Source organism: Agrobacterium larrymoorei (assembly GCF_037722385.1).
In the GTDB taxonomy this organism is placed as follows: Bacteria; Pseudomonadota; Alphaproteobacteria; order Rhizobiales; family Rhizobiaceae; genus Agrobacterium; species Agrobacterium larrymoorei_C.
On sequence record NZ_JBBKAQ010000006.1, the window covers coordinates 345,271 to 402,941 of the forward strand.

The 57,671-nt window shown below is 58.7% G+C and carries 49 protein-coding genes (2 of these 49 only partly in view); 24 read left to right on the plus strand and 25 right to left on the minus strand.

What is annotated here, in order from left to right; all coding sequences use genetic code 11:
• The 3 genes in view from WKI41_RS11285 to WKI41_RS11295 are tightly spaced (at most 1 nt apart) and all read left to right on the plus strand, a layout consistent with a single transcriptional unit that may run on beyond the window.
• Window positions 1-420, plus strand: the final stretch of a protein-coding gene (locus WKI41_RS11285) for an ABC transporter ATP-binding protein (RefSeq protein ID WP_340193577.1). Its footprint begins 606 nt before the window's first position; the window shows 420 of its 1,026 coding nt (coding positions 607-1,026); its start codon lies off the left edge, out of view; the stop codon is at window positions 418-420.
• A 1-nt stretch (window position 421) separates the two neighbouring features.
• On the plus strand, window positions 422-1,348 hold the full coding sequence (locus tag WKI41_RS11290) for a nucleoside hydrolase (RefSeq protein ID WP_340193578.1): 927 nt from the start codon (window positions 422-424) through the stop codon (window positions 1,346-1,348).
• Entirely contained in the window at window positions 1,345-3,138 is a 1,794-nt protein-coding gene (locus tag WKI41_RS11295; RefSeq protein WP_340193579.1) for an adenine deaminase, read from the plus strand. Before WKI41_RS11290 ends, WKI41_RS11295 begins: the two co-directional genes overlap by 4 nt.
• Window positions 3,139-3,144: 6 nt before the next feature.
• Here the strand turns inward: WKI41_RS11295 and WKI41_RS11300 are convergent, their stop codons facing one another.
• Window positions 3,145-4,317 (minus strand): amidohydrolase, encoded by a 1,173-nt coding sequence (locus WKI41_RS11300; RefSeq protein ID WP_340193581.1) that lies wholly within the window; start codon window positions 4,315-4,317, stop codon window positions 3,145-3,147.
• A gap of 150 nt (window positions 4,318-4,467) precedes the next feature.
• Here WKI41_RS11300 and WKI41_RS11305 point away from each other — a divergent pair, with 150 nt between their 5' ends.
• Window positions 4,468-5,136: a phosphoribosyltransferase gene (locus WKI41_RS11305; RefSeq protein WP_340193582.1), complete on the plus strand. Its 669-nt coding sequence runs from the start codon at window positions 4,468-4,470 to the stop codon at window positions 5,134-5,136.
• A gap of 74 nt (window positions 5,137-5,210) precedes the next feature.
• Window positions 5,211-5,993, plus strand: coding sequence for a Ku protein (locus WKI41_RS11310; RefSeq protein ID WP_340193583.1), 783 nt, complete (start codon window positions 5,211-5,213; stop codon window positions 5,991-5,993).
• Between the two features lie 45 nt (window positions 5,994-6,038).
• Here the strand turns inward: WKI41_RS11310 and ligD are convergent, their stop codons facing one another.
• The 10 genes from ligD to WKI41_RS11360 form a co-directional block, all read right to left on the minus strand.
• The gene (gene ligD / locus WKI41_RS11315; RefSeq protein WP_340193584.1) at window positions 6,039-8,534 is read right to left on the minus strand and encodes a DNA ligase D; all 2,496 of its coding nucleotides are present in this window, start codon (window positions 8,532-8,534) and stop codon (window positions 6,039-6,041) included.
• A gap of 3 nt (window positions 8,535-8,537) precedes the next feature.
• On the minus strand, window positions 8,538-9,371 hold the full coding sequence (locus tag WKI41_RS11320; RefSeq protein ID WP_340193585.1) for a Ku protein: 834 nt from the start codon (window positions 9,369-9,371) through the stop codon (window positions 8,538-8,540).
• Between the two features lie 20 nt (window positions 9,372-9,391).
• Window positions 9,392-9,646 carry a hypothetical protein gene (locus WKI41_RS11325; protein WP_340193586.1) on the minus strand — a complete coding sequence of 85 codons (255 nt, stop codon included), beginning with the start codon at window positions 9,644-9,646 and terminating at the stop codon, window positions 9,392-9,394.
• Window positions 9,647-9,717: 71 nt separating this feature from the next.
• Window positions 9,718-12,123, minus strand: coding sequence for an FdhF/YdeP family oxidoreductase (locus WKI41_RS11330; protein WP_340193587.1), 2,406 nt, complete (start codon window positions 12,121-12,123; stop codon window positions 9,718-9,720).
• 135 nt (window positions 12,124-12,258) lie between these two features.
• Window positions 12,259-12,489 (minus strand): hypothetical protein, encoded by a 231-nt coding sequence (locus tag WKI41_RS11335; RefSeq protein WP_340193588.1) that lies wholly within the window; start codon window positions 12,487-12,489, stop codon window positions 12,259-12,261.
• Between the two features lie 151 nt (window positions 12,490-12,640).
• Window positions 12,641-14,368, minus strand: coding sequence for an acetyl/propionyl/methylcrotonyl-CoA carboxylase subunit alpha (locus tag WKI41_RS11340; RefSeq protein ID WP_340193589.1), 1,728 nt, complete (start codon window positions 14,366-14,368; stop codon window positions 12,641-12,643).
• 17 nt (window positions 14,369-14,385) lie between these two features.
• On the minus strand, window positions 14,386-15,978 hold the full coding sequence (locus WKI41_RS11345; protein WP_340193590.1) for a 5-oxoprolinase/urea amidolyase family protein: 1,593 nt from the start codon (window positions 15,976-15,978) through the stop codon (window positions 14,386-14,388).
• Between the two features lie 7 nt (window positions 15,979-15,985).
• Window positions 15,986-16,792, minus strand: a complete 807-nt coding sequence (locus WKI41_RS11350) for a putative hydro-lyase (protein WP_340193591.1) — start codon at window positions 16,790-16,792, stop codon at window positions 15,986-15,988.
• 16 nt (window positions 16,793-16,808) lie between these two features.
• Window positions 16,809-17,570 (minus strand): 5-oxoprolinase subunit PxpA, encoded by a 762-nt coding sequence (locus tag WKI41_RS11355; RefSeq protein WP_340193592.1) that lies wholly within the window; start codon window positions 17,568-17,570, stop codon window positions 16,809-16,811.
• A gap of 72 nt (window positions 17,571-17,642) precedes the next feature.
• The gene (locus WKI41_RS11360) at window positions 17,643-18,881 is read right to left on the minus strand and encodes an NRAMP family divalent metal transporter (RefSeq protein WP_340193682.1); all 1,239 of its coding nucleotides are present in this window, start codon (window positions 18,879-18,881) and stop codon (window positions 17,643-17,645) included.
• A 277-nt stretch (window positions 18,882-19,158) separates the two neighbouring features.
• Between WKI41_RS11360 and WKI41_RS11365 the strand changes: the two genes are divergently transcribed.
• Window positions 19,159-19,824: a GntR family transcriptional regulator gene (locus tag WKI41_RS11365; protein ID WP_340193593.1), complete on the plus strand. Its 666-nt coding sequence runs from the start codon at window positions 19,159-19,161 to the stop codon at window positions 19,822-19,824.
• Window positions 19,825-19,931: 107 nt separating this feature from the next.
• On the opposite strand, the gene WKI41_RS11370 is transcribed toward WKI41_RS11365, so the two are convergent.
• Window positions 19,932-20,657 carry an outer membrane protein gene (locus WKI41_RS11370; RefSeq protein WP_340193594.1) on the minus strand — a complete coding sequence of 242 codons (726 nt, stop codon included), beginning with the start codon at window positions 20,655-20,657 and terminating at the stop codon, window positions 19,932-19,934.
• 261 nt (window positions 20,658-20,918) lie between these two features.
• Here WKI41_RS11370 and WKI41_RS11375 point away from each other — a divergent pair, with 261 nt between their 5' ends.
• From WKI41_RS11375 to pbpC, 3 genes are read left to right on the plus strand one after another with little or no spacing between them, the layout of a single operon-like run.
• Window positions 20,919-21,482 (plus strand): GNAT family N-acetyltransferase, encoded by a 564-nt coding sequence (locus tag WKI41_RS11375; protein ID WP_340193595.1) that lies wholly within the window; start codon window positions 20,919-20,921, stop codon window positions 21,480-21,482.
• Window positions 21,483-21,528: 46 nt separating this feature from the next.
• On the plus strand, window positions 21,529-26,970 hold the full coding sequence (locus WKI41_RS11380; protein ID WP_340193596.1) for an MG2 domain-containing protein: 5,442 nt from the start codon (window positions 21,529-21,531) through the stop codon (window positions 26,968-26,970).
• The gene (gene pbpC, locus WKI41_RS11385) at window positions 26,967-29,048 is read left to right on the plus strand and encodes a penicillin-binding protein 1C (protein ID WP_340193597.1); all 2,082 of its coding nucleotides are present in this window, start codon (window positions 26,967-26,969) and stop codon (window positions 29,046-29,048) included. The genes WKI41_RS11380 and pbpC overlap by 4 nt, the downstream gene beginning before the upstream one ends.
• A 39-nt stretch (window positions 29,049-29,087) precedes the next feature.
• Here the strand turns inward: pbpC and WKI41_RS11390 are convergent, their stop codons facing one another.
• Window positions 29,088-29,594 carry a cupin domain-containing protein gene (locus WKI41_RS11390; RefSeq protein ID WP_340193598.1) on the minus strand — a complete coding sequence of 169 codons (507 nt, stop codon included), beginning with the start codon at window positions 29,592-29,594 and terminating at the stop codon, window positions 29,088-29,090.
• 436 nt (window positions 29,595-30,030) lie between these two features.
• Entirely contained in the window at window positions 30,031-31,563 is a 1,533-nt protein-coding gene (locus WKI41_RS11395; protein WP_340193599.1) for a YifB family Mg chelatase-like AAA ATPase, read from the minus strand.
• 534 nt (window positions 31,564-32,097) lie between these two features.
• On the opposite strand from WKI41_RS11395, the gene WKI41_RS11400 reads away from it, so the two are divergent.
• Both WKI41_RS11400 and WKI41_RS11405 read left to right on the plus strand, forming a co-directional pair.
• Window positions 32,098-33,132, plus strand: a complete 1,035-nt coding sequence (locus tag WKI41_RS11400) for an aspartate-semialdehyde dehydrogenase (RefSeq protein WP_340193600.1) — start codon at window positions 32,098-32,100, stop codon at window positions 33,130-33,132.
• A gap of 266 nt (window positions 33,133-33,398) precedes the next feature.
• Window positions 33,399-34,214 (plus strand): lytic murein transglycosylase, encoded by an 816-nt coding sequence (locus WKI41_RS11405; RefSeq protein WP_340193602.1) that lies wholly within the window; start codon window positions 33,399-33,401, stop codon window positions 34,212-34,214.
• Between the two features lie 159 nt (window positions 34,215-34,373).
• On the opposite strand, the gene WKI41_RS11410 is transcribed toward WKI41_RS11405, so the two are convergent.
• The 3 genes from WKI41_RS11410 to WKI41_RS11420 all read right to left on the minus strand — a co-directional run bounded on the left by WKI41_RS11410 (window position 34,374) and on the right by WKI41_RS11420 (window position 37,387).
• The gene (locus WKI41_RS11410) at window positions 34,374-35,015 is read right to left on the minus strand and encodes a carbonic anhydrase (RefSeq protein ID WP_340193603.1); all 642 of its coding nucleotides are present in this window, start codon (window positions 35,013-35,015) and stop codon (window positions 34,374-34,376) included.
• A gap of 66 nt (window positions 35,016-35,081) precedes the next feature.
• The gene (gene pdxY / locus WKI41_RS11415; protein ID WP_340193604.1) at window positions 35,082-35,957 is read right to left on the minus strand and encodes a pyridoxal kinase PdxY; all 876 of its coding nucleotides are present in this window, start codon (window positions 35,955-35,957) and stop codon (window positions 35,082-35,084) included.
• 239 nt (window positions 35,958-36,196) lie between these two features.
• On the minus strand, window positions 36,197-37,387 hold the full coding sequence (locus WKI41_RS11420; RefSeq protein WP_340193606.1) for a hypothetical protein: 1,191 nt from the start codon (window positions 37,385-37,387) through the stop codon (window positions 36,197-36,199).
• 223 nt (window positions 37,388-37,610) lie between these two features.
• Here WKI41_RS11420 and parC point away from each other — a divergent pair, with 223 nt between their 5' ends.
• Window positions 37,611-39,866 carry a DNA topoisomerase IV subunit A gene (parC, locus tag WKI41_RS11425; protein WP_340193607.1) on the plus strand — a complete coding sequence of 752 codons (2,256 nt, stop codon included), beginning with the start codon at window positions 37,611-37,613 and terminating at the stop codon, window positions 39,864-39,866.
• A 42-nt stretch (window positions 39,867-39,908) separates the two neighbouring features.
• Here the strand turns inward: parC and WKI41_RS11430 are convergent, their stop codons facing one another.
• The 5 genes from WKI41_RS11430 to hemB all read right to left on the minus strand — a co-directional run bounded on the left by WKI41_RS11430 (window position 39,909) and on the right by hemB (window position 43,016).
• A complete protein-coding gene (locus WKI41_RS11430; protein ID WP_340193608.1) occupies window positions 39,909-40,307 on the minus strand; it encodes a type II toxin-antitoxin system death-on-curing family toxin in 399 nt (132 codons plus the stop codon).
• On the minus strand, window positions 40,304-40,525 hold the full coding sequence (locus WKI41_RS11435) for an AbrB/MazE/SpoVT family DNA-binding domain-containing protein (RefSeq protein ID WP_340193609.1): 222 nt from the start codon (window positions 40,523-40,525) through the stop codon (window positions 40,304-40,306). Before WKI41_RS11435 ends, WKI41_RS11430 begins: the two co-directional genes overlap by 4 nt.
• A gap of 60 nt (window positions 40,526-40,585) precedes the next feature.
• On the minus strand, window positions 40,586-41,344 hold the full coding sequence (locus WKI41_RS11440; RefSeq protein ID WP_340193610.1) for an arginyltransferase: 759 nt from the start codon (window positions 41,342-41,344) through the stop codon (window positions 40,586-40,588).
• Window positions 41,345-41,478: 134 nt separating this feature from the next.
• Window positions 41,479-41,937 carry an RDD family protein gene (locus tag WKI41_RS11445; RefSeq protein WP_340193611.1) on the minus strand — a complete coding sequence of 153 codons (459 nt, stop codon included), beginning with the start codon at window positions 41,935-41,937 and terminating at the stop codon, window positions 41,479-41,481.
• A gap of 65 nt (window positions 41,938-42,002) precedes the next feature.
• Window positions 42,003-43,016 carry a porphobilinogen synthase gene (gene hemB / locus WKI41_RS11450; RefSeq protein WP_340193612.1) on the minus strand — a complete coding sequence of 338 codons (1,014 nt, stop codon included), beginning with the start codon at window positions 43,014-43,016 and terminating at the stop codon, window positions 42,003-42,005.
• 335 nt (window positions 43,017-43,351) lie between these two features.
• Here hemB and WKI41_RS11455 point away from each other — a divergent pair, with 335 nt between their 5' ends.
• The 12 genes from WKI41_RS11455 (at window position 43,352) to WKI41_RS11510 (ending at window position 55,426) form a co-directional block, all read left to right on the plus strand.
• Window positions 43,352-43,789, plus strand: coding sequence for a DUF6163 family protein (locus tag WKI41_RS11455; protein WP_340193613.1), 438 nt, complete (start codon window positions 43,352-43,354; stop codon window positions 43,787-43,789).
• 232 nt (window positions 43,790-44,021) lie between these two features.
• Entirely contained in the window at window positions 44,022-44,531 is a 510-nt protein-coding gene (gene ldtR / locus WKI41_RS11460) for a transcriptional regulator LdtR (protein ID WP_186330162.1), read from the plus strand.
• Between the two features lie 307 nt (window positions 44,532-44,838).
• The gene (locus tag WKI41_RS11465; protein ID WP_340193614.1) at window positions 44,839-46,170 is read left to right on the plus strand and encodes a L,D-transpeptidase family protein; all 1,332 of its coding nucleotides are present in this window, start codon (window positions 44,839-44,841) and stop codon (window positions 46,168-46,170) included.
• Window positions 46,171-46,357: 187 nt separating this feature from the next.
• Window positions 46,358-47,647, plus strand: coding sequence for a serine hydroxymethyltransferase (gene glyA, locus WKI41_RS11470; RefSeq protein ID WP_340193615.1), 1,290 nt, complete (start codon window positions 46,358-46,360; stop codon window positions 47,645-47,647).
• A 12-nt stretch (window positions 47,648-47,659) separates the two neighbouring features.
• Window positions 47,660-48,139 carry a transcriptional regulator NrdR gene (gene nrdR, locus WKI41_RS11475; RefSeq protein ID WP_062423522.1) on the plus strand — a complete coding sequence of 160 codons (480 nt, stop codon included), beginning with the start codon at window positions 47,660-47,662 and terminating at the stop codon, window positions 48,137-48,139.
• Window positions 48,140-48,143: 4 nt separating this feature from the next.
• On the plus strand, window positions 48,144-49,235 hold the full coding sequence (gene ribD / locus WKI41_RS11480; protein WP_340193617.1) for a bifunctional diaminohydroxyphosphoribosylaminopyrimidine deaminase/5-amino-6-(5-phosphoribosylamino)uracil reductase RibD: 1,092 nt from the start codon (window positions 48,144-48,146) through the stop codon (window positions 49,233-49,235).
• On the plus strand, window positions 49,235-49,846 hold the full coding sequence (locus WKI41_RS11485; RefSeq protein WP_340193618.1) for a riboflavin synthase: 612 nt from the start codon (window positions 49,235-49,237) through the stop codon (window positions 49,844-49,846). Before ribD ends, WKI41_RS11485 begins: the two co-directional genes overlap by 1 nt.
• A 58-nt stretch (window positions 49,847-49,904) precedes the next feature.
• Window positions 49,905-50,540: a LysE family translocator gene (locus WKI41_RS11490; RefSeq protein ID WP_340193620.1), complete on the plus strand. Its 636-nt coding sequence runs from the start codon at window positions 49,905-49,907 to the stop codon at window positions 50,538-50,540.
• A gap of 136 nt (window positions 50,541-50,676) precedes the next feature.
• Window positions 50,677-51,123 carry a 6,7-dimethyl-8-ribityllumazine synthase gene (gene ribH, locus WKI41_RS11495; protein ID WP_296013881.1) on the plus strand — a complete coding sequence of 149 codons (447 nt, stop codon included), beginning with the start codon at window positions 50,677-50,679 and terminating at the stop codon, window positions 51,121-51,123.
• A 4-nt stretch (window positions 51,124-51,127) separates the two neighbouring features.
• Window positions 51,128-51,625 carry a transcription antitermination factor NusB gene (nusB, locus tag WKI41_RS11500; RefSeq protein ID WP_027676188.1) on the plus strand — a complete coding sequence of 166 codons (498 nt, stop codon included), beginning with the start codon at window positions 51,128-51,130 and terminating at the stop codon, window positions 51,623-51,625.
• Window positions 51,626-51,861: 236 nt separating this feature from the next.
• Window positions 51,862-53,082, plus strand: coding sequence for an MFS transporter (locus tag WKI41_RS11505; protein WP_340193621.1), 1,221 nt, complete (start codon window positions 51,862-51,864; stop codon window positions 53,080-53,082).
• Window positions 53,083-53,287: 205 nt separating this feature from the next.
• The gene (locus WKI41_RS11510; RefSeq protein ID WP_340193622.1) at window positions 53,288-55,426 is read left to right on the plus strand and encodes a sodium-translocating pyrophosphatase; all 2,139 of its coding nucleotides are present in this window, start codon (window positions 53,288-53,290) and stop codon (window positions 55,424-55,426) included.
• Window positions 55,427-55,449: 23 nt separating this feature from the next.
• On the opposite strand, the gene WKI41_RS11515 is transcribed toward WKI41_RS11510, so the two are convergent.
• The 3 genes in view from WKI41_RS11515 to WKI41_RS11525 are tightly spaced (at most 42 nt apart) and all read right to left on the minus strand, a layout consistent with a single transcriptional unit that may run on beyond the window.
• Entirely contained in the window at window positions 55,450-56,409 is a 960-nt protein-coding gene (locus tag WKI41_RS11515) for a sugar kinase (protein ID WP_340193623.1), read from the minus strand.
• A 6-nt stretch (window positions 56,410-56,415) separates the two neighbouring features.
• Window positions 56,416-57,474, minus strand: coding sequence for a sn-glycerol-3-phosphate ABC transporter ATP-binding protein UgpC (locus WKI41_RS11520; protein WP_340193624.1), 1,059 nt, complete (start codon window positions 57,472-57,474; stop codon window positions 56,416-56,418).
• A 42-nt stretch (window positions 57,475-57,516) separates the two neighbouring features.
• Window positions 57,517-57,671 carry the end of a carbohydrate ABC transporter permease gene (locus tag WKI41_RS11525; protein ID WP_340193626.1) on the minus strand. The gene runs 667 nt beyond the window's last position, so only the last 155 of its 822 coding nucleotides appear in the window; its start codon lies beyond the right edge, outside the window; it ends in the stop codon at window positions 57,517-57,519.

A 57,671-nucleotide genomic window follows, 5' to 3' on the forward strand; every position in this document is an offset into this window, starting at 1 on the left:
CTGGCTGATCGCATAGTTGTGATGAAGAACGGCGCGATTGAGCAGATCGGAACGCCGGAAGAGATCTATAATGCGCCCGTCTCTGCCTTCGTCGCCGACTTTATCGGCTTCGAGAATATTTTCCGTCTGGAAGGCACAGAGCTAAAGACAGACGCTGGACGCATTACGCTTTCTGGCCAGGTTCCGAGTACGGCGGGACTGGCATGGAGGCCGCGCATGGTAACCCTCGGTTCAGGTCCTTTCGAGGGAACCGTGCGCGGCACGTCTTTCGCAGGCAATACGCGCGAATATCTGCTCGACAGCGCGCTCGGCCCCATCAAGGCCGAGGTGGATGCCAGCCTTCCTTCCTATGAGATGGGCGCCACGCTGCCTTTCGATCTACCCGTTGAGAAGGCGGCATCTCTCAAGGTGTTCAACTAAGATGGGGCTGTGGATCGATACCGATATGGGTTTCGACGATATCGCCGCCATTCTGGTTGTGGCTTCGTCGGGACTACCGATCGATGGCGTGTCGCTGGTCTTCGGCAATGCGCCGCTTGATCAGGTGCGTAAGAATGCCGCCGGTGCGGCTTTAGCCTTCTCCTGGCGATTTCCCCTTTACGCAGGACGGTCAAAGCCCGTACTCGGAGAGATTGAAACAGCGCAACGCATTCTCGGTGAAACGGGTATTCCAACGGTCGGCGTGACATTCCCGCCTTCAGACGACGTTCCGTCGTCAAATGCCTTCGAGGCCCTTTGCCGGTGGTTGGCGGATGGGGCGGGGGAAAAGAAAATCCTCGCTCTTGGTCCTCTGACCAATATCGCCGCGATCTGTCTTGCCAGACCCGAGCTTGCAAGCTGCATCACCGAGCTTACCTGGATGGGTGGTGGCGTGACACTTGGCAATCACACGGCATCTGCCGAATTCAACGCTTTTGCCGATCCTGAAGCAGCGGCCATCGTGCTTGCCCACGGCCTTCCACTGCGCGTGGTCGATCTCGATCTTTGCCGTAAAGTCACAGCCTCTCTGGCGGATGTGATGCCGATCCGCGAAGCGGGCGGCAAGAACGCGGGGCTGCTGGCTGACATGCTTGAAGGCTTCATCAATATCGCCGTCAGCCGGGGGCGCGACGCCATGGCGCTTTACGATCCTTGCGCGGCGGTTGCCGTCATTGGTCCCGAAAGCCTCACATGGAATGAGGCCCGCATCGATATCGAATTGCACGGCGGCCTGACGCGCGGGCGAACGGTCGTTGAGGCCCGGCCTGCCCATGCCGAACGCTTCAACGCGCATTATGCAGAAAACGTCGATGCGGAAAGTGCGCGCAGGATCATTCTGGGCGCGCTCTTGGAAGAGGCGAGCCGATGAGCGAAAAGCCGATCATTGCCGATCGTGACGGCATGAACGATGCCGCACTCCGCACCCGTGCGGTCGCGGCAGCAAGGGGCGACGCGCCTTTCGATGTTCTGATTTCAGGGGGAACTTTGGTGGATGTGGTGACGGGCGAATTGCGACCCGCCGATATCGGCCTCGTCGGCCCGCTGATCGCGAGCGTTCACCCTACCGGTTCAAGACAGGATGCTGCGCAGATACTGGACGCCACGGGTGGGTATATCTCGCCCGGCTTGATCGATACGCATATGCATATCGAAAGCTCAATGGTCACGCCTGCGTCCTATGCGGCTGCAGTCGTGGCCAAAGGCGTCACGACGATTGTGTGGGATCCGCATGAGTTCGCCAACGTCCATGGCCTGGACGGAATGTCATGGGCATCGCGAGCAAGCCGTAATCTGCCGCTGCGGACGATCTTGCTTGCGCCCTCGTGCGTGCCGTCGGCTCCAGGACTTGAACAGGCTGGTGCGGATTTCGATGCGACGGCGCTTGCCGAAATTCTGTTTTGGGCGGAAGTCGGCGGCGTAGCCGAAGTCATGAATATGCGTGGCGTCATCAAGCGCGACCCGCGCATGAGTGCCATTCTCCAGGAAGGGCTGCATGCGGATAAGCTGATCTGCGGACATGCGCGTGGTCTTGCGGGTGCGGATCTGAGTGCCTTCATGGCAGCCGGTGTCACCTCGGACCACGAACTTACCTCGGCAGACGATCTGATGACGAAGCTGCGCGCGGGGCTGACCATCGAACTGCGCGGCTCCCACGATCATCTGCTGCCGGAATTCGTCGAGGCGCTCAACACGCTTGGTCATCTTCCGCCGACGTTGACGCTCTGCACCGACGATGTGTTTCCCGACGATCTGTTAAAGAGCGGAGGGCTGGATGATGTGGTACGCAGACTTGTGCGCTACGGCCTTCGTCCGCAATGGGCATTGCAGGCGGCGACCCTCAACGCAGCAGCGCGACTTCAGCGCAACGATCTCGGCCTGATTGCCGCCGGTCGAAGAGCGGATATCGTGGTTTTTGACGATCTGACGCAGTTCTCCGCTCGCCATGTTCTGATCAGTGGAACGCCGGTCGCCGAGCAAGGCCGAATGATCGTGGATATCCCTGAAATCGACGCCGCGCCGTTGAAGAACTCCATGAAGCTGCCGCTTCGCTCCCTTAAGGATTTCCAGGTGAAGAGCAGTGGCGAACGCGTGCGGCTTGCCACGATCGACCGGCCGCGCTTCACCCAGTGGGGAGAGATTGAGGCCGATGTGGTGGATGGTTTCGTCGTGCCCCCCGACGGAACGACGATGATCTCTGTGACGCATCGGCACGGCAAGGCAGATGCCATCACACGATCCGGATTTCTGACCAACTGGGGATCGTGGAATGGCGCCTTCGCCACAACCGTCTCTCATGATAGTCACAACCTGACCGTTTTTGGCGGCAACGAGGCGGATATGGCGCTCGCCGCCAATGCGGTGATCAAGGCTGGTGGCGGCATGGCCGTGGCGTCTGGCGGAAAGGTAACAGCTCTCCTGCCGCTTCCGCTGTCGGGTCTCGTATCCGACGCGCCTCTTGCAGAGGTTTCTGCTGGCTTCGAAGCGGTGCGAGAGGCGGTCGGCAAGGTCGTCGAATGGCAGCCGCCCTACCTCGTCTTCAAGGCCTGCTTCGGCGCCACACTTGCCTGCAACATTGGGCCTCACCAGACGGACATGGGAATCGCCGATGTGCTGACGGGAAGGGTACTGGAAACGCCGGTGCTCGAGGTGGTTGCCTAAGCGGAGCTATTCCGCTGCCAGTTCCTGCTCCACCAGCGTCTTCCAGAAGGCAACACCCGAGGCGATCGCATCATCGTTGAAGTCATAGGAGGTGTTGTGGTGCAGCGCGCCGTCCACCGCAGGGCCGTTGCCCAGCCAGACATAACAGCCGGGCGCCTCGCCGGCAAAGAAGGCGAAATCGTCGCCCGCGGTGGAAGGCGGAAAGGCCGTCCGTACTTTCGCACCAAAGGCGCCGCGTGCCGCCTTCAGCGCCCGCTCTGTGGCATCGGCATCGTTGACGACCGGGGGGATGCGGCGGATGAACTCGTAGCTTGCTTCGATGCCGAACATCGACGCTGTACCCCGCGCCAGACGGCCGATTTCTTCTTCCAATTGATCGCGCACCTGGGGGGCATAGGCCCGCGCTGTCCCGCCAATATGCACGAGATCGGGTATGACGTTCAGGGCATTCGGGTCCCCCGCCTGGAGAGAACAGGCACTGACGACGGCGGGTTGCAGCGGATCGACGACGCGTCCGACGATGCTCTGCAGAGAGGACAGAAAGCTCGCCGCAGCAGTGATCGGATCACGCCCGAGATGTGGCTTCGCCCCGTGAGTACCGACGCCCTTGAAAACAACGCGCCAGCTATCGGAAGAGGCAAGCTGCGGTCCTTCCACTACAGCCATTTCGTCGGTATCGAGACCTGGCATATTGTGAAGACCGAACACTGCGTCGCAGGGGAACAGCTCGAAGAGCCCGTCTTCCACCATCTTGCGCGCACCGCCTCGACCTTCTTCCGCAGGCTGAAAAATGAAATGCACCGTGCCGGAAAAATTCTTCTCCTTGGCAAGTGCCCGGGCAGCACCAAGCAGCATGACGGTGTGGCCATCATGACCGCAGGCATGCATTTTTCCCTGCACGGTAGACTTGTACGGCCGCTCGGCCAGCTCCGGCATGGCCAGCGCATCCATATCGGCGCGCAGTCCGATCCGGCGCGTGCCATTTCCCACCTGAAGCGTTCCGACGACGCCAGTGACCCCAAGACCGCGATGAACAGTGATGCCCGCCTCCTCCAGAAGAGAGGCCACGATCTGGCTGGTACGCTCTTCTTCAAATCCCAGTTCTGGATGCGCATGCAGATCGCGACGCAGCGTCGTCAGAAAGGAAAACTCGTCGGCGGTCATGGTCGAGGCGGGCATAAAAGGTGAGTCCTTGGCATCTGTGCATGGAAGCCGGTCGGCACGGCTCATATGTGGAGGTCATTTTTAGTGCAAAAGCGCGTCGGATTTAATAGGGCATAACGGAAAATCGGCGACGCTTCGAAAAGGCGTAAAGATGAGAGAGGAACGATGAAGCCATACGAGTTCTGGCAAGACCTGCATCCACCGGGCAGCTTTCCAACCGACGGGATCAAAGTTGGTTTCTACCCGGTAACGCTGGATGACGGGCGGCAACTCCGCCTACCGATCCGGCCTCTTGCCGACGGCGAGCATGCGCTCGCCTCTCTGATCATCAACCAGGCCTCCTTCGAGGTCGTCGGCGCATTGGCGGACGATCTCGCGGCAAAGCTGAAGCCTTTCGAGGCGGAAGTCGTCGTGGGGCTGCCGACACTAGGCTTAACGCTCGCGAGCGAAGTGGCCCGCCGCCTCGGCCACTCCCGTTATGTCCCACTCGGAACATCTCGAAAATTCTGGTACATTGAAGAGCTTTCGGTGCCGATGTCGTCCATCACCACGCAGCAGGAAAAGCGACTCTATATCGATCCGAGGATGCTGCCACTTCTGAAAGGGAAGCGTGTCGCGCTCATCGATGATGTTATTTCCAGCGGAACCTCGATCATCGCCGGTCTGTCCCTGCTTCAAGCTTCCGGCATCGAGCCCGTCGTTATCGGTGCGGCGATGCTACAGTCCGAGCGGTGGCGGAATGCGCTGGAAAAGCAAAGCCCGATATGGCCAACGCGCGTGTGCGCAGCGTTCTCCACACCCCTACTCACGAAAAATGGAGATGGCTGGAACTGACTGTCGGGAACTTCATGTCCGGTCCAAAGATTAGAGGAGGTTGATGCCACCTCACGCGCCGGGAGACGTTTTTCATGCCGAGACAGACATTCTGGAAAGGTCACTTGAGGCTGTCTCTGGTCACGGCCAAGGTTTCGCTCACACCCGCAATCTCGCAGAGCGGCAAAATCCGTTTCCACGTCATCAATCGAGACACGGGTAATCGCGTCGAAAGCCGTTACGTGGACAGCGTTACTCATCGGCCGGTCGCGGATAAAAATCAGGTGAAGGGCTTTCCGAAGGAAGACGGCGACTTCGTGCTGCTGGAGGAAGACGAAATCGACGCTGTGGCTCTGGAAAGCACCAGAACCATCGATATCCAGACCTTCATTCCCGCAGGCTCCATCGACTGGATTTGGTACGATCGCCCGCATTTTCTAAAACCTGAGGACAAGATCGGCGCCGAAGCCTTCAGCGTTATTCGTGAAGCAATGAAGGCCAGCAAAGTCGTCGGCATCGCCCGGCTGGTGCTTTATCGCCGCGAGCACGCCGTATTGCTGGAGCCATCCGGCAAAGGCATCATCCTCTGGACGCTGCACTATGGCGACGAGGTGCGGGAGGCCGTCGATACGATCGATGACAAGGCTAAAGTTGATAAGGAACTGCAAGAGGCGCTGGACAAACAAATCGACAAGCAGTTGACGAACTGGAAACCGTCCCTGGTTCAGGACACGGTGCAGAAGAAGGTTCAGAAGCTGCTGAAGACAAAGGCGAAGGAAACGCCGAAGTCCAAGACCAAGAAGCAGCCCGCCGCGGCAAAGCAGGGCGGCAATGTCATCAACATCATGGATGCACTGAAAAAGAGCCTGCAGTCCTAAGGTTTGACCTTAAGCGTTCCCTGAACGGGAAACGCTATCCAGATATCACCCGGGAAGTGGCTTTGCGGATGTCCAGAAGTCCGCCCATGGGTCAGACTTCCTCGCCTTCAGATGCTTTGGCGTGTTCTTAACCGTGAATCCTGCCGGACCTTTAACATCAGGCAAATCCGCCCATGCGAGCGGCATGGAGACCGTAGCGCCCGCTCTGGCGCGGGTGGAGTAGGGCGCGACCGCGGTGCTTCCACGCCCATTGCGCAGATAGTCAACGAAGATGCGGCCATTGCGCTTGGCTTTAGTGGCCACAGCCAGGTACTTATCCGGCTCATCTTTGCCCATGTCCGTCGCAAGTTTCTTCGCAAAACTTTTCACCTTCGCCCAGCCGGCTTTCGGCTCCAATGGCGTAACGACATGCAGGCCCTTGCCGCCGGAGGTTTTGACAAAGGCGGAGAGGCCCACGGCTTCCAGCCTCGATTTGAGGTCGAGCGCTGCTTCGACGACGGCACTCCACGCCACATCCTCACCGGGATCAAGATCCATGGTGATCAGGTCCGGCTTTTCCCACGCTTTGGTGGTCGAGCCCCAGGGATGTATTTCCAGCACGGCGGATTGGACGAGCGCCATCATGCCATCGAAGTCATTGATCACCACCAGCGGTTCGCCCGATCTATCCTTTGGATCTTTGATCGCGCCGATGGCTTTGTTCATCCCTCGCCATGGGTGCTTCTGGAAGAATTTCTGTCCATCTATTCCTTCCGGGCATCGCAACAAGGAGAGTGCGCGGTTCGTGACATAGGGTGCAATATGCTCCCATACCTCGGCGTAATAACCAGCAAGATCGGCCTTGGTGATCTTCTGATCCGGCCAATAGAGGCGCTCTGGATGGGTGAATTTGATCTTCGTCTGCGGCGTCTCCGCAGAGTTATCTGTGTCACGCTTTGCCACCTCCGCCACCTCCCGACTGATCTCCTTGGGTGCTTTGTCTTCCCGCAGACCTTTGAAAGAGGCATGGCGGAGGTTGCCATCGCCAGACCAACCCCGAAACTCCACCTCCGCCACAAGCTCTGGCTTCACGTAGTGAAGACCACGGCGCGCAAGTGCGGTCAGCTTTTGCGAGAAGGGACTTTCCTTCTGGGTGAGCGGTTTCAATCGCTCGAAGATCATTTCGGACGTCTCGCCGGTAAAGCCTGTCCCAACTCGGCCGACATGCCGAAGAGCGCCTTTTTCATACACGCCGAGTGCCAGTGAACCGATGGCCTGATCGGATGAGGATGAGAGCGTGTATCCGCCTATGACGAACTCCTGGCCGCTGCTGCATTTGGATTTGATCCACTGCCCTTTTCGGCCGGACACGTAAGGGGAGTCCGCGACCTTGGAGATCACGCCTTCCAGACCCAGCGTGCAGGCGTGCTGTAGAACCTTGTCGCCCTCCTCCTGAAAATGTGCGCTGTAGCGCAGGACCGGGTCGTCAGAGGGAAGCAGCTTTTCCAGGAGCGCTTTGCGATCGATGAGTGGCGCCTCCTGAAGATCCTGTCCATCGAGGTAGAGCAGGTCGAAGACGTAATAGCGGAAACGATCCTGCCGGCCCTCGCTGAGATCGGCCTGAAGTGAAGAAAAGTCGGAAACGCCGCTGTCTTTTTCCACGACGAGTTCGCCATCTATTATGGCTGTCTCTACGGGAAGTGCGGCAAGCGACTGGCTGATGGCCTCTCCGAATTTCTCCGTCCAATCCAAACCACTTCGGGTCAGGAGAACGACCTCTCCCTTCTCGACCCGAGCCTGGAGGCGATAGCCGTCGAATTTGATTTCATGCAGCCAGCGCGAGCCTTCCGGCGCATTGTTCTTCAACGTCGCAAGCGCTGGTTCGATAAAAGACGGCATTGCAGCCTTATGGCTTCCCTTTGGGAAATCATGCGGCTGTTTGCTGGCCGTCTTTTTGTTTTTCGCCTTCGCCGACGCGTCTTTTGAAATCCACGTGTCCTTTGGGTTTTTTGCCACTTGCTCAAGGCTTCGACCGGTCTTGACGGAGTTGGCGGCTTCCTCGATCAAGTCGATGGTGTCGCTGGCCTCTTCGTCATGGGCCTTGATGAGCAGCCAGTTTTCTCGCTTTTCGTCCGGTTTGCCCTTCATCCGCACAAGATGCCAGCGGCCCTTCAGCTTTTCGCCATCGAGCTCGAACTCCATATGGCCTTTTCGGTAGGCCTTTTTCGCATCCCCGATCGGAGTCCAGGTGCCGCGATCCCAGACAATGACCGTACCGCCGCCATACTGACCCTGAGGAATGATGCCTTCGAAGTCGGCGTAACTCAGCGGATGATCCTCGACATGAACGGCAAGTCGTTTTTCGTTGGGATCGAGGCTCAGGCCTTTGGTCACGGCCCAGCTTTTCAGCACACCATCCATCTCGAGACGGAAATCATAATGCAGACGCCGCGCATCGTGTTTCTGCACGACGAAGCTGTTGCCGCTCGTAGCCGCTGCCTCGCCTTTCGGCTCCGGCGTTTTATCGAATTTGCGCTTCTGGTTGTAGGTTTGAAGGCCCATGGGTTAGCTCGCCTTCTTGCGTTTCGTGGTCCCTGACGACTTCGCCTTAGCCGCCTTCTTGTCGGAGACGCCGGCGCTTTGGCGCAAGGCTTCCTTCAGGTCGATGACATTGTCGCGCTTCTCAGGCTCGCGCTTCTTGATCGTCTTGCCTTCGATCTTCGCCTGCACCAGTTCCGTCAGGGCGTCGTTATAGCGGTCGCTGTAGCGCGACGGATCGAACTTCCCCGCCCGCTTTTTGATGATATGGCCTGCCAGTTCCAGCATCTCGTCGTCGAACTCGATATCGGGAATGGACTTGAAGGCCGCGGCTTGCGAGCGCACTTCGTAATCATAGTTCAATGTCGTGGCGATCACGGCGTCACCGTCGAGCCGTATCAACAGCATTCTGTTGCGGCGAAAAAGGATCGCCTCTGCAAGCGCTGCTACCTGGCGCTCCCGCAGCGTCTGCGCCAACAGTGAGAGCGCTTCGCGGTCCTCGTCTGTCGAAGGCGAAAGATAATAGGGCTTGTCAAAATAGAGCTTGTCGATCTCGTCGCATTCGAGAAAATTTTTGACCCGGATGACTTTGTTACCGTCAGGCATAAGCTCTGCAAGCTCATCGCCTTCGATGACGATATGGTCGCCATTCTCTAGCTCATAGCCCTTGACCTGCTGGTCGCGCTCGACCTTGTCACCGGTTTCGCTGTCCAGATATTGTCGTTCGACGCGGTTGCCAGTCTTTCGATTGATGATGTTGAAGGAGATCTTTTCCGAAGAGGAGATTGCTGTGTAGAGTCCGACATCACACTGAAAATCAGCGAATTTGATACTGCCTCTCCACACGGCTCTTGGCGCCATCGCCAGCCTCCTTTTACGCTCTAACTTTGACTGGAACGCTCGCGATCGATGATGCGCTCGACGGCCACGACATCGTCCTGCGAAAACACCGGGACAGGATCGGAAGCCATGGCTTCCATCACATCCGGCGAAAGCCCGCCATGACGCGCCACCCACTCCATCGCTTCACGGGTCTCACGCTCGGCCTTCAACTGCGCATAAAGGGCCACAATCAGCCTGTCACGAATATCGGGCTGTTGATCCTGTCGGTCCGTGGTTTTCGCAGTATGTGCCATGTTTCTTAAATTCCGCACTGGATCGAAGGTTCCCCGCGTGATGGTGATTCAATGACGCTTCTGCATGATGATCAACGAGCCGCATCCGTTCGTGTGGTCGACGGCTGCACGATGACAGGCAGAAACTTGTATGCTGGCGTTTTAGCTTTCGGATCATGGTGATCGAGCGGAAACAGCGGGTTGGTTTCGGGGTAATAGGCCCCACAGCTTCCTTCGGGAATATTGTAGGCAACGACCGTGAAACCGTGGACCGCTCTCGGCCTGCTCTCGTCCATTGCCGTCGTCAGGTCCACGATCATCCTGTCCCTCAAACCAAGCCTTTCAATGTCCTTGGGATTCATGAAGATCACTTTGCGCGATCCGTGGATGCCGCGGAAGCGGTCGTTGTAGCCATAGATCGTGGTGTTGAACTGGTCGTTGGAGCGCAGTGTCATCAGGTAAAGCGTTTCGGGGGAGGCTGCCTCCTCGACGGGGAAAAGCTTTTTCGGCGTCAGAAAATTCGCCTTGCCGGACGCGGTCACCCATTTGCGTTCACGGGCGGGAAGGGGCCGCGTCATGCCGCCCGGTTGGAAGGCGCGCTTGTTGAAGTCGCGGAACGTATCGGGATAGGTCAATTCGATTGCGTTGCGGATGCGGGAATAGTCGGCGACCCAGGAGTCCCATGGAACTTTGCCCGTCGTCAATGTCGCCTTGGCAAGCCCCGCAACGATGGCGGGCTCGGAGAGCAGCATGTCGCTGATCGGTGCCACCTGGCCTCTGGAGCCGTGGAAATGTGCGAGAGAGGATTCCATCGTCACGCGCTGTTCGCCGCTCTGTTGCCTGTCGATCTCCAGACGGCCAAGACAGGGTAGAAGATAGGCGATCTCCCCATGGACCACGTGGCTGCGGTTCAGCTTGGTAGCGATCTGCACCGTCAGGCGCAGCTTTCGCCAAGCAGGCTCGATGGCATCGGTATCCGGAATGGCACGCAGGAAATTACCACCAAGGCTCAAAAAAGCCTTGGCTTCTCCCTTGATGATCGCCTGGCAGGTCTCGACGGTGGAGTGGCCCATTTCCCGTGGCGGGGTGAAATGATAAAGTTCGGCCAGCTTGTCGAGCGGAACGAGATCCGGCTTTTCGCTGATCCCGACCGTGCGCTGCCCCTGGACATTGGAGTGGCCCCGCACCGCGCAGATGTTAGCGCCAGGTTTGCCGATATTGCCGCGCAGCAATGCGAGATTGGCGATCATATGGACATTCTCAACGCCCATGAGATGCTGAGTCACGCCCATGCCGTAACAAATGAGCACCGCATCGGATTCCGCATAGATCTTCGCAGCTTCCTCCATTTCCGCGCGCTTCAAGCCGGAGTAGCGTTCAAGCTTTTCCCAGGAATGGGCGCGGGCCGCGGCCGCAAACTCCTCAAACCCTTGGGTATGGTCGTCGATGAAGCTGTGGTCGAGAACATGCTTGTTTTCAGCAGCCGCGATGGATGAGGCGAAGGCAACGGCCGAGGCGTTGCTCGGATCTTCAGGCTGGGTGTCGCCCTTCTGGATCGGGCTTGGGGCCAGCCCATGAACAAGATCGTCCGCCTCGATCAAGGCTTTGGCAATGCCGAAGATAGCAGCGATGTCGCCGCCATTGCGAAGTTGATAGTAGCGCGAGGAGATCGGGGTGGCACCCGGTGTCAGCATCTCGGTGGGCGATTGCGGATTGACGAATTCTTCGAGCCCGCGCTCCCGCAACGGATTGAAGGTGACGATCTTGACGCCGCGCTGCACGGCTTCCTGCAACTGGTGCAGCAGCCTGGGGGAGGATGTTGCGACGTTCTGCCCGATGTAGAAAATGCAATCGCAGTTCTGGAAATCCGAGAGAATGGCGGTTCCGACCGATGCACCAATGCTCTCCGGTAGCCCAACCGACGAGCTTTCGTGACACATGTTGGAGCTGTCGGGCAGATTGTTCGTGCCGTAAATGCGGGCAAAGAGCTGCCACATGTAGGAGGTCTCAAGCGAAGCTCGGCCGGACACATACATCTCAGCCTGGTTCGGCTCGATAGCTCTGAGCTCCCTTCCAATCTCGTCGAAGGCCTCCTGCCATGTCGTAGGCACATACTGATCTCTCGCTGCATCCCAGCGCATCGGGTGGGTCAGACGACCAACGGATTCGAGGTCATGGTCGCTCCAGCCCTCCAGTTCGCGTAGCGTATGATGGGCGAAGAATTTTGGATCGGCCCTGCGAGACGTCGTTTCCCACACCGTAGCCTTTGCGCCGTTCTCACAAAATTCCAGCGGGTGAGGCTTGGCCGGCTTCTCCCAGGCACAGCTGACGCACATCGCGCCGCCGTGCTTGTTCTGGCTCATCAAAACCTTCGGCGCACGTGTCGCTGCATCCTCCTTCACGAGATATTTGGCGACGGATTTAGCCGATCCCCAGCCACCCGCCGGCGAATGATAAGGCCTGACCTCCAGCTTCGTGTCGTCGTCGGATCGTTTCATCGTGGCGTCTTTCTGAAGGTGTCGTGCCCGCTTATCTGCGGACAGAATTGCTCATCTCTCATTGGCTTGCGCCGCGGAGGGAGAAACGAATATTGGGGGAGAGATGGTCGACGAAAGCGCTCGGCGCTTCAGAGATTACCCTCTGAAGTCGCCCTCGTTCATGTCGCGCTCGTCGTAATTCATGTCCCAGTCTTTTTCGGGCTTTTTAGTGCCCGGCGGCAGCTTGTTCGCCGTCGCGTCGTCGGAACCGGTGACGACAGTGGGTTTGGCGCTTGCGACGCCATTATTGTCCGAGGTCTTCTTCCCCGGCGCAAATTGCGGCTTTGCGTCCGCATGGATCTTGTCGACGTCTTTCTCAGAGCTCATGGGAACCTCCATTGGTTCATGAGCTAACCTCGAAGCATGAGGTGTGTTCCGTCAGCCGACATTCAGAAGCATGCGATGGCGCCCTTAAATCAGCGCGCCATCGGCGAGAACAATTGAGCAGGCGCGGTTCTCGCCGGCTCCAAAAGAGTGATCAATCAATCGTCATCAGCGCGTGGCCGGCCTGAACGTAATCGCCTTCCTTGACCAGAAGATGGATATTACCGCTTTTTGCGGCGTGGATCTGGGTTTCCATTTTCATCGCTTCCATCACCGCAACAAGATCGCCTTCCACGACCGCCTCGCCATCTTCGACCTTGAAAGACTGCAACGTGCCGGAAACAGGCGCGACGATCTCGCCTTCGTTCCTGGCAGCAGCGGCGCTAGTTGCAGTTGATACTCCACCGCCGACGCTGCCAAGGGCAGAGAGCAGAAGGGTCGGCAGGCCGACCGACACGCGCTTGCCATCGATTTCAAGGTAGGTGCGATGGATGGATGGGTCATCCGCCTGGGCAGGGCGCTCCATTGCGTCCGGCATGGCGGCAAAATCTGTCTCGATCCAGCGGGTGTGAACCTTGAAGCCGTTCTCGCCGGTAAAATCGTCCGTCTCAAGTGCTGCGCGGTGGAAGGGCAGGACAGTTGCCACGCCTTCGATCCGGAATTCCTTCAGCGCGCGACGGGCGCGTTGCAGCACCTGCTGACGGTTTTCGCCCGTGACGATCAGCTTTGCCATGAGAGAATCGAACACGCCGGGCACGCTCGAACCAGTCACGACACCGCTATCGAGCCGCACGCCTGGGCCGGATGGTGGATCGAAGACCGTAATCGCTCCAGGCGTGGGCAAGAAGCCACGGCCTGGATCTTCGGCATTGATGCGGAACTCCATCGAGTGGCCACGGGGTTCTGGCGTTTCCAGAACGCGAAGCGTCTTGCCTTCGGCAACGCGAAACTGCTCGATTACCAGATCGATGCCGGTTGTTTCCTCTGTAACCGGGTGCTCGACCTGAAGGCGGGTATTGACCTCCAGAAACGAAATCGTGCCATCGACGCCCAGCAGAAACTCCACCGTGCCCGCACCACTGTAGCCGGCGGCAGCACAGATTGCCTTGGCAGCAGCGTGGATTTTCTGCCGGTGTTCGTCCGAGAGGAATGGGGCCGGGGCCTCTTCGATCAGTTTCTGGTTACGGCGCTGCAGCGAGCAGTCGCGGGTGCCGAGCACCAGAACGTTGCCGTGCTTGTCGGCCAGAACCTGCGCTTCGATATGGCGCGGCCGGTCGAGGAAGCGCTCGAGGAAGCATTCGCCGCGACCGAAAGCGGCGGTTGCTTCTCTGACGGCAGACTCGTAAAGATCGGCGATCTCCTCCATCTTCCAGGCAACCTTCAAGCCGCGTCCACCACCGCCATGCGCGGCCTTGATGGCGACCGGCAGACCGTGTTCTTCGGCAAAGGCAATGACTTCGGCTGCGGTTTCCACCGGGCCGTCGCTGCCAGCGACGAGTGGCGCGCCAACGCTTGTCGCGATACGGCGTGCCTCGACCTTATCGCCAAGCGCATCGATCACCTTCGGATCGGGACCGATCCAGATCAGGCCGGCATCAAGCACAGCCTGGGCAAATTCTGCGCGTTCGGACAGAAAACCGTAGCCGGGATGGATGGCATCCGCACCCGAACGCTTGGCGATGGCGATGAGCTTGGGGATGTCGAGATAGGTTTCCGAAGGACGCACGCCTTCCAGCGCATAGGCTTCATCCGCCATGCGCACGAACACCGCATCCTGATCCGGGTCGGCATAGACGGCGACCGACTGGAGACCGTAATCGGAGCAGGCGCGAATGATACGGACAGCGATTTCGCCGCGATTGGCAATCAGAACTTTCTTCATCGCTCTTCTCCTCGGATTCAAATGTTCTTGGCCGTGATGTCGGCGAAAGGCCCGATTGGGCGGAACTGGATTCTGGCATTGACGGGAATCTGCCCGGCGAGATCGAGATGGTATTCAGCCACAGCGCCAATCACGGGATAACCGCCGGTTAGTGGGTGGTCGGCAAGGAAAAGAACCGGCTGGCCGCTGTGGGGAATCTGGATCGCGCCCGTGGCCGTGCCTTCGCTTGGTAGCTCGGCATTGTCGCGCCGCTCCACCGGTACGTCACCTGCAAGGCGGATGCCCACGCGGTTGGATTGCGGCGTCACCTGCCAGAGCTGGCTCGTTAGCGTCTCGATGCCCTTTTGCGTGAACCAGTCCGTGCGCGGTCCAAGAACGACGTCGAGTATGACGACCTCGCCCACAGCCGGTGGTTCGAAGGCAGGGATCTCATCGATGGCAACGCTCGAAACCTCGTTCGTTTCCGTTCTTAGCGGCAGGATCGTACCTGCCGTGACCGGTTCCGGGCCGACGACAGCGAGCGTATCGGTGGCAAAGCTGCCAAGAACCGGCTCGACATCGAAGCCGCCGCGCACGGCGAGATAACAGCGCATGCCTTTTGGCGGCTGGCCGAGCGTAACGGTATCGCCGGGTTCAAGTGAGATGGGCGCGTAAGACTTCGCGCTGAAACGCCCCTTTGGCGTTTCGATGATGACCGAGCAGGGCGCACCGGTGAGACCTATGACGGCACGGCTCGTAGCGCGGAAGGAAAAGCCGCCGAGCGTCAGTTCCAGGCAGGGCGTGTTGTGTGGATTTCCGACGATGCGGTTTGCCGCGTTGAAAGCGCTTCGATCAAGCGCGCCGGACGCAGAAACGCCCTGTCCGGTCTGTCCGAAGCGACCGAGATCCTGAAACAAAGCCGGCATGGGAGCAGCCAGCACTTCGAAATGCGGCCCTTCGCGCGACGGCTCCTTGCGCGGCTTTGCCTCCGAGACTGGAAGGCTGATCCTTCCTGAAGCCTTGTCCATGTCGAAAAAGCGAACGCGGTAGCCGGGCTGGAAGAGCGCGCCGGGCTCGCGATCGATATCCCACATCTTCACGGGTGTGGTGCCGATAATCTGCCAGCCGCCTGGGCTATTTTGCGGATAGACACCGCTAAAGGCGCCAGCCAGCGCCACGGAGCCCGCCGGAATGCGGGTGCGTGGGCTTTGCCGCCGGGGAACATGCAGTGCGGGATCGCCGCCGACGAGATAGCCGAAGCCCGGCGCAAAGCCACAAAAAGCGACAGTGAATTCACTCTCCGTATGCCGGCGAACAACTTCGTCCACGCTAAGGCCAGTCAGCGCCGCGACGTCGCTCAGGTCTTCGCCGTCGTAATGAACCGGAATTTCGACCAGCTTGTCCGACGGCGGAATCTTTCCCGTCAGGTCGCGACGCGAAAGCTCTGCGGCAAGCGCTTCGCGATCAATCTTTTCCGGACGGAAGCGGATCGTCAGTGTGCGTGCGGCCGGAACGGTTTCCTCTATGCCCTCGACAGGATCGTTTTCGAGCGAGGCGAAAAGCGCAAGTGTTTGGTCCAGATCGGCAAGCTCGACCAGGATCGTCGTGAGACTGACGGGAAGAAAACGCATCATATCCTCACGCGTGATAGGCGGAATCGGGAATGTCGGTAATGAACATGTGGCCCGGCGCATGGGTGATGGCAAATGGCACGCCAGACGCCATGACCGCCGCCTGCGGGGTAACACCGCAGGCCCAGAACACCGGCACTTCGCCGGGCTCGATGCGCACAGGATCGCCGAAATCCGGCTTTGCGAGATCGGTGATGCCAAGCTCCTCCGGCATGCCGATATGCACCGGTGCGCCATGAACTGCTGGAAAACGACCGGAAATCGTCGCTGCATCGGCCACGCGTGAGGCCGGGATCGGGCGCATCGAAACGACCATATTGCCCATCAGACGCCCGGCTGGACGGCAGGCGCGGTTGGTCAGATACATCGGCACATTGCTCTTATCTGTCATGTGACGGATCTCGATGCCCGCTTCCACCATCGGCGTTTCGAATGTGAAGCTGCAGCCGATCAGAAAGGCGACCATATCGTCGCGCTCGGCCCAGGCCGACGTGGCATCATGCGTTTCTTCCGCGAGCTTGCCATCACGCCAGATGCGGTAGAGGGGCAGATCGGTTCGAAGATCGGCACCCGGCGCAAGCATCGTGGTGGGTGACCCGGGATCGGACACGTCAAGTACCGGGCAGGGCTTTGGATTGCGCTGCGCATAGAGCAGGAAGTCGAAGGCCCAGTCGCGCGGTAGTACGATCATGTTGGCCTGCGTGAAGCCGGGTGCGATACCGGAGGTCGGCTGAACCAGACCGGCGCGGTAGCTGGCGCGTGCTTTTTGAGCAAGCTCAAGGCTCTTGGCGGTGTATGATGCAGGGATGGTCACTGGCCACTCCTATCGGTCAAGAGGTGAAAGAGCGAACGGCAATACCGTCCGTTTCAAACCGGCGGCGAATTTCGCGGGCAATATCGACCGCGCCTGGGCTATCGCCATGAACGCAGATGGACTGTGCGTCGATCTTGATTACGCTGCCATCAATGGCTTCCAGAGTTCCCTGGAGTGCCAGTTGCACCATGCGATCGGCGATTTGATCGGCATTGTGGAGGACCGCACCCTTCTCGCGACGGGACACGAGTTGCCCATCCGGCGTATAGGCACGGTCGGCAAAAGCTTCGGCGACGACCGAAAGTCCGGACTTTCGCGCCAGTTCAAGAATCGGCGCATTGGCCAACCCCATCAGCACCAGCGATGGATCGACAGCTTTGATACCGTCGATCACGGCTTGGCCTTGTTTGGCGTCATTGGCGATCCGGTTGTAAAGCGCGCCATGCGGCTTAACGTAGTGCACCGTCGTGCCGGCTGCTGCCGCGATGCCTTTCAGCGCGCCGATCTGATAGATGACATCGGCGATCAGATCTTCCGGTGTCACATCCATGTCCCGGCGTCCAAAGCCGACGCGGTCTGGATAAGAGACGTGAGCACCGATCGTTACGCCATTTGCGGCGGCGGCCTTCACGGTCTTGTAGATGCCGGTCGGATCGCCAGCGTGAAAGCCGCAGGCGATGTTGGCGCTGGAGACGATGGAGAGCATCGCCTCGTCATCACCCATGCTCCATGCGCCGTAGCTTTCGCCAAGATCGCTGTTCAGGTCGATATGCGCCATGTCGTCTTTCTCCTCACCTGTTGGTGCTCGTGGTCACGCTCATGTGGCCACGAGCTTCTTTGTCTGGACTCTTCAGAGGCCGAGAAGCCCGAAGATGGTGCCAGCCGATTTGTAGCCCATGTACCACGTCAACGCGCAGGTCAGAACGCCAAGCCCAAGAAGCACGCGGGAATAGCGATGGCCGCCCATCAGATCTTCACGCTTCCATGCGGCGAAGAGGAAGATGCTGAGGCCGATCGGGAGGATCAGGCCGTTCAAGCCGCCGACGAAGACCAGCATGGCCGCTGGCGGCGTGGTGATCAGCAGGTAGGCGACGAGCGACACGGCAATGAAGATGACCGTCGCAATATTGCGGGCACGCTCGCTCATGTCCTGCCTGAAGACAGGAAGGAACGACACCGACGTATAGGCGGCGCCGATGACGCTGGTAATAGCCGCCGCCCAGAAGATGATGCCGAACAGACGGAAACCGAGATCGCCTGCAGCCGAACGGAACGCCTGTCCAGCCGGATTCGCGGCCTGGCTGGAGGTGTCGATGATGACACCGCTGGCAACAACGCCGAGGATAGCAAGGAACAGCACGTAGCGCATGATGCCGGTGACGGCGATGCCCGTGAGCGCCGCGCGATTGACGGCGGGCAGATTTTCAATGCCGACCATGCCGCGATCCAGCAGACGATGAGCGCCGGAATAGGTGATGTAGCCGCCCACGGTGCCGCCGACGATGGTGGTGATGGTAGCGAAATTGATCGTGTCTGGCAGGAAGGTCTGGCGGAAGGCATCGCCCACAGGCGGTGCGGAAACGAAGGCAACATAGAGCGTCAGCACGATCATCAGGATGCCGGCGAAGATGATGAAGCGATCGACCGCCAGGCCTGCGCGCTTGGAAAGAAAGATGGCGATGGCAAAGACCGAGCTGATGGCACCGCCGATCTTCGGATCAAGACCGAACATCGCGTTCAGGCCAAGGCCGGTGCCACCAATGTTGCCGATGTTGAAGAAAAGGCCGCCGATGATGACGAGGATCGCAAGAAGATAGCCAGAACCGGGTATGGCTGCATTGGCGATGTCCGATGCGCGCATGCGTGTCAGCGTCACGATGCGCCAGATATTCAGCTGAACAACGAAGTCGATGAGGATGGAAGCCAGGATGCCAAAGGCGAAGGCGGCACCCAATTGAGTGGTGAATGTCGCCGTTTGGGTGATGAAGCCTGGGCCGATGGCCGATGTCGCCATCAGGAAGATGGCCGATAGCAGTGCAAAGCGTGTGGACGTTGGTTTGGACGCAGCCGCGTTCGTGCGGCCGGGCATTTGCTCGGTCTGCTGCATGAGAGTTTTCCTGTTCTTATCGTCACCCGCCCCTCGCGGATGCTTATGAGGTCATCATGGATGGTTTGTTTGTGATGTCAATATTGTTCAACAATATTTTTGTTTTGTTCATTCATACGTCTGTTCTTTGCTCGATAGTGGCGCTCTGAACGCGACTTTGTCGTGCTACCGGCACCGCCGTTAAAGCCGTTGAAACTATTGCTTGATTCCGCCAGTCTTTTGTTATCTGAAGACCGCGCAAGAAGAAGCGAGGAAGCCTGTGACAGACACACGTGAAAGCATGCCGCTGTCCGACTGGATCGCCAAGCGCATCCGCCTCATGCTGATTTCGGGTGAACTCAAACCTGGCCAGCGCATATCCGAAGCAGCTTTCAGCGAGCATCTGGAAGTATCGCGCAACTCTCTGCGCGAGGCCTTTCGCATCATGACAAAGGAAGGGCTGCTTCGTCACGAGACCAATCGCGGCGTCTTCGTGCAGACGCCGACCATGGCATCGATCATGGATATCTACCGCGTGCGGCGCATGCTCGAATGCGGCGCGCTGCGCAAGGCATGGCGCCTGCATGAATCCGTCAAGGCCATGCGCCAGGCGGTGGAAGAGGCCAAGCAGAAGCGCGAGCAGGAGCTGTGGGTCGATGTCGGCAGCGCCAATATGGCCTTCCATTCGGCTGTCGTCGCGCTTGCCGATAGCGAGCGCTTGAGCGAGCTTTACGAAAGAGTATCCGCCGAACTGCGCCTCGGTTTCGCGCTCATCGAGGATCCGCGCCTGCTGCACTCGCCCTTCGTCGATATGAATGATCAGATCGTATCTTTGTGCGAGCAGGACAGGTTTGCCGAGGCAAGCGAGCAGATGGAAGAGTATCTCACCATTTCCGAAAACGGTCTTCTGAAAGCCTTTGGGAAGATCTCCAGCAAATCGAGATGAGCGCGCGCTTTTGCGGCCTGCTGTTTTGAACCACTTTCAAACCAACGCTTAACAAAAAAAGGGACCGCGCGTGGCGCGATCCCTTTTATTAAAATGATGCTTTTCGATCAGAACTGGCGACGGAAGCCTGCAGTGATGGCGTGGCTCTTGAAGTCCGTGCTGGAGACGGTGCCGTCTGTCGCGGTGAAGTCGAAGTTGTCGGCACCTGTGTAACGATAGCCGATATCGAAGGTGGTGTTGGCAAACAGCGCGCTGTCACGCAGGAAAGAGATGGTGTTCAGCTCGATGCCGACGCCTGCATCCAGATGGTATGCGAAGGCGGTGTCGCTGTCGTTCATGATCACGCCGGCACCAGCCGTGCCCTGGCGACGAAGCTTGAGGTTCATCGCGCCGATACCACCACCGAAGTAAGGCGTGAAGGCCGTGCCCGTCGGAACGTCGATGTAGCCGTTGACGTAGCCCTGGAAGTTGCGGGCGGAGCCGAAGGAGCCAGCAGCGCCTACGCCGTTCACCGTATGCGTATCGACATCCGAGCGGCCATAACCGACTTCGAGTTCGAGGCGTGGGGAAACAAAGTCGTAAGAGCCGAAGCTGTAACCGGCGCGAAATGCGCTGTAGTAGCCGACGTCGTAATCCGTGTTCACGCCGGTGGCACCGGCAGCGGCGGAGAAATTCGTGTCGTCCAGAAACGTCAGGCTGTTCAAGCTACCGATGTAGAAGCCGCCTGGATCGGCAACGACTGCCGGTTCGGTCTGAACGGCAAGATCAGCCGCATAAGCGGTGGTAGAAGCAAGCGCTGTCATCAGTGCAGCAAGCTTGAAGACGTTTCTCATTTGAAAACCTTTCTGAATCAGCCCCCGCCGATGTCGTGACACTGCGCGTGAGCCCCTCCTATGTCCACGACGTCGCACTGAATTAGCAGATGATCGCAAGCTGAAATCGCCGTTCCGTTGCAAGGCGGCAACGAATTGAGAAGGTGACGTAAGGGGAGCCAAATGACCAAGCCTCCTCGACATAATGTTGTTGTGTTTTCAATGGATGGCCGTGCTCGACAATTGGTTGCTAGCAGAAGGCGCCAAACTTGGGAGACGCAAATGGACGAGATCAGAACGAAGCGCTTGGTTCTCAGAAACTTCAAGGCGCAAGACGCGCAGGATCTGCTTGCCTATCTGCACGATCCGCGGCCCAACTGCTTTCTCTCGCATCGGCTTGAAAACCTAAAAGAGGCTGAGACAGAAGCAATCAAGCGTGGTGGCTCCGATGACTATATCGCAGTCTATTCCGCCGAGCATGACAGGGTGATCGGCGATCTCTTTGCCATTGCCGATGAGGAGGGTGATACGCTGTCCGTTGGCTGGAACTTCAATAGCGACTATGCGGGCTGCGGCTACGCTCAGGAAGCGGCTCGCGCACTGTTTCGCTGGCTCTTCGACGAGAGGCAGGTACGTCGTCTTTACGCCTATGTCGAAGACAATAATTTTGCCTCTCAGAAGCTGTGCGAGAGGCTCGGGATGCGCCGCGAAGGGCTGTTCCTGGACTTCATCTCCTTCACCAAGGACGAGGATGGACACCCGCTTTACGAGAACACGATGCAATATGCACTTTTGCGCCGGGAGTGGCAGGCGCAGACGCAAGGTTCCGTTGACAAAGAAGCTTGAATAGGACCAAAGTCGCGCCGATCATTGTGTTTTCGGGGAGAGACCGATGTCCTTTCGCGTCGTTTCGCACGCTTTTGCCCTTGTTCTTGCAGCATTGACCGCCTCGCCGCTTCTGGCGCAGGACGCGGCCCGCAAGGTGGTTACGACCGCAAATGGCGATTATTTCGGTTTCGATCTGCGCACGGAACAGAACGTCTCGCTCGACGAGTGCAAGGCCATCTGCATCGACGACAAGGGCTGCAAGGCCTTCACCTATAATCCTAAGGTGAAGTGGTGCTTTCTGAAGTCGGATTACAACCAGCTCAACGCCTTTCCGGGTGCTGTTGCCGGCAAGATCGTGGAGGCCGCCAGCGAGCCGGACCTTGGCGCGCCGCAGCGTCTTTCCTTCGTCGAGGACAGCCTCTACCAGCAGGCCCGAAAGCTGAAGGCCAACCTGCCGCAGGCGGATGATACACAAGGGCTCGATGCTCTGCTGTCACAAGCGCGCCAGCAGGCGGTGCTAGACATCCCCCAAGCCGTGGAAGCCTATAAGTCGGCGCTTTCGCTCAACCCTGAGAATGGCGCGTTGTGGGCGGAACTTTCCTTCGTGGAAGCGAAGGTCGAGAACAATTACGAGATTCTGGGCGAGGCACCGGCCGCAGCGCTCAACGCCTACCAGTTCAGCCGAACACAGAGCGCTCGATTGACCGCGCTGAACCGGCTGGCGCAGGCTTTCGAGAAGTCTCAGAACTATCGTGCGGCATTGAACACCTACAAGGCGAGCCTTGCGCTTTCGGATGTCGCCAAGACCCGTGCAGCCTATAATGATCTGCGTACCCGCCAGGGCTTCCGTGTCATCAACAATACCGTCGATACCGATAGCGTGACGCCGCGCGCCTGCATCCAGTTTTCCGAACCGCTGGTGAAGAATGCCGACTACTCGTCCTTCGTGACGCTGGATGGCGCTGCGCCAAAAGCGCTCGAAGCCAAGGGCAGCGAGATCTGCGTGGAAGGTCTGACGCACGGGCAGAAATACAAGATAGCCCTTCGTGCCGGCCTGCCGTCCTCCGTCGAAGAGCCGCTGGAGAAGCAGGTGGATCTCGACATCTACGTGCGCGACCGCTCCGGCTCGGTGCGCTTTACCGGCGACAACTTCGTGCTTCCCGGCACGGCGCGTCGCGGCATTCCGCTCGTCTCGGTCAATATCGATCATGCCGACTTGAAGCTCTACCGCGTGGGTGATCGCAACATCACCTCGCTTCTCACCAATTCGCAGTTTCTGACCCAGATGGACGGTTACGGCGCGGAGAAGATCGAAAACGAACTGGGTGAGCTCGTCTGGCAGGGCGGCATAGACATTCAGACCGAACTGAACAAGGACGTCGTCACCAGCTTCCCGGTGGATGAAGCCTTGCCGGACCGAAAGCCCGGCATCTACGTTATGACCGCCGTGCCGCCAGGCACTGCGCCGGAGAATTGGGACGCGCGCGCCACCCAATGGTTCCTCGTTTCCGATACCGGTATCACTACCTATGCCGGAACCGACGGGCTAAATGTCTTCGTCCGGGCACTGAGCAATGCCGAGCCGCTGAAGGGCGTTGCGCTCCAGCTTCTCGCCAAAAACAACGAGGTGCTTGGTTCCGCCACCACCGATGCCGAGGGACGCGCGACCTTTTCCGCGGGCCTGATGCGCGGCTCTGCCGGCCAGGCACCTGCCATCATAACGGCGCGCAATGGCGATAAGGACTACGTCTTCCTCGACATGACACGGGCAGGCTTCGATCTTTCCGATCGCGGTGTGACCGGTCGCGCGGCACCCGGCGCCATTGACGTGTTCAGCTGGACCGAACGTGGCATCTATCGCGCTGGAGAGACGGTGCATGCCGCAGCCCTTTCGCGCGACATCGAAGGCAATGCGATCGAGAACCTGCCGCTGACCTTCATCTTTTCGCGCCCAGATGGCGTGGAAGATCGCCGCTTCGTCAGCGATGGCAAGGCGCTTGGCGGTCACGCGGTCGATCTGCCGCTGCAGGAAACCGCCATGCGCGGCACATGGACGATGCGGATCTATACCGATCCGAAGGCAAGCGCGATCAGCGAGAAATCCTTCCTGGTTGATGATTTCGTCCCCGATCGCACCGAATTCGACCTGACCAGCGCATCGAAGGAGATCGATCCGGCAGGCGAAACGCAGATCAATGTCGACGGTCGCTATCTCTATGGCGCGCCGGCAGCGGGGCTAGAACTGGAAGGCGAAGTGGCGCTGAAGCCGACGCGCACCAACCCGGCTTTCGAAGGCTACTTCTTCGGCCTGGCAGACGAAGAGACGGAAGAGGAAAGCCGCACGACGCTCGATAATCTTCCTGCCCTGGATGAAAACGGCAAGGCAAGCTTCCCGGTGGAGCTTGGTGATCTTCCCTCCACCACGCAGTTTCTTTCGGCCAACATCACGGTCCGCATGCGCGAGGCGAGTGGCCGCGCGGTGGAGCGCTCGCTGACATTGCCGGTGAAGTCCGACAGCGACATGATCGGCATCAAGCCGCAATTTTCGGGCGATCTGGCGGAAAACTCCATCGGTCGTTTCCATGTGATTGGCCTTGCGCCAGATGGCAGCAGGCAGGCCATGAAGGACCTCGCCTGGAAGCTCATCAAGGTCGAGCGCAATTATCAGTGGTATCGACAGGGCAATTCATGGCGCTATGAGCCTGTGGTTCATACCAGGCAGGTGGAGACCGGCACGCTTTCCGTTACCCCGGATGGTGCGGAGATTTCCGTTCCCGTGAACTGGGGCCGTTACCGGCTGGAGGTGGAAGCCCCGCAGAATGGTGGCGCGGTCTCCAGTGTGGAATTCGATGCCGGCTGGTTCGTCGCCGCAAGCTCGACCGAAACGCCGGATGCGCTGGAAATCGCACTCGACAAGCAGAGCTACAAGGTCGGCGAGACCGCCAAGCTTCAAGTCACCTCCCGTTATGCTGGCCAGTTGATGGTGGTCGCCGGTTCCGAAAAGCTGATCTCGGTGCAGAATTTCGAGATCGGCGACAAAGGCGGCGAAGTCGAAATCCCCGTCACGGAAGATTGGGGTGCTGGCTCCTATGTAACGGCAACCCTGTTCCGCCGCGGTGACGCGCAGGAAAGCCGCATGCCGATGCGCGCCATCGGCGTGAAGTGGCTAGCGGTCGATCCGGGGGAGCGCAAGCTCGGCATTGCGCTTGACCTTCCCAAGCAGACCTTGCCAAGGCAGGCGCTGCAGATTCCGGTGCATGTTTCCGGCGCCGGTGCCGGCGACAAGGCCTATGTGACGATTGCCGCGGTGGATGTCGGTATTCTGAACCTCACCCGTTACGAGCCGCCAAAGCCGGACGAATGGTATTTCGGCCAGCGCAGGCTCGGCCTCGAAATTCGCGATCTCTATGGCCGCCTTATCGATGGTTCGCTTGGCGCCACGGGGCGTCTGAGAACCGGTGGCGATGGCGGGCAGGTTGCGCTTCAGGGTAGCCCGCCGAAGGAAAAGCTCGTCGCGTTTTTCGCTGGTCCGGTTGAACTCGATGGCGATGGCAAGGCGACGGTCAGCTTCGATATTCCGCAATTTAACGGCACTGCTCGGGTCATGGCGGTTGCCTGGAGCAAGACCGGCGTCGGCCACGCGGTCTCGGATGTCGTCATTCGCGATCCGGTGGTCGTGACTGCCAGCGCACCGAAGTTCCTCAGCCCAAGCGATGTATCGCAACTGCGGCTGGACATTGCCAACACCGATGGCGAGGCAGGCGATTACAAGATCGATGTCACCAGCAACATGGCGGTGACCGTGGATCAGGGCGAATTCTCGCAGGTGAAGAGGCTGGAGAAGGGCGGCAAGACGTCGCTTACCGTACCTTTGACGGGCGAGTTTCCCGGTGAAGGGGAAGTCTCGATCAAGGTCAGCAATGCGAGCGGTATTTCGCTGGAGCAGGCGCTGATCATTCCCGTGCGTCCATCGGTGCTTCCGGTCACGACACGCCGCAACATCAAGATTGCGCCGAACAGCAGCCTGATGGTGGACGGCAACCTGTTGGCCGACAGCTTGCTGGTCGGCTCATCTGTCTCGGTAAATGTCACCCGCTCGCCGGCCTTTGATGTTCCGGCTTTGATGATGATGTTGGACAAATACCCCTATGGCTGCGCCGAGCAGACGACGAGCCGGGCGCTGCCGCTGCTTTACGCATCGGAGTTGATGAAGGATAGCGGCGGCAAGGACGACCCGGAACTGCGCAAGCGGGTGCAGGACGCGATCTACCGGGTGCTCTCATTCCAGTCGAGCGCCGGTGGTTTCGGTCTATGGTCTCCTGGCGAAGGGGATTTCTGGCTCGACGCTTACATCACCGATTTCCTGACGCGGGCGCGCGAGCAGTCCTATGATGTGCCGGAAGCGGCCATGGTGCAGGCGCTGACCAATCTGCAAAACGGCCTTGCCTATGACAGCAACGTCAAGGATCGCGGCAACGAGATTGCTTACTCGCTCTATGTACTGGCGCGCAATCGCAAGGCTGCGATCAACGACCTGCGCTACTATTCGGATACGGCCTTGAACGAGTTTCCGACACCGCTCGCCAAGGCACAGGTCGCGGCAGCCCTCTCGCTTTATGGAGATGCCGCGCGGGCCAAGTCCGCGTTCGGGGCCTCGTTGAGCATGGCATCCTCAAGCGCGAACGTCACGCTGGCGCGAGCCGATTACGGGTCGGCCCTGCGCGACGGTGCTGCGTCGCTGGCGCTGGCGGCGGAAAGCCGTCCGGTCCCGGTAGTTGTGTCTCAGCTTGCGGGCGTCGTCTCCAAGGACTTCGAATCCAAGAGCTACACCAGCACGCAAGAGCAAGCCTGGATGGTTCTGGCGGCCCGCGCGCTGAAAGGCGAGGACAAGGATATTCGCCTGGATGTGAACGGCGCGCTGCAGCAAGGCGGCTTCAGCCAACGCATGAGCGGCGACGAGCTGCTCCAGAAGCCGCTGAGCGTGACAAATGCATCGGCAGAGCCGGTTACTGCGGTCGTCACCACGGTCGCGCCTCCGGCGAAGCCGCTGCCGGCCGGCGGCGACGGTTTCACCATCCAGAAGACCTATTATTCGATGGATGGCGAAGAGGTGAATGTCAGCGAGGTAGAGCAGAACCAGCGCTACGTCGTGGTGCTGACCGCGATTCTGCAGAACGATTGGCAGGCGCGCATTCTCGTCACCGATCTTTTGCCGGCCGGTTTTGAGATCGACAATCCGAGCCTCGTCAACAGCGCAGCACTTGTGAACTTCGACTGGCTGCCGGAAACGCAAGCGGCGCATACGGAGTTTCGTTACGACCGCTTCGTTGCTGCTTTCGACAGGACCGCGGGCGACAGCTCCGAGATCACGCTCGCCTATGTGGTAAGGGCCGTGACACCCGGCACCTATGACAACCCGGCGGCGAGCGTGGAGGACATGTATCGTCCGCAGTTCTCTGCCCGCACGGCAACGAGCCGCATGGAGGTTCGCGCAACGCAGCAATGAGGGGTTGGCGCAGCTTCTTCTTCGGCTTTGCTATGGCGGCATCGGCAACGGGTGCCGCCATCTTCGGGCTCGACCATCTGGACCGCGCCTATCCGCCACCGCTAGACAATGCGCGCCTTGTCTCCCAGGAACTGGTAGATGCGGATGGCAATCTGCTGCGCGCCTTCGCCACGCCGGACGGACGCTGGCGGTTGCAGACAACCGCAGCGGAAGTCGATCCGCAATTCATCAAGATGCTGATCGCCTATGAGGATCAGCGATTTTACGACCACCACGGTGTGGACGTCCAGGCGCTTGGGCGCTCCGCCTGGCAGCTGCTGACCAATGGCCGCATCGTTTCCGGTGCCTCGACCTTGTCGATGCAGGTCGCACGCCTCATCGAGCCTAGGGCGGATCGCTCTTTTGGTGCCAAGTTTCGCCAGATGCTGCGCGCGGTGCAGATCGAACGCCGGCTAAGCAAGGATGAAATCCTCGAACTATACCTAAACATTGCCCCCTATGGCGGCAACATCGAAGGCGTGCGTGCGGCAAGCCTTGCATGGTTCGGCAAGGAACCGAGGCGGCTGGACACGGCGGAAGCAGCGCTTCTGGTATCGCTACCGCAACTTCCCGAACGGCGCCGGCCAGATCGTTTCCCCCACGCCGCGAAAGAGGCGCGCGAGCGCGTGCTGCAAAGACTGGCCGTCGCGCGCATCGTCGGAGAAGGCGAGGCGGAGCGCGCATCGGCCGCTGCCGTTCCGCGGGATCGTCTAGGCCTCCCGGCTTTCGCACCCCATCTTGCGCAAGCCGCACGAGCGAAGTTTCCGCGCCAGCATGTCATCAGTTCTACCCTGCGCCGTGGCATTCAGAGCGAAATGGAAGCTTTGGCGCGACACGCCGCCGACAGGCTCGGTGACAAGGTGTCGGTCGCGATCGTCATGGCCGATAGCATCACAGGCGAAATTCTCGCAGACGTCGGCTCGGCGGATTTTCTCGATAGTTCCCGTCGTGGATGGGTGGAAATGAGCCGCGCGATCCGCTCGCCCGGCTCGACGCTGAAACCCTTCATCTACGGCCTTGCGTTCGAGAACGGTCTTGTCTCGCAGGAAACCATCATCGAGGACCGCCCGGCGGATTTCTCCGGTTATCGACCGCGCAATTTCGATATGCAGTATCAGGGCGATGTCAGCATCCGCCAAGCCCTGCAACTATCTCTCAACGTGCCTGCGGTAAAACTTCTGGATGCCGTCAGCCCGGCAGCACTTATGGTGCGTTTCAGACGCGCGTCGGTCAACCTCGCGCTGCCGAAGTCCGAGCCACCGGGCCTTGCCATCGCACTCGGTGGTGCTGGCATTTCTCTGGTCGACCTTGTGCAGCTTTATGCCAGCTTGGCCAATCAGGGCGAGCCGGTTAAGCTTGGGGACGGTGTAAGAAACAAGCCGGAGATCCTCGATGTTGAACCGATCTTTTCGCGCAGCGCCATCTGGAACATCACGGACACGCTTTCCGGCGTTCTACCACCGCTCGGCATGAAGCAGCGCGGCATCGCCTACAAGACCGGCACCAGCTATGGCTACCGCGATGCATGGTCGGTGGGCTTCGACGGCCGCTATGTGATCGGCGTCTGGGTTGGTCGGGCGGATAATGGTTCGGTTCCAGGCATTGCAGGATATGCTACGGCAGCGCCCCTTCTTTTTGACGCTTTCACCAAATCCGGCGTGGCGATCACGCCATTTGGGCCACCACCCGCTGGTGTTACCCGTTTGAGCTACACCGATCTACCCGCCAATCAGCGCCGTTTCACCACGACATCCAGTGGGCTTCTCTCCTCATCAAGACACGAATCCTCGCCACTTATCGTCTATCCACCGGAAGGCGCACGGGTCGAGCTTTCAGACAGCGCAGGCTCACTTTCACCACTGGTGCTCAAGCTCCAGGGCGGGCGGGCGCCTTTCCGCTGGCTCGCCAACGGCAAGCCGCTGCCAGACATTACACGCCGCCGTAGCAATGAGTGGACACCGGAAGGTCAAGGCTTTTCCACGCTCACCGTTATCGACGCCGATGGAAGGGCGTCGAGCGTGCGCATCTTCGTTCAGTAGCGATCTTTGAGGCAACCCGTATCGCGGAGCACGGCCACGTCAGAGCGACGGAGTCTTTGCCGGAAGAAGCCGGTTCTTAACGCTATAGGCAAGCGCCAGCGGCATCGGAAATGGCCTGCGCAAAAATGCGACCTTGCGAACATAATTGTCCACCCGCCACGTCGCCCAGGTGCCAGCCTTGAAGTAGGCGACATCGCCCGCATAGAGATGATGCACGGAGCCATCGGCTGCCGTCACATGCACGTCGCCCTCGATGATATGAACGGTCTCGTCCCACATGAAGAACCAACGGAATGTGCCTGCTGTGCAATCCCATAGCGCTGTATAGGCAGCTCGGTCGCCACTGCGAGAATGGTCCGCCATGCGCGCCTGTGGATTACCAGAAATAATCCACTCCGGATTGATGGGTGCCGCCTTCATCTCCATCCGCCCGGAAGCGGCCGAAACCACCGGTCCGGTTCGTCTGCGTCCCATTGCAATAGGCACGAGCGGCATCGTCCGAGCCGCCATCGCAACGGCGCTCGCTATCATCATCTTCACAACCATCGTCGGTCCCCACCTTGATTGTGAACATCGTAGCAATGACGGGTGAGCAATGGCTTTACAAATTGTTTTGAATTTTAGTTATCTTCAATAACAGATTGCTGAGGCGACCCGAGACACCAAAGCAACGTCGCCGAGTTCATTGCCGCTCAGTTCAAACCCGGATAGTTACTCACAGAGCTCCCGACTGGCGGGCCACGCCGGTCGAGGCGCGGTCCAGAAGTCTCGTAACAGCAGAATCCACTCACCACCCTGCAGCAATTTCACTGCATCATCGAGATCAGGCTTTCTACCCTTAGTTCTCATAAGCTAGTACAGCGTGGCTGACGGATTCTTTTGTATCGCGGCCGGAAGTTAGACGCGCTGCAGATGACCCCGGCAAACGAGGTCTCCACGCGACTCAGCAGAGCCGAAGCAGCTGCGCGGACTGGTCAACCGCTCACGCCGCCGCCGAAAGCCTCTCACCCGCGATGCGATACGAGATGGCTTCGGCCAGGTGCAATCGCCCGACAACGGGTTTGTCGTCCAGGTCGGCGAGTGTTCGCGCGACCTTGAGGATTCGGTGGTAGCCTCTGGCGGAGAATTTCAGCTTTTCGGCGGCGTCGCGCAGTAGTTGAAGGCCAGCGGCGTCCGGTTCTGCACATTTTTCGATGAGGGCTGTGGTGCAGCGCGCATTAGTGCGGATGCCCTGGAAGCCTGCGGCTGCGAAGCGTTCCTCCTGCATCTGGCGGGCGCGGGCCACGCGGCGAGCGACGTCACCGCTGGCTTCTGCTGCCATTGGACGGATCAGGTCGGCAGCGGAAACGGCAGGGACTTCGATCCGGATATCGATACGGTCCATCAGTGGGCCGGAAATACGTGCCTGGTAATCGGAAACACATCTTGGGCCGCGCGCACAGGTGAAGCCAGGCTCACCGGCCATGCCGCACTTGCAGGGGTTCATGGCTGCTACCAACTGGATCTCGGCGGGATAGCTGACGCGGTGGTTGGCGCGGGCGATGATACATTCGCCGGTTTCGAGCGGTTGGCGCAGTGCATCCAGCACCTGCGGCGAAAATTCTGGAAACTCGTCGAGAAACAGCACACCGTGGTGGGCGAGCGAGGCCTCGCCCGGCTTGGCGCGTAACCCTCCGCCAACAAGGGCTGCCATCGTCGCCGAGTGGTGCGGTGCTCTGAATGGGCGCCGATCGGAGAGTTTGCCGCCGGAAAGTTGGCCTGCGATCGAATGCACCATCGACACTTCGAGCAGCTCCGAAGCCGAAAGCGGCGGCAAGATGGAGGGCAGGCGGGACGCCAGCATTGATTTGCCGGAGCCGGGAGGGCCGACCATCAGGAGATTATGACCACCAGCCGCCGCAACTTCAAGCGCGCGTTTGGCGCTCTCTTGCCCTTTGATGTCTGCCAAGTCCGGCAGATTATCGGGATTTGCGCGAATGGCGGGAATTGGTCTTGAGAGAAGCTGTGTGCCGCGAAAATGGTTGGCGATGGCGATCAGGCTGCGCGGAGCGAGGATGTCGATATCGGCACCTGCCCAAGCGGCTTCAGGACCGCTATCTGCAGGGCAGATCAGCCCCTTGTCTTGCGCGTTGGCGGCAATCGCGGCTGGGAGAGCACCTGCAACCGCACCGATCGTACCGTCCAGATTAAGTTCTCCCAACACGACGAAGCGGTTGAGCGCCTCTGCCGGAATGGCGCCAAGTGCCGCCATGAGGCCGAGCGCGATTGGGAGATCGAAGTGCGAGCCTTCCTTGGGAAGATCGGCAGGAGCGAGATTGACCGTAACCCGCTTGGCGGGCATGGCGAGCCCAGATGCGTGAAGTGCCGCCTGGACACGTTCGCGGCTTTCGGCCACGGCCTTGTCCGGCAGGCCGACGATCTGCATCCCGACCTTGCCGGGTGCCACCATGACCTGAACTTCGACGGGGACACCCTCGATACCCTGAAACGCAATTGTATTGACGCGCGCTACCATGAATGGCCCCCACAGCCGTAATCGCCGTCCGCACGGCTCAACCCTATCGCGCAGATAACTTGGCATGGGAAAGAGAATAAAACAAGAACATGAGAATCAGATTCAACGTTCCTCCATCTGCCAGCGTTCAAAATCCTTAAAGGCCACGGCTGGTGACCTGTATGACAACTAGACCGATGATCTTGCGCGCGCTGCGCCGGGCGCCTACTTGTCGGCAAAAACCGGAGAGACGTGCCGGGCGGCGGCTATGTTTGCGCTTGACAGAAAAGCCAAACCTCCTAATAGCTTGCCACGAAAAGGAGCGCACTGTTCATGGGGCATGTCCAGTACATGAGTGTCATGCAAAGCCCGGCGGGTTCAGCCGGCGATCTTGCGCGCCTTTCTTATTCCATCCGAATTACGGCCAAAACGACGATTAAAACCGTCTGACGTCTCTGGCCCGCCGCTCTCTCCCCGGTTTGGCCGGGGAAAGGAAGCCGCAGTTTCGCGGCTCCCCCTCACCAAAAAGAGGAGAGGCAGAAAGAGAGCTTGATCATGGGTTTCAAAGTTGCAATCGCAGGCGCCACCGGCAATGTCGGGCGCGAAATGCTGAACATCCTGGCGGAACGTGGTTTCCCGGCAGATGAAATCGTTCCTCTGGCGTCTGCACGCAGCCAGGGAACGGAAGTGTCTTACGGCGACCGCACGCTGAAGGTTTCCAATCTCGAGAATTACGACTTTTCCGATACTGATATCTGCCTGATGTCGGCTGGCGGCGATGTGTCGAAGAAGTGGTCTCCGAAGATCGGTGCGCAGGGTTGTGTCGTTATCGATAACTCGTCTGCATGGCGTTACGATCAGGACGTTCCGCTGATCGTCCCGGAAGTTAACGCAGATGCGGTTGAAGGCTTCAAGAAGAAGAACATCATTGCCAACCCGAATTGCTCCACAGCGCAGCTCGTCGTCGCGCTGAAGCCGCTGCACGATGCTGCCAAGATCAAGCGCGTTGTCGTCTCCACCTACCAGTCCGTTTCCGGTGCAGGCAAGGAAGGCATGGACGAACTGTTCACGCAGACCCGTGCGGTCTTCGTTGCCGATCCGGTCGAAGCCAAGAAGTTCACAAAGCGCATCGCCTTCAACGTCATTCCGCATATCGATGTCTTCATGGAAGACGGTTATACCAAGGAAGAGTGGAAGGTTCTGGCAGAAACCAAGAAGATGCTGGACCCAAAGATCAAGGTAACGTGCACGGCTGTGCGCGTTCCGGTCTTCATCGGCCACTCGGAATCGGTCAATATCGAGTTCGAAAACGAAATCACCGCCGATCAGGCGCGTGACATTCTGCGTGAAGCCCCCGGCTGCCTCGTCATCGACAAGCACGAAAACGGCGGTTACGTCACACCGCTCGAGTGCGCAGGCGAAGATGCGACCTATATTTCTCGTATCCGCGAGGACGCAACAGTCGAAAACGGTCTCAACATTTGGGTCGTTTCCGACAACTTGCGTAAGGGTGCCGCACTCAACGCCGTTCAGATTGCCGAGTTGCTAATCAACCGTGGTCTTATAAAGCCACGCAAAGCCGCTGCGTGATACGGTTTTTTAACAACTATTAACTATAACCCGTCCGTTACTTTCGAGAATGGACGGGTTTTCAATTTTCGTGCCTATCACAGCCAGTTCATTTGCTGGTTATGAAGACGCCCGGCAATTTGTGACCTTCAATTCTCGCTACTGGAACGAGTTCGGCATTTGAGCCCCCATCTGCGGCGATCTCAGGGATCAAAAGTCATAATCGGACCATTAGAACGGCGAACATGGCGAGGGACTGTCCCTCACTTTATCAAAGGCAGATACGGATGCGGGCAATAACGGCTTTTTCCCTTGGTGCGACGGTAGTTGCGATGTTGGCGGCGACGCCGCTGCAGGCTGCGCAGTGCGGCAATACCTCGGCTGGTTTCGGCAACTGGGTGCAATCCTTCAAGCAGGAGGCAGCTGGCCGCGGCGTCAGCCCGGCAGTGCTGGATCGCGCTTTCGCAAACGTTACCTACAATCAGGCAACGATCCGCGCCGACCGGGGCCAGCACAGCTTCAAGCTCTCCTTCGATCAGTTCATGCAAAAGCGCGGTGGCCAGGCCATCATTTCGCGTGGCAAGGCGATGAAGAAGAGCAACGCGGCGCTGTTTGCCAATATCGAGCGCGCCTATGGTGTTCCGGCTGGTCCGCTTCTGGCGATCTGGGGCATGGAAACCGGTTTCGGCGGTTTCATGGGCAACCAGCACACGCTGTCTGCCGTTGCGACGTTGTCCTACGATTGCCGCCGCTCCGACTACTTCACCGAGCAGCTTTACGCAGCCTTGAAGCTTGTCGGCAACGGTTCGCTCAACGTCAACGCCAAGGGCGCAGCACATGGCGAAATCGGCCAGACGCAGTTCCTGCCATTGAACGTCGTGCGCTACGGTGTTGATTTCGACCGCAATGGCCGCATCGATCTCGTCGGCTCGCGTGCCGACGCACTGGCTTCGACCGCAAACTTCCTTGCTGGCCATGGCTGGCAGCGTGGCGCTGGCTATCAGCCGGGCCAGCCAAGCTTCGCAGCGATCCAGGGCTGGAACGCGGCCACGGTCTATCAGCAGGCAATTGCCTACATCGGCAAGGAAATCGACGGGCAATAAGTGCCGTCGCTGCTCTTTGTCGAACAGCTAATGAGACATGATTTTCGGTTTAAGCGCCTTGTGTCCTTTCAGACGCACGGCGCTTAAGCTTGTTTGAATCGACACATCGTGCTTACCGAACATCGACTCCGGTTTTCTAGCCGTTGCTAGAGTCGGGGATCACACTTCCGGGCGACGGAAATCGCCGGTCTTGCTGTCCATCACCCACAATTCGCCCGTCGAAATATCGAACCAAGCGCCATGCAGCTTCACCTTGCCTGCGGTCTCCTGCGCCTTGACAAAGGGGAAGCCCCGGAGATTGTGGATGGAATTGCGGATGGAGACGCGCTCAAGCGCGGTCTGACGCTCGCCAGAGGTCATCACATCATTGCTCTGAATCTGTTCGGCGGCGGATTTGACGAGGTTCATCCATTTGCCGATAAAATCGCCAGGCGAAAGCGACTCGAAGTTTGGATCGAGTGCGGCCTGAATGCCGCCGCAGCGACCGTGGCCCATGACGACGATGTCTTTTACCTTCAGCACCTGTACGGCGTACTCGATAGCCGCCGAGGTTGCGTGATACTGGCCGTCCGGCTCGAAAGGCGGCACCATGTTCGCCACGTTGCGCACAACGAAGAGCTCTCCCGGTCCGCAGTCGAAAATCGTTTCCGGCGCTGAACGGGAGTCACAACAGGCAATGAACAGTGTCTGCGGTCTCTGCCCGGTGTCGGCGAGAACACGGTACCTGTCGCGCTCGCCGGCATAACGGCCGCTCATGAAATTCTTGTAGCCGTTCAGAAGATAATCTGGAAAATCTTTCATTCGATCTCGCAGTGCCGTTGGTCTCTACCGGACACGCCTTTTCATAAGGCGCATGAAGCTTGCCCGCTATTTGCCCTTGCTGCGGGCAGGATGCAAGAGATGGCGCATCTGAACCATCGCCATGGGTGTGGAAAGGCTCGACGCGTCCGTTTCAAGGGTCAGTTCGTTTGCGCCACGCTTCATGGTGCGGGCGAGAATTTCAAAGACGCTGGCGGTTGCCAATTGCAGCGCCCTTTCGTCATCCACGCCCTGAAGCATACGAGCGAGAAAAACTGCGGCAAGTAGATCGCCTAGTCCGTTCGGCACGTTGTCTATGGCGCGGTGTTCGGCAAGTAGCGCATGGCGACCACTCAGGAAGAGATTGCCGATGCCATTTGCCATCATTGGTACGGCGGACGTAACGAGCATTTTTGGCGGCCCAAGCGCAAGAGCCGCATCCGTGATTTCCGCATTGGTATCGAGCGTGGCACCGCTCATCCACGCCAGCTCATAGCGATTGGGCGTGGAAAGCGTTGCGAGCGGGACGAGCTCGTCGCGGATCGCCTCGGCGGTCTCGATCGGGACATAAAGCCCGCCCTTGTCTCCCATGACCGGATCGCAGACATAGATCAGATCGGGATTGTTCTCTCTCAGCGTCCGGATCAGACGCGCGACCGACCGCACCTGATCGGCGCTGCCGAAATATCCCGTGAGGACTGCTTTGACTTCTCCACGCCATTTCGATGCCGCCAGATCTCCCATCGCCGCGTCAAAGGCCTCGCCATCGAAACGCAACCGTGTGGAAGCTCCCTGGCCTGGGTGCCACGGCATGACGATTGTGGGAACAGCCCAGACGGGAAAACCAAGCGTCTCCAAGCCAAACACAGCCGCTCGATTGCCGACCGAGCCGCGCATCACATGGCTGGAAATGACGATGACGGAGCCGCTGATATTGTCTTGCACGATGTCATTCCATCTTCGAATGACAAAAGAGATGGTTTCTCTTTCGCCTTAAGCAGAGGTCTAGATGTGTTAGGGGTTTTAGAGCGCGCAAGGCGACCGCGCAAGATCAGCGCACCGTTCGGTTGGTTCGAAGTCTGCTGCTTATCGAAGGATGATTTGAAACAGTGATGTCGAGGTTTCGCAGCTACGATATGTCCAAAAAAAGCCCCGGACGGCCGGTCCGGGGCTTCCTGAAGAAACTATTCGTTGGCGGTAACGGTAACGCCAAGAACGCTCGGGATCGTATTTGGCGCACCCATCGCCGCACCCATGATCATTGGGAAGGGAACGGGCTTTGCCGGTGCTGCCGAGATCGTGAAGTTCTTCGGATCGTCGACATAGGTGTTCACGGCGGCAGAAACGGCATTCTGCAGTTCCGGAATGTTCAACTGCGCGACCATCAGTGGCGCCATGCCCTTGATCATCTGCGAGAGCTGTTCGCTCGTGGTGTTCTGCTCCTTGGCGGCGTAATCGATACCCCGCTTGGTGATGCCGGCATCATCGAAGCTGATCTTGGCGTTGTTGAAGGTCAGCTGCTGCATGAGGCCAAGCATGGCAAGACCGAAGGCCTGATCTGCCTGTTCCTTGTTGGGGTTGGCTTCCTGAGCCTTCACGGCATCCTGCATCGACTTGATGAAAGCCATCGTATAGCCGGAGATGCTGAAGCTCATATCAAGCCGGCCAACATTCTCGATGTCGATGGCATATTCATCGACATTGATCGTGCCGGGGGCCACTTCCCAAGAGCCATTGACAGTGAGGTCGCCGCTCAGCGTTTGCAGCTTGAGCGCGTCGATCGCCTCTTTGGACTTCGGATCTTTGACGCCGCTCAGATCGCCCTTGAAGCCCTCAGCGGTCAGATCGAAGCTGACGGTGCCGCCATCTTCGCTCTTCGTCATCGTGGTATTGCTCTCGGCGATCGAAAACGCTTCCTTGCCATCGATCTTGATGGACGCCGGGCCGGTATGGGCTTCGTCGTAGAATAGCAGGGCATCAACGGTGCCCGCTGTCGTATCGCCTGGAACCACTACGCCCGTCATGTAGATGTCGTCGACGGTAACGGCCATCTTGTCCTTGGCGTAGTTGATATTGTCGAAGCTCATCTTCTCGATGGTGTAGCCGCCATTGGCTTCTTCGACACCTTCAAGCTTGACGTCGCCGATGGGCAGTTGCTGCGCGGGATTCGCGCCGTTGCCTAAGACGACGCCCGACAGCGTGACATTGTCGCCATTGGTGGCGATGGACTTTGCAGTGATTGCCGCGCCTTGAACGTGATAGGCCGCATTCATTTTCTTCAGCACATCGGCGCCATCCAAGGCGAAAGCCGGAGACGCAAAAGCCACAAGGGCGGCGCTGGCAAACAGGAAATTCCGTGTGGTTTCAAGTCTCATTCTGTCTCTTCCCTTAAGGTGCGAAAATCCGCAACAAGAATAGGCATCACGCATACAGATTTGCAGCTTCAGCGCGATTGAACGAAGTGGTACTGCGCAACGAATGGCTGAATTGCGGCACAAAAACAAGATTGCATAGAAATATAGGCTTAACGCCTGTCATCCACAGCGCAGAAAGCCTGGTTTTCTTGCCCGAAGCGCCTATTTCCGATAGGCAGGCGCCATGGGAAAAAATCTTGTTCCGCCATCGGGCGGCGATGACGATCATATTCTGCCGGTCGATCTGAAGGCGGCGCTCGAAGAGCGCTATCTGGCCTATGCGCTTTCGACGATCATGCACCGTGCCCTTCCGGATGTCCGTGACGGATTAAAGCCGGTCCATCGACGCATCATTCACGCCATGAGCGAGATGGGCATTCGTCCGAATACCGCCTTCAAAAAGTGCGCTCGTATCGTCGGTGACGTGATCGGTAAGTTCCATCCGCACGGTGACCAGTCGGTCTATGATGCCCTTGTGCGCCTCGCCCAGGATTTTTCGCAGCGCTATCCGATCGTGGATGGCCAGGGCAACTTCGGCAATATCGATGGCGACGGCGCTGCCGCCTATCGTTACACCGAAGCGCGCATGACCGACGTCGCGGCTCTGCTTCTGGAAGGCATCGAGCAGGACGCAGTCGATTTCCGCCCGACCTATAACGAGGAAGACGAAGAACCGGTGGTCATGCCCGGCGCCTTCCCGAACCTTCTGGCCAATGGCTCCTCCGGGATTGCAGTCGGTATGGCGACATCTATCCCGCCGCACAACGCCCATGAAATCTGCGACGCGGCCCTTCACCTGATCAAGCATCCGGATGCGAGCGTCGAAACGCTGCTGGACTTCATTCCCGGTCCGGACCTGCCGACAGGCGGCATCATCATCGAAAGCCGCGAGAATATCCTCGAAGCCTACAAGACCGGTCGCGGCGGTTTTCGCGTTCGCGCCAAATGGGAAACGGAAGATCTCGGTCGTGGCGGTTATCAGATCGTCGTCACTGAAATTCCCTTCCAGGTGCAGAAATCGCGCCTGATCGAAAAGATCGCCGAACTGCTGCTGGCCCGAAAGCTGCCGCTTCTGGAAGACGTGCGCGACGAATCCGCTGAAGACGTTCGTATCGTTCTGGTGCCGAAGAACCGCACCGTGGACGCGACGTTGCTGATGGAATCGCTGTTCCGTCTGTCAGATCTGGAAAGCCGCATCCCGCTGAACATGAACGTCCTGTCGCTTGGCCGCGTGCCGAAGGTCATGGCGCTGAACGAGGTGCTCACCGAGTGGCTGGCACACCGCAAGGAAGTCCTGGTTCGTCGTTCGAAGTTCCGGCTGGCAGCTATCGATCGTCGACTGGAGATCCTAGGCGGCCTGTTGATCGCCTATCTCAATATCGATGAGATCATCCGCATCATCCGCGAAGAGGACGAGCCCAAGCCATTCATGATGGCGCGGTTCGGCCTGACGGACAATCAGGCCGAAGCCATTCTCAACATGCGCCTTCGCTCACTGCGCAAGCTGGAAGAGTTTGAAATCCGCACGGAATTCGACGAACTCAGCAAGGAAAAGGGCGAGATCGAGTCCCTTCTGGCATCCGACGACAAGCAGTGGCAGGCGGTCTCCTGGGAAATCGGCGAGGTCAAGAAGAAGTATGCCAAGGCAACCGAACTCGGCCGCCGCCGTACGCAGTTTGCCGATGCGCCGAATGCCGACGTCGAAGCCATTCAGCAGGCGATGATCGAGAAAGAACCGGTCACGATCGTCATCTCGCAGAAGGGGTGGATCAGGGCGTTGAAGGGCCATATGTCGGATACGTCGAGCCTCACCTTCAAGGAAGGTGACGGGCCGAAGCTGGCCTTCCCGGCGCAGACGACCGACAAGCTGCTGCTCCTCACCACTGGCGGCAAAGCCTATACACTTGGCGCCGACAAGCTCCCCGGCGGACGTGGACATGGCGAGCCGGTGCGTATCATGGTGGATATGGAGAACGATCAGGACATCCTGACCGCCTTCGTCCACGATGCCTCCCGCAAGCTCCTGATCGTTTCGACCGGCGGCAATGGCTTCATCATTCCGGAAACGGAAATGGTCGCCAACACCCGCAAGGGCAAGCAGATCATGAATGTGTCCATGCCGGACGAAGCCAAACTCGTTGTGCCCATCACCGGCGATCACGTTGCCGTCGTCGGCGAAAATCGCAAGATGTTGACCTTCCCACTCTCGCAAGTGCCGGAAATGTCGCGCGGCAAGGGCGTTCGCTTGCAGCGCTACAAGGATGGCGGCGTCTCCGACGTGAAGTGCTTCGCGATCGCGACTGGTCTGTCCTGGGAAGACAGCGCCGGGCGTTCCTTCTCCAAGGTCGGAGACGAGCTGCTTGAATGGATGGGCGATCGCGCCGGTGTCGGTCGCAACGTTCCGAAGGGCTTCCCGCGCAGCGGAAAGTTTGGCGGCTGAAACACGAGCCAAAACCGCCCAGCGGTTTTGGCTCGGCATCATTTATAAGACGCTTGTCAGCGGCAAAACATGATCCTTGAGAAAGCGCGTTATCCCTTCCTCATCGATTTCGCCTGCTGCGACCGCCATTACAAACGCATAGAGCTTTGCGTCGTCTGTCTCGAGCATGAAGCCGTTCTCCATCAAGAAAACGCCGGCTGTCACGCTGGCTATTCTTTTGTTTCCATCAACGAAAGGATGGTTTCTCGCGAGGCCGAACAGGTAGGCCGCCGCAAGTTCGCAGCAGTCGTCGCAGTCATTTGCAGCTTTGTTGACAGGACGGTTGAGTGCGGAATCGAGCAGTGCTTCGTCCCGCAGACCGTGACTTCCGCGGAAATGTTCGATCTGCATTTGATGTAGCTGCTCAACAAGCTTGCCATCCAGAAAAACGAAATCCGTCATTCTGCAAGCTTCTTCAAAGCGACCTTATATTTGTCTATGAAGACTCGGGCGTGATCCAACTGCCGAGTGAACGTCTCATCTGCCGGTCTGATGCGCCATTCGCCTTCTTTTTTTTCAAGGCTAACCGCATCACCTGCCCTCACTCCGAGGCTTTCCAGAACCTCTCTCGGAATGATGATTCCTTCGGAATTTCCAATCTTGCGAACCGTCACATTCATCTCAACCACTCCGTTATAACGTTGTTATAACATAGTGGGGAAGATACGGCAATTACAGGGTCAAACAGTTTCCGGTGTGTACAATTCCCAGCCGCGCGGTGTCAGGTGCTCTTGGGGATGATACCGCGTCTTGTATCCCATCTTGTCTGAGCCATCGACCCAGTAGCCCAAATAGACATGGGGCAGACCAAGCGTGCGCGTGCGGGCAATGTGATCCAAGATCATGAAGGTGCCAAGTGAGCGCTTCTCGAGATCGGGATTGAAGAAGGAATAGACCATCGAGAGACCATCGCTCATCAGGTCTGTCAACGCGACGGCAATCAGTTCTCCGCGCTTGCTGTCGTCAATGCTCGCACCCGGCTCCCGCTTCCGGTATTCGATGATGCGCGTGTTGACATGGGTGTCTTCCACCATCACCGCGTAATCGAGCGCCGACATGTCCGACATGCCACCTGATGTGTGACGGTGGTCAAGGTAGCGTCGGAAGAGCGAGAATTGCTCGGTGGATGGTTCGGCACGATGGACCGTTGCCACGAGATCGTTATTGGTCGCCAAGATGCGCCGCATCGATTTTGTCGGTGTGAAGCCCTCAGCCAGAATCCTGACGGACACACAGGCGCGGCAGTTTTCGCAGGCCGGGCGATAGGCAATGTTTTGAGAGCGACGAAACCCACCCTGGGTCAGCAGGTCGTTCATCTCCGGCGCGCGGGGGCCCACCAGATGCGTAAAAACCTTCCGCTCCAACTGGTTCGGAAGGTATGGGCAAGTAGCGGGTGCGGTGAGATAAAATTGCGGAGAAGGCGTCGTCTGCGTGTTCATCGAACCCAATCGCTCCCTTCGCAAGCCAACCTTCCGTGTCAGAATGACAAAAAGGTGGGAAACGTCAACTCTCGAAGAGACCTGTCAATAAAATTGAAGCCACCGAAGCGGCTTCGCGTTTTCGCACCATGCCTTTAGTGGGTTCTGATCGTTACCGTGCCCAGGAGAAAGTCGTGGACCAGTCTCGAGCGCTCGGTAAACAGACCTGCCAGCAGGATAAGGGGTGTCAGGATCGAGTTGATGATCCAGAAAAGCGCGATATGGGCGGTCGAAATCAGGAAGTCGATCCGACGGCCGTCAAGGCGCGCCATCTGAATGCCGGCCACGCGCATGCCTGGAGTGGCCTGCGCGGCGCTGCCGAGCGTCATGCCAAAATAAAGAATGGCGACGATAAAGAACAGCGCCGGGAACAGCATGAAGCCAAAGCCAAGCGTCAGAATGCCGAGGAAGAACACGATCACGGCTGCCGGAATGCACAGCAGAAGCACCATCAAATAGTCGATGATGAACGCCACGACACGACGGCTTAGCACGCCTTCATAGGCGCGCCAGTCCTCTGTCGGAACGTAGGTCGGGTTCGGGTTAAAGCTCATCGGCGGTTTCTCCTTTTCAAAGGAAGATATGGTGTGGACCGCCGCAAATGCAATGAGCCTCGCCCTCAGCCCTTAGCGAGCTTTTTTGCCACGTCGATGGCAAAGTAGGTCAGGATGCCGTCGCAACCGGCCCGCTTGAAGCAGAGCAGGGTTTCCATCATCACCCGGTCGCCATCGATCCAGCCATTCATCGCCGCCGCCTTGATCTGCGCGTACTCACCGGAGACTTGATACGCAAAGGTTGGAAGGCCGAAGGCATCCTTCAGCCGCCAACAGATGTCGAGATAGGGGAGGCCGGGCTTCACCATCAGCATATCCGCACCTTCTTCAACATCGAGAGCGGCATCGCGCATTGCCTCGGTGCCGTTGGCGGGGCTGATGTAGTAGCTGTTCTTGTCACCCTTCAGAAGACCGCTGGTAGAGATCGCTTCGCGATAGGGGCCGTAGAAACCCGAGGAGAATTTCGTCGCGTAGGCCATGATGCCGACGCCCTGATGGCCCGCCGCATCGAGGCCGCGGCGGATCGCGCCGATCCGCCCATCCATCATTTCGGAAGGCGCGATGATATCCGCGCCCGCATCCGCCTGCATGATGGCAGCTCTTACCACCTGGTCGACCGTTTCGTCGTTGACGATATCGTCGCCGCGCAAGATGCCGTCATGTCCATGGCTGGTGAAGGGATCGAGCGCTACATCGGTGATCACGCCAATATTCGGTACTGCCTTCTTGATCGCTGCTGTTGCCTGGTTGATCAGGTTGTTGGCTTCCAGCACCTGCGATCCCGTCTCGTCTCTGAGTTCCATTTCAATATTGGGGAATGTCGCAATGGCGGGAATGCCGAGTTCGGCCGCTTCCCTGGCCGCTTCAACCAGTTTGTCGACGCTCATACGGTTGACCCCCGGCATCGACGGGATTGGATCGATAATGTTCGTGCCGGGAACGACGAAGACCGGCCAGATCAGATCATCGACGGTCAGTTGGTTCTCGCGCACGAGTCTGCGCGTCCAGTCGGCCTTGCGGATGCGCCGCATGCGGCGGTGGCCGGTGATGTGATCTACCAGATGGGTCTTGTCGGTCATGTCTTTTCCTTCAGAGCCGGCGCGCTGGATAGCGTTCATCGCCCTTACTCTCATATTGTGTTTCCGTCTGAATCTTTGAAGCCGTGCGAGAAGCTAGTTCTCATGGAACGTTGAAGTGTGAGAAAGGCATACCATAAGAGGAGGGTTATGCGAATGCGACGGTCTGACCCATAGTGAGCCCGAAAGCCCATTGCGCTTTGCGACACGCAGGGTTCACCTTGTTCTGAGGTTTCAGCGCCACGCAAGGACCCCTCTCCCCCCCACCGCTCAAGAGGGTTGTGACCTCGCGCAATTATCCATTGGCAGGAGTTATGCCGGAAACGTATCTTCGCGTCATGGAACCTGATTCTCCACCGCACCCGAAGCTACCGCTGACTGAAATCCTCTATCTCGTCTTTCTTAGACTGGTGGCTGCCTCGTGTTTCTGGTTCGGGCTCCAGTACTGGGCCATGCTGACGGGTTATACGCTGAGCGGCCATGCCCGCTTCGATATGCTCAATCTTCCTTGGCGGGTTGCTGGCACGGGACTGGCGGTCGTCTTTCCCGTCGCAGCTCTCGGATTATGGCTGGGCGTTTCATGGGGCGCCGTCATCTGGGTCATCGGCGCGGGAGCGCAGATTGCCATGTACAAGGTCTGGCCCAATATCTTCGGCAGCAACACGCTTGTCCCCGTCATGCACTGCATCGTGGCAACTGTTTATATACTATTCCAGGTCGCTTTCTGGCTGGATGCGCGCCAAAATGACGAGCGCGCAAGGATTGATTCACCATAAAATTAAAGCTCTTGCGGCGCGATTTTGCCGAAAATTTTTGCCTAACTCATTGATTTAACTACGTACGATAAATCCCCGCCGCGGGGCAGAACCCGCGGCTCCCCGAGTGCTCACATCCGGTAACCACTCGTTAATGATGCATTTTAAGTAGAATTTTATGCGCATTGCTTAGGTTTGCTCTCAAGGCGGGAAACAAAATCAACACCGCCAAACAAACAGTGAGGCAGTCATGATCAATAGCAAAGCAAAGCCACAGGCAGTTGTAACCGACGTACAGGAAGAAGCCATCCGTTCGCTCTATATGGAGTCCCTCCATCTCGTCGAACGCCTGCACCGCCGCCTTCTCGATGTTATCAAGGACGAGTTCGACCGTCAGGGTCGCGATGACGTCAACGCCGTTCAGGCACTTCTCCTCTTCAACATCGGCACCTCCGAACTGACCGCCGGCGAGCTTCGCTCGCGTGGCTACTATCTCGGCTCGAACGTTTCCTACAACGTCAAGAAGCTGGTCGACCTCGGCTTCATCAACCACCAGCGCTCGCGCATCGATCGCCGTTCGGTTCGCATTTCGCTCACCGACAAGGGCCAGGACATCGCCGAAACGGTTGCCCGCCTTTACGAACGCCACATCGGTTCGATCGAAAAGGTCGGCGGCATCGGCACCGGCGAATTCGCCGAAATGAACAAGCTGCTCCAGCGCCTTGATCGCTTCTGGAACGACTCGATCGCATATCGCCTCTAAGGCATAGCAGCACTCAGTTTGCAAAGCCGGATGTGGAAACGCATCCGGCTTGTTGCATTTTTACGCGGGTCACGTTGAAAAGGCTGAGGCGACACAGCTTCGTGAGTAGTGTCAAGGTGACACGAATTGGCCATATTGGTATGGGACCGCCAAAGCGAGGGAGCCGGCGGTCTCTTCTATCATCCTATAATGCGACGGTTTTGATTTCGCATGAAGTATTTCCTGCCGGCAGGCGTCCGAAAACGTTTGTTAATCATGTTGTTCTAGGCATCCATAAGGTTGCCTGACGAAATGGCTGGTAGGTAGAATGACTAAGAAATCCGTGCCCGAATTCCTCTCTCGCCGCGCCATGTTGCGCTCCGCCGTTTCGCTCGGCGCCGTCGCGCTGGCTGCGCCTGCGCTGGCGCAGGATGCATTCAACGATCTCATCGGATCGTCGCGTCGCGGCAATTGGGACGATCAGTTCGATGCGAACTCCTCGCGTTCGGCCGTTGGCGTCGTTTCCAACAACCCGGTTCTTGGTCCTGAGGCGCCAGCCTACATGCAGCAGGCGATCATGCAGTATCAGCAGATCGTTTCCAACGGTGGTTGGCCGGAGGTGCCGCAGAGTCAGCAGCGTCTGCAGATCGGCGTGAACGATCCTTCGGTCCAGGCCCTTCGCCAGCGTCTGATGATCTCGGGCGATCTTCCGCGCGAAGCCGGCATTTCCAGCGCGTTCGATTCCTATGTCGATGGCGCGTTGAAGCGCTTTCAGGCACGCCACGGCCTGCCGGCCGACGGTGTGATTGGCGAATATACGCTGAAGGCGCTGAACGTTTCAGCCCAGCTGCGCATGGCGCAGCTGCAGACCAACCTTATCCGCATTCAGACGATGGCAGGTGATCTTGGTCTTCGTCACGTGATGGTAAACATCCCGGCAGCTTCGATCGAGGCGGTGGAAAACAACCGCGTGGTTCTGCGCAACACGGCTGTTGTCGGTCGCGCCAGCCGCCCGACGCACATCATCAACTCGAAGATTTACGAAATCATCCTCAACCCGTATTGGACGGCGCCGCGCTCGATCGTCGAAAAGGACATCGTTCCGCTGATGCAGAAGGACCCGACCTATCTGGAGCGCAACAACATCCGTCTGTTGGATGGTCGCGGTCAGGAAGTGTCGCCGCAGACAGTGGACTGGTTCGCGCCCAAGGCGCCGAACCTGATGTTCCGTCAGGACCCGGGCAAGAACAACGCCATGTCCTCGACCAAGATCAACTTCCACAACCCGAACAACGAATACATGCACGACACGCCCCAGCAGGGCCTGTTCAACAAGCTGATGCGCTTTGAATCCTCCGGCTGCGTACGCGTGCAGAACGTGCGCGACCTGACGACCTGGATGCTGCGCGACACGCCCGGCTGGTCGCGCCAGGAAATCGAGCGCGTTATCGCCAGCCGCGTCAACACGCCGATCAAGCTCGCGACCGAAATCCCGGTCTACTTCGTCTACATCACTGCTTGGTCGGCCAAGGATGGCGTCGTGCAGTTCCGCGATGACATCTACGGCAATGACGGCAATGCCGAACTGGCGCTGAACACGACGAACACCCAGGAGCAGCCATCCGGCTCGATCGGCGAGGATCTGTTGCCACGCAACTGATCGCTCAGTAAAGAAAACTCGAAAAGCCGCGATCCGATGGACGCGGCTTTTTCTTTGTTGATGTCGCGCATTTTGCATTTTTTACGCGGGACGTCGCAGTTTGACGGTCAAATCTCGCTGCGCTTATTGCTCTTATACGGGTGGGGCGCTAAGACGCCATCGCATTACTGTTTCAGGAGCCTTCATCATGTCGAACACAGATGCCTTCTTCTCCAAGCCGCTTGCCGAAATCGATCCGGATATCTTTGGCGCGATCGAGAAGGAGCTGGGTCGCCAGCGTCACGAGATCGAGCTGATCGCCTCGGAAAACATCGTGTCGCGCGCCGTGCTCGAAGCCCAGGGCTCGATCATGACCAACAAGTACGCTGAAGGCTATCCGGGCAAGCGCTATTACGGCGGTTGCCAGTTCGTCGATATTGCCGAAGAGCTTGCCATCGACCGCGCAAAGAAACTGTTTGGCGTCAACTTTGCCAACGTTCAGCCGAACTCCGGTTCGCAGATGAACCAGGCCGTTTTCCTCGCGCTCTTGCAGCCGGGCGACACCTTCATGGGCCTCGACCTAAATTCGGGAGGTCACTTGACCCACGGCTCGCCGGTCAACATGTCCGGCAAGTGGTTCAACGTCGTGTCTTATGGCGTTCGTGAGGGCGACAACCTGCTCGACATGGACGAAGTGGAGCGCAAGGCCAAGGAAACCAAGCCGAAGCTCATTCTGGCTGGCGGTACGGCCTATTCCCGCGTCTGGGACTGGAAGCGCTTCCGCGAGATCGCTGACGAAGTCGGTGCCTACCTCATGGTCGACATGGCGCACATTGCGGGCCTCGTCGCCGGTGGTCAGCATCCTTCGCCATTCCCGCATGCACATGTGGCAACCACCACCACGCACAAGTCTCTGCGCGGCCCGCGCGGCGGCATGATCCTGACCAATGACGAAGATCTGGCGAAGAAGTTCAACTCGGCCGTCTTCCCTGGTCTTCAGGGCGGCCCGCTGATGCACGTCATCGCAGCCAAGGCCGTGGCGTTTGGTGAAGCGCTGAAGCCGGAATTCAAGGAATACGCAGCCCAGATCGTCAAGAACGCCAAGGCCCTGTCTGAGACGCTCATCGAAGGCGGCGTCGATGTCGTGTCCGGCGGCACGGACAACCACCTGATGCTGGTCGATCTTCGCAAGAAGAACGCCACCGGCAAGCGTGCAGAAGCAGCTCTTGGCCGCGCCTACATCACCTGCAACAAGAACGGCATTCCTTTCGACCCGGAAAAGCCTTTCGTCACCTCCGGTATTCGCCTCGGCACGCCGGCTGGTACGACCCGTGGCTTCAAGGAAGCCGAGTTCCGCGAAATCGGCAAGCTCATTGTCGAAGTTCTCGACGGCCTGAAGGTCGCCAATTCCGACGAAGGCAATGCCGCTGTGGAAGCGACTGTGCGCGAAAAGGTCGTAGCACTGACCGATCGCTTCCCGATGTACCCTTACATGTAAGAAAGCAACTGGATGCGCTGCCCTTTCTGCGGTTCTGAAGACACTCAGGTCAAGGACTCACGTCCGGCGGAGGATAATACCTCCATCCGCCGGCGGCGCATCTGCCCGGATTGCGGCGGCCGCTTCACCACCTATGAGCGGGTGCAGTTGCGCGAACTGATGGTGATCAAGAAAAGCGGTCGCAAGCTGGCATTCGATCGGGAGAAGCTGGTGCGGTCTTTCGAGATCGCGCTTCGCAAGCGCCCGGTCGATCGCGACCGTATCGAGCGAGCCGTGTCGGGCATCGTGCGCCGGCTGGAAAGCTCAGGCGAAACGGAAATCGCTTCGGAAGAAATCGGCCTGCAGGTATTGGAAGCGTTGAAGAGCCTCGACGACGTGGCCTTCGTGCGTTACGCCTCGGTCTATCGCGATTTTTCCCATGCGGAAGATTTCGAAAACGTCATTGCGGAAATCAACGCCAAGATCGCCCGCGATACAGATTCCGGGACCTGACACCGTGGCTTCTCGGGCCGAAGACGAAAAATTCATGGCGCGTGCCATTGAAGTTTCGCGTCGGAACACTGGCTTTACCGATACCAATCCTTCAGTTGGATGCGTTCTCGTCAAGGATGGCGTGATCGTCGCTGAGGCTGTCACATCGGTGGGCGGAAGGCCGCATGCCGAGCGCAAGGCGCTGGACGTTGCCGGTGAAGCGGCGCGTGGCGCTACCGCCTATGTTACGCTCGAACCCTGTGCCCACTGGGGAAAGACGCCGCCCTGCGCCAATGCTTTGGCGCATCATGGCGTGGCCCGTGTCGTCGTTGCCGTGGACGATCCGGATGAGCGCGTCTCAGGTCGTGGTTATCAGGTCTTGCGCGATGCGGGGATTGAGGTTCAGACAGGTGTGCTACGCAGGGAGGGTGAGCGCGCACTTGCCGCCTATCTCACGCGCAAGATCAAGAAGCGCCCTCACGTGATCCTGAAACTTGCCGTATCCGCCGATGGCATGATCGGCCGCAGGGGCGCTGGCCAAGTTGCGATTACCGGGGCGGAAGCGCGCCGGGCCGTGCATGAATTGCGCGCTCGTTGCGACGGCATTCTCGTGGGTATTGGAACGGCTATCGCCGACGATCCCGAACTCAATGTCCGCATTTCGGGCATGGAGCATCATTCCCCCATTCGTTTCGTGCTCGACCGACGACTAGAATTGCCGACCAGCTCGAAGTTGGTGAAGACCGCTCGTGACGTTCCGCTGATCGTCGTTGAGATGCCAGGTGCTGCAAAAGCGCAAGATCTTGCGGAAAGGCGGGCTCAGTTGGCATCGGCAGGCGCCGAAGTCTTGCCGGCGAAAAATCTTGAGGATCTGCTCCTCATACTCGGTGCGCGAGGACTGTCCGAGCTTCTCGTCGAAGGCGGAGCGGTTGCTGCGAAGGCTTTTGTTGATGCCGGTTTGGTGGATCGCATCCTGTTGTTTGAAAGCCCAGTCGTGATAGGTGAGCGCGGTATTGAAACGCCGATCAAGCGCGCCGATATCCCTGACACCTATTCTCTGGTCGCTGAGACTGTCTATGGTCCTGACCGCTGTTTCGATTATGAAAGGCCGCTTTGATGTTTACGGGTATCGTCACCGATGTGGGAACCGTTTCCGAGCTTCACCCGCTGGCTGAAGGCGTGCGTTTGCGTGTGGCGACGAATTACGACCCAAAGACCATCGATATGGGTGCGTCCATTTCCCATGGCGGCGTCTGCCTGACGGTGACAAAACTGCCGGAAGCGGGCAGCAACGAGCGCTGGTATGAGGTTGAAGCTTGGGAAGAAGCGCTTCGCCTGACCACCATCTCCGCTTGGCAAACGGGAACGCGCGTCAATCTCGAGAGAGCTTTGAAAATCGGCGACGAACTCGGCGGTCACATCGTTTCTGGTCATGTCGACGGTAAGGCGGAAATTCTGTCCGTCGAGCCGGAAGGGGAAGCGGTGCGTATCCGCCTGCGCGCACCGGAGCGTCTGGCGAAGTTCGTTGCGCCAAAGGGCTCGGTTGCGCTGGACGGAACCTCGCTCACCGTAAACGCGGTCGAAGGACCGGACTTCGATGTACTGTTGATCCGTCACACGCTCTCTGTGACCACATGGGGTGATCGCAAGGCTGGCGATTTCGTCAATTTCGAAGTCGATACCATGGCGCGTTACGCAGCGCGGCTTGCGGAATTTCCATCAAAGTAGGATGCTTGCTGACGATTGTGATAGCGCTCAGTGAGCGCCAAACTTTGCGGAGCTCACGGTGGCATCTTACGAACTGCTTGCAGCATTCCTGATCACGACGGCTCTATTTGCCTACGTGCCAGGCCCGGCCATGCTCTACACCATCGCCCAGACCATGGCACGGGGTCGCGCTGCCGGCTTGATGGCCGTGCTCGGTATCCACCTTGGATGTTATGTCCATATCATTGCGGCGGCCGCAGGATTGTCCGTGCTGTTTCAGGCGGTGCCGTGGCTCTATCTTGCGGTCAAGTTCGGCGGTGCCTGCTATCTCATCTGGCTTGGCTTCTCCATGCTCAGAGCCCGGCTCAATGACGAAGCAACGGGCAGCGTCACGATTTCTCAGAAGTCTGCAAAGCGGGCCTTCATCGACAGCATTGTCGTTGAGGTGTTGAACCCGAAGACGGCGTTGTTCTTCCTGGCATTCCTGCCACAATTCGTCGATCCGGCCGCGGCGTTTCCGATCTGGCTGCAGTTCCTGATCCTCGGCGTTGCCGTCAACATCATCTTCACCTCGGCGGATTTTGTCGTGGTTCTGGTAGCAGGGCTTGCGGCCGGGCGGTTGAAGCGGTCGGCTTTCGCGCAAGCAATTGCCCGGCGCGGAGCCGGTGCAATTTTGATGGGACTTGGTCTTCATCTTGCCTGGCAGAGAAGCTGATCGGCACCAGGAAAACCGACTGGCGGGGTCGCGCACGCGGCAGCCTTGCATTAAAAATACTTGCCAAGTGCGGCCAGCCATGGTTTGACCGCGCCAAAAGCCGGTATGATCCGGCGCAGATTTTCAGGAAACTCCCATGTCCCAGCCTCATCTTCTCATCGTGGAAGCACGCTTTTATGACGATATGGCCGATGCCCTTCTCGATGGCGCAAAGTTCGCGCTCGAAGAGGCTGGCGCCACCTACGACATCATTACCGTTCCAGGCGCACTGGAAATTCCGGCAGCGATCGCCATGGCGCTCGACGGCGCCGACAATGGTGGCACGGAATATGATGGCTTCGTCGCTCTCGGCATGGTCATTCGCGGCGAGACTTATCACTTCGATATCGTCGCCAACGAATCCTCACGCGCCATCATGGACCTGACGGTCAGCGAGTCGCTTGCGATCGGCAATGGCATTCTGACCGTCGAGAACGACGAACAGGCCTGGGCACGCGTTCGTCGCTCCGACAAGGACAAGGGCGGTTTTGCCGCGCGCGCCGCGTTGACGATGATCGAATTGAAGAAGAAGCTGGGTGGTTGATCGCATGACGAGTGTCGAAAACGGCGCAGAACCGCGTCAGCCATCCATCAAGCCTGTCAACCAGCGTGGCGCAGCCCGCCTCGCAGCGGTGCAGGCGCTCTATCAGATGGATGTCGGCGGTACAGGCGTCATGGAAGTGGTTGCCGAATATGAGGCGCACCGCCTGGGCAAGGAAGTGGATGGCGAGACCTACCTGAAGGCCGATCCGTCCTGGTTCCGTTCCATCGTTTCGGGTGTCGTGCGCGACCAGACCAAAATCGACCCGCTGGTGCGTTCGGCACTTCAGGAAGACTGGCCGCTATCGCGTCTCGATACCACTGTCCGCGCTATTCTGCGCGCTGGTACCTTCGAAATCCTTGAACGTAAGGACGTTCCGGTTGCGGTCATCGTCACCGAATATGTCGAGATTGCCCGCGCGTTTTTCGAAAATGACGAGCCTAAGCTTGTCAACGCGGTGCTGGATCGTATCGCGAAGCAGGTGCGCGGCGAAGCGAAGCGCTGACAGTCCCTCCGATAATCGTCGCTGGTCGCCTGCAAATGGCAATTTTTTCGCGCTTCCGGTGCGCACGTACTTTAAGTACGCTTCGCTCCGGGTTCGAAACACCACTTTCGTTGGACCAGCGCCAATTCTTGGACGGACTGTAAGCCACTTTAGCGGCTTTGATTTCCCGCAAACCCTGACGTACTGCCGCAAGATAGTGTCGCGGCAGACGGTCCGGTTTGGAGGGTGAGGAAGACATGAGCTCGGGAACGGTTGCTGGCCTGGAAGGCCAATTGTCTGAAGCGAAACGCAACGTGTTTCTTCTCACCGCTGCGCAGGCTATCCTTGGCTCCGCCGGGCCATTGAGTTTTTCGGTTGGGGCACTGGCGGGCTATCAGCTTCTCGGTGCCGACAAGTCTTTGGCCACCGCTCCCTTGACCGGCTTCAATGTCGGCGTGGCTTTCGGCGCCGTGGCGGTTGCTCTTGCCGCTCGTTTTCTTGGACGTAAAGCTGGCTTTATCCTTGGAGCACTTCTCTGCTCGACCGGCGGCGCGCTGGCATCCGTTGCACTATTCCGCACGGATTTCTGGCTTTTTGCGCTCGGCCTGATGTTGATCGGTCTTGCCGGCGGCTTTACCCAGAAGATCCGCTTTGCGGCGGCAGACGTTTCGCCATCCTTCTACAAGCCGAAGGCCATTTCCTGGATTCTTGCGGGCGGGGTTGTCTCTGCCATTGTCGGGCCTCAGCTTGCCATCTTCGGCAAGGATGTCTTTGCTCCGGTCACCTTTGCCGGCACCTTCGTTGCCCTCATCCCGCTTGGTCTTCTGGCCGCTGGGATTTTGTGCTTTCTCAAGCTTCCGGAGTTGAAACAGACGGTTGCGAGCGCACCTGCAAGGCCGCTCCTCGAAATCATCGCGACGCGCCGCTTCATCACCGGCATGATCTGCGGGATCGGTTCCTATGCGTTGATGACCTTCATGATGACAGGGGCGCCGCTTGCCATGGTGATCGGCTGCGGCTTTCCAAGCGAGCTGGCCACCCTTGGCATCCAATGGCACGTGCTCGCCATGTTCGGGCCGAGCTTTTTCACCGGTGTCCTGATCACCCGCTTTGGGGCGGAAAAGGTTGTGGCAGCCGGTCTCGTCATCCTGATGGCCTGCGCCGTCGTCGCGCATATGGGTGTTGAGCTCTGGAATTTCTGGCTGGCGCTCATCCTGCTTGGGGCAGGCTGGAATTTCGGATTTATCGGCGCAACCTCGATCGTATCCTCCAGCTACCGTCCACATGAAGCGGACAAGGTGCAGGGTTTTCACGATATCGTCCTCTTCGGCACGGTAGCGCTTTCGTCCTTCTCGTCAGGCCAGGTTTTCACCGCCTGGGGCTGGTCGGTGATGAACCTTGTTATCTGGCCCGTTGCTGGTCTTTGCCTCATCCTCGTGCTGACATTGATTTTCAGTCGGGCGCAAAAAGCCGTCTGAATCAGAACCATAAGCACCTCAGCGCCATCTTCACACTTGACGCGACGCCTCGACGCAACGCAATCTCCCAACCGCAAGCCAGTGTTCCCGGGGAGGGGAACGAGTGGCTCAATCCTGGTGTTAGGCGTTCTGCGCCTCACGCCCCGCATGTGGTTTCGCCCGCCGGGGAGATGTGACGAACCGGCACAATGGGAGGTAAGTGCGAATGACCGTCATTGCATTGGTAATTTTATGCGGTGCCCTTTCGATCGCTTATGCGATTTGGGCAACGAAAAGCGTTCTGGATGCCGATCAAGGCAATGAGCGCATGCGTGAAATAGCAGGCTATATCCGCGAGGGGGCGCAGGCCTATCTCGCTCGTCAATATCTAACCATCGCAATCGTCGGTATCATCGTTACCATCGCCGCGTGGGTTCTTCTCTCTCCGGAAGCCGCAGTCGGTTTCGTCATTGGCGCCGTTTTGTCCGGTGCTGCCGGTTTCGTCGGCATGCATGTCTCGGTTCGCGCCAATCTTCGTACGGCGCAAGCCGCATCCCACAGCCTCGCGGCCGGTCTCAATATCGCATTCAAATCCGGCGCCATTACCGGCATGCTCGTGGCTGGCTTGGCGCTGCTTGGCGTCTCCATCTATTATTTCATCCTGACCTCGGTGCTCGGCCATGCGACGGGCTCGCGTGAGGTAATCGATGCGCTGGTGTCGCTCGGCTTCGGCGCGTCGCTGATCTCGATCTTTGCCCGTCTTGGCGGCGGCATCTTCACCAAGGGCGCAGACGTTGGTGGCGACCTTGTCGGCAAGGTCGAGGCTGGCATCCCTGAAGACGATCCGCGCAATCCGGCCACCATTGCCGACAACGTCGGCGATAATGTCGGCGACTGCGCAGGCATGGCCGCTGACCTCTTCGAGACCTACGCGGTCTCCGTTGTCGCGACGATGGTTCTGGCGGCGATCTTCTTTGCCGGTGCGCCGGTATTGGAAAGCGCCATGCTCTACCCACTGGCAATCTGCGGCGTCTGCATCCTGACATCGATTGCCGGCACCTTCTTCGTCAAGCTCGGTACCAACAATTCGATCATGGGCGCGCTCTATAAGGGTCTGATTGCGACGGGTATCTTCTCAGTCGCAGGACTTGCGGTCGCAACCTCACTGACCGTCGGTTGGGGTTCGATCGGCACCGTTGCCGGCGTCGATATCACCGGCACCAACCTGTTCTTCTGCGGCCTCCTCGGCCTGTTGGTGACGGCATTGATCGTGGTGATCACCGAATACTACACCGGCACGAACAAGCGCCCGGTCAACTCCATCGCTCAAGCCTCCGTCACCGGCCACGGTACCAACGTCATCCAGGGCCTTGCGGTCTCGCTTGAATCGACAGCACTTCCCGCCATCGTCATCGTGGGCGGCATCATCTCGACCTACCAGTTGGCGGGCCTCTTCGGAACGGGCATTGCGGTGACAGCCATGCTCGGTCTTGCAGGTATGATAGTAGCACTCGACGCCTTCGGCCCGGTGACGGACAATGCCGGTGGCATTGCCGAAATGGCGGGTCTCGATCCAGATGTGCGCAAGGCGACTGACGCGCTGGATGCAGTTGGCAACACCACCAAGGCCGTTACCAAAGGCTACGCGATCGGTTCTGCTGGACTTGGCGCCCTTGTTCTGTTTGCGGCCTATGCCAACGACCTGTCTTACTTCGCGGCGAACGGCGCGACCTACCCCTACTTCCAGGATGTCGGGGAAATCTCCTTCAGCCTGTCAAACCCTTACGTGGTTGCAGGTCTGTTGTTTGGCGGTCTGATCCCATACCTCTTCGGCGGCATCGCCATGACCGCTGTCGGCAAGGCCGCAGGCGCCATCGTGGAGGAGGTTCGTCGCCAATTCCGCGAAAAGCCCGGCATCATGCAGGGCACGGAAAAGCCGGATTACGGCAAGGCCGTGGATTTGCTGACCAAAGCCGCCATTCGCGAAATGATCATCCCGTCGCTGTTGCCGGTTCTGGCACCAATCGTCGTCTATTTCGGCGTGCTGTTGATCTCCGGATCCAAGGCTTCGGCCTTCGCAGCCCTTGGCGCCTCACTGCTCGGCGTGATCATCAACGGCCTCTTCGTCGCGATCTCCATGACATCCGGTGGCGGCGCGTGGGACAATGCCAAGAAGAGCTTTGAAGACGGCTTCGTCGACAAGGATGGCGTGCGCCATGTCAAAGGTTCGGATGCTCACAAGGCGTCGGTGACCGGCGACACGGTGGGCGATCCTTACAAGGATACAGCGGGTCCGGCGGTCAATCCCGCCATCAAGATCACCAATATCGTGGCGCTTCTGCTGCTGGCGATCCTGGCCGGCTGATCCAAATAGTAACAGGCCGCTCTTCAGCTTTGAGGGGCGGTCTCTGCCAGCCAAGCGGCCATGGCCACTTCGGCTTCTGCGCGCGTCGGTGTGCCCGTCCTTCCACCGAAAATCTGGCATTTCAGTGCGGCCGCGACGGATGACAGCTGGATGGCTGCACGGCTTTCCATCCCTTCTGCGATAGCCAACGCAAATGTTCCATGAAACACATCGCCGGCAGCAAGCGTATCGACAGCTTCGACCGCCATTGTCGACTGAAAAAGGACGGTAGCGTCCCCGACTTCCGTCCAGTAGCAGCCTGAAGGCCCAGCGGTAACGGCGATGAAGGTCTGCGGGTAGCGCGCATGCAAGACCGGCACCATGGCCGATACGTCAGAAAGGCCGGTCAGCCGTTGCGCGGCGGGTTCGGAAAAGATGATGTGGCTTGCGGCAGGGGCGAGCCGTTCCAAAGTCTCCACCGGCGCAACATCACCGTCCAGAATCGCATGTTTGCCAAGTTGGCGCGCAACACTTAGCACATCGAGCGCCAAATCAGGCCAGCGCACGTCCACCAGAACGGCATCAAACGGCGCAAGATCTGCCGGTGTGCAGGAGCGCTTGTTCTCATGAAGCCTGTGGTCGTAGAAGGGAACGATCAAACGCTCGCCTTCGTCATCGATCAGGATTGTGGAGAGTGCAGAACGCGCACCCGCAGCAATTGTCATGCCGGACGTATCGATGCCGCTTTCGGATAGGTCGCGCAGAATGCGGACGCCGGTTTCGTCATCGCCGACAGCGCTCCATAGGCTTGCTCGTCCACCCATGCGGTGGACGGTGTAGGCGGCGCTCGATGCCATGCCTTCGGCGATCTGCAACATCTCGTAGGGCAACACTTTGCCTTGGCCGCTCGGCATGTCGTGCACGCGAAACAGGGTATCCAGCACCGCCGCTCCGACGCACAGTACATGGCGGCCGTGGTTCTCTTGGTGTGTCTCGCTTTGCATCGATGCTCAGATTCGCTTGCCGGTTTCCTTGTCGAACAGGTGCACCGAAGCGGGGTCGATGGCAATACGAACGGTGTCGCCAAAGCGGATATCCAGTCGCTCGCGGAAGAGGCAGGCGATCTCTTCGCCATTGCAATTGAGCTTGGCGTAGATTTCCGAGCCGGTGCCTTCCACCAATTCGACGCGTCCTTCGATCCCGGTTTCCGACGCGCGGATATGTTCGGGGCGAATACCGTAAACCAGGTCACGCCCGCCGAGCGCTGCGGGATTTGCTGTTGGCGGAAGAGGCAGCGTCACGCCCTTGGTGGTGCGGAAGACGCCTTCTTCGACACGACCGCGAATGAAGTTCATGGCAGGCGAGCCGATGAAGCCGGCAACGAAGAGATTGGCTGGGCGGTCGTAGAGTTCGAGCGGCGCCCCGATCTGCTCGATGATGCCGTCGTGAAGCACCACGATCTTGTCGGCCATGGTCATGGCTTCCACCTGATCGTGCGTCACGTAGATGGTGGTCGTGCCAATGCGCTGATGCATGGACTTGATTTCGCCGCGCATCTGCACGCGCAACTTGGCATCAAGGTTGGAGAGGGGTTCGTCAAACAGGAACACCTGTGGATCGCGCACCAAAGCGCGGCCCATGGCAACACGCTGGCGCTGACCGCCGGAGAGCTGTCGCGGGTAGCGATCGAGCAGCTTCTCCAAGCCGAGAATGCCAGCCGCCTTGTCCACCTTCGCCTTTGTCACGGCGGCATCGACCTTCTTGAGCTTCAAGGCGAAGCCCATATTCTCGGCGACGGTCATATGCGGATAGAGCGCGTAGTTCTGGAAGACCATGGCGATATCGCGGTCACGGGCCGGAAGGTGGCTGACTTCGCGCGCACCGATATGGATTTCGCCATCGCTGAGTTCTTCCAGGCCCGCAATCATGCGCAGCAGGGTGGACTTGCCGCAGCCGGATGGGCCGACCAGCACGACGAATTCTCCGTCACGAATATCGATATCGATACCGTGGATGACATTGACGGCGCCGAAGCGCTTCTGAACATTCTGAATATTGACGGGTGCCATGATGATTATCCTGTAATGAAATTCGTTCCAGCGACCTGTCGATCAGCCGCCCTTGACGGCGCCTGCTGTGAGGCCAGCGACGATCTGCTTTTGGGCGAACATGGTGAGCAACAGAACCGGCAGCGTGACGATCAGTGCTGCGGCGGCCAGCGGACCCCAGCTGACCTGCTCGAAGGACAGCATGTTGTAGACCGCAA

Bases quoted from the DNA above. Each gene is read 5' to 3' on its own strand.
- WKI41_RS11290 (WP_340193578.1), top strand. From the start codon at position 422: ATGGGGCTGTGGATCGATACCGATATGGGTTTCGACGATATCGCCGCC.
- WKI41_RS11295 (WP_340193579.1), top strand. From the start codon at position 1,345: ATGAGCGAAAAGCCGATCATTGCCGATCGTGACGGCATGAACGATGCC.
- WKI41_RS11300 (WP_340193581.1), bottom strand. From the start codon at position 4,317: ATGCCCGCCTCGACCATGACCGCCGACGAGTTTTCCTTTCTGACGACG.
- WKI41_RS11305 (WP_340193582.1), top strand. From the start codon at position 4,468: ATGAAGCCATACGAGTTCTGGCAAGACCTGCATCCACCGGGCAGCTTT.
- WKI41_RS11310 (WP_340193583.1), top strand. From the start codon at position 5,211: ATGCCGAGACAGACATTCTGGAAAGGTCACTTGAGGCTGTCTCTGGTC.
- ligD (WP_340193584.1), bottom strand. From the start codon at position 8,534: ATGGGCCTTCAAACCTACAACCAGAAGCGCAAATTCGATAAAACGCCG.
- WKI41_RS11320 (WP_340193585.1), bottom strand. From the start codon at position 9,371: ATGGCGCCAAGAGCCGTGTGGAGAGGCAGTATCAAATTCGCTGATTTT.
- WKI41_RS11325 (WP_340193586.1), bottom strand. From the start codon at position 9,646: ATGGCACATACTGCGAAAACCACGGACCGACAGGATCAACAGCCCGAT.
- WKI41_RS11330 (WP_340193587.1), bottom strand. From the start codon at position 12,123: ATGAAACGATCCGACGACGACACGAAGCTGGAGGTCAGGCCTTATCAT.
- WKI41_RS11335 (WP_340193588.1), bottom strand. From the start codon at position 12,489: ATGAGCTCTGAGAAAGACGTCGACAAGATCCATGCGGACGCAAAGCCG.
- WKI41_RS11340 (WP_340193589.1), bottom strand. From the start codon at position 14,368: ATGAAGAAAGTTCTGATTGCCAATCGCGGCGAAATCGCTGTCCGTATC.
- WKI41_RS11345 (WP_340193590.1), bottom strand. From the start codon at position 15,978: ATGCGTTTTCTTCCCGTCAGTCTCACGACGATCCTGGTCGAGCTTGCC.
- WKI41_RS11355 (WP_340193592.1), bottom strand. From the start codon at position 17,570: ATGGCGCATATCGACCTGAACAGCGATCTTGGCGAAAGCTACGGCGCA.
- WKI41_RS11360 (WP_340193682.1), bottom strand. From the start codon at position 18,881: ATGCCCGGCCGCACGAACGCGGCTGCGTCCAAACCAACGTCCACACGC.
- WKI41_RS11370 (WP_340193594.1), bottom strand. From the start codon at position 20,657: ATGAGAAACGTCTTCAAGCTTGCTGCACTGATGACAGCGCTTGCTTCT.
- WKI41_RS11375 (WP_340193595.1), top strand. From the start codon at position 20,919: ATGGACGAGATCAGAACGAAGCGCTTGGTTCTCAGAAACTTCAAGGCG.
- WKI41_RS11380 (WP_340193596.1), top strand. From the start codon at position 21,529: ATGTCCTTTCGCGTCGTTTCGCACGCTTTTGCCCTTGTTCTTGCAGCA.
- pbpC (WP_340193597.1), top strand. From the start codon at position 26,967: ATGAGGGGTTGGCGCAGCTTCTTCTTCGGCTTTGCTATGGCGGCATCG.
- WKI41_RS11390 (WP_340193598.1), bottom strand. From the start codon at position 29,594: ATGGTTGTGAAGATGATGATAGCGAGCGCCGTTGCGATGGCGGCTCGG.
- WKI41_RS11395 (WP_340193599.1), bottom strand. From the start codon at position 31,563: ATGGTAGCGCGCGTCAATACAATTGCGTTTCAGGGTATCGAGGGTGTC.
- WKI41_RS11400 (WP_340193600.1), top strand. From the start codon at position 32,098: ATGGGTTTCAAAGTTGCAATCGCAGGCGCCACCGGCAATGTCGGGCGC.
- WKI41_RS11405 (WP_340193602.1), top strand. From the start codon at position 33,399: ATGCGGGCAATAACGGCTTTTTCCCTTGGTGCGACGGTAGTTGCGATG.
- WKI41_RS11410 (WP_340193603.1), bottom strand. From the start codon at position 35,015: ATGAAAGATTTTCCAGATTATCTTCTGAACGGCTACAAGAATTTCATG.
- WKI41_RS11420 (WP_340193606.1), bottom strand. From the start codon at position 37,387: ATGAGACTTGAAACCACACGGAATTTCCTGTTTGCCAGCGCCGCCCTT.
- parC (WP_340193607.1), top strand. From the start codon at position 37,611: ATGGGAAAAAATCTTGTTCCGCCATCGGGCGGCGATGACGATCATATT.
- WKI41_RS11430 (WP_340193608.1), bottom strand. From the start codon at position 40,307: ATGACGGATTTCGTTTTTCTGGATGGCAAGCTTGTTGAGCAGCTACAT.
- WKI41_RS11435 (WP_340193609.1), bottom strand. From the start codon at position 40,525: ATGAATGTGACGGTTCGCAAGATTGGAAATTCCGAAGGAATCATCATT.
- WKI41_RS11440 (WP_340193610.1), bottom strand. From the start codon at position 41,344: ATGAACACGCAGACGACGCCTTCTCCGCAATTTTATCTCACCGCACCC.
- WKI41_RS11445 (WP_340193611.1), bottom strand. From the start codon at position 41,937: ATGAGCTTTAACCCGAACCCGACCTACGTTCCGACAGAGGACTGGCGC.
- hemB (WP_340193612.1), bottom strand. From the start codon at position 43,016: ATGACCGACAAGACCCATCTGGTAGATCACATCACCGGCCACCGCCGC.
- WKI41_RS11455 (WP_340193613.1), top strand. From the start codon at position 43,352: ATGGAACCTGATTCTCCACCGCACCCGAAGCTACCGCTGACTGAAATC.
- WKI41_RS11465 (WP_340193614.1), top strand. From the start codon at position 44,839: ATGACTAAGAAATCCGTGCCCGAATTCCTCTCTCGCCGCGCCATGTTG.
- glyA (WP_340193615.1), top strand. From the start codon at position 46,358: ATGTCGAACACAGATGCCTTCTTCTCCAAGCCGCTTGCCGAAATCGAT.
- nrdR (WP_062423522.1), top strand. From the start codon at position 47,660: ATGCGCTGCCCTTTCTGCGGTTCTGAAGACACTCAGGTCAAGGACTCA.
- WKI41_RS11485 (WP_340193618.1), top strand. From the start codon at position 49,235: ATGTTTACGGGTATCGTCACCGATGTGGGAACCGTTTCCGAGCTTCAC.
- ribH (WP_296013881.1), top strand. From the start codon at position 50,677: ATGTCCCAGCCTCATCTTCTCATCGTGGAAGCACGCTTTTATGACGAT.
- nusB (WP_027676188.1), top strand. From the start codon at position 51,128: ATGACGAGTGTCGAAAACGGCGCAGAACCGCGTCAGCCATCCATCAAG.
- WKI41_RS11505 (WP_340193621.1), top strand. From the start codon at position 51,862: ATGAGCTCGGGAACGGTTGCTGGCCTGGAAGGCCAATTGTCTGAAGCG.
- WKI41_RS11510 (WP_340193622.1), top strand. From the start codon at position 53,288: ATGACCGTCATTGCATTGGTAATTTTATGCGGTGCCCTTTCGATCGCT.
- WKI41_RS11515 (WP_340193623.1), bottom strand. From the start codon at position 56,409: ATGCAAAGCGAGACACACCAAGAGAACCACGGCCGCCATGTACTGTGC.
- WKI41_RS11520 (WP_340193624.1), bottom strand. From the start codon at position 57,474: ATGGCACCCGTCAATATTCAGAATGTTCAGAAGCGCTTCGGCGCCGTC.